This window comes from Maritimibacter sp. HL-12 (assembly GCF_900177545.1).
GTDB lineage: Bacteria > Pseudomonadota > Alphaproteobacteria > Rhodobacterales > Rhodobacteraceae > Sinisalibacter.
Map to the genome: position 1 here is coordinate 2,718,191 of NZ_FXBQ01000001.1, position 56,343 is coordinate 2,774,533.

Sequence of the window (56,343 nt, forward strand, 5' to 3'; positions counted from 1 at the left end):
CGATGTCAGGTCGTCACCGCTGCGCGGCACGCCGGCCGCCACGACAGGTGCCGCGAGTGTGCCGCCCAATCCGAACGGCAGGTCGACGATCGGGGAGGGGGCACTGTCATCGATGAGGTCGCCGTGGAGCCTTGCCTGCCCGTCCGCGCGCATCGCGCCGACCCCAAGGTCCGCCTCGCCGCGCATCTCGATATCGTAGCGCTCGCCGCGGATGACGAACCGCGAGATACGCGCGATGCCGGCCACGAAGTCGATCCGCCCCTCGGCGGTGTCGAACTGGGTGCGACCGGCGGAGGGGATCAACGGTCCGTCCCGTTCGGTCATGAATTCGCGTCCGTCCGCCAGCCCCTCCAGCGTCAGGATAAGGTCGGACCCCGTGATGCTGCCGTCGCGCGCTTCGGCGTCGATTGCGCCGTCAAGTGCCATGACCATTTCGCCCAAGGTTCCGCCTTGCGTCGAGAGGTCGATCTGCGCATCGAGCGTGCCTTCGGGCAGTTGCGGCGGACTGACGAGCGGGGGCGGCGCGAGCAGCAGAACGCTGCGCCCGGTCGCGCCCATGTCGATGCCTTCCAGCCGGCCATTGACCGCGACCTGCGGCGCGCCTTGCGTCGTCGGGGCACCGAGCGCAATCTCGCCCCGGAGCCGTCCGAGGTCGCCGGCCGCCGCGAACTCGAGCCGGGCGCGGCCGTCCGCGGCCCGAAGCAGGATCCGCCGGGCCTCGACATTCTGTCCGGCGAGCCTGCTGTCGCGGAGCCGTGCGGCCAGCGCGACGTCGAGCGGCGCGAGCCAGTCCAGCTTCACCGGAACGTCGCGCCACGCGCCCGCCGCGATCGCGGTTGCCCCGTCGTGCCAAGCCGCTGCCGCGCCGCGGGCGACGCTGTCGAGCGCATCGAACGGCGGTTCCTCCCCGGCGACCGCGACGGTCAGGTCACCCTCGGCGAGCAAAGCGCCGAACGACACGCTCGCATCGGCGATCCCGAACCTGCGAGGCGTCGCCGAGACCCGTCCCTCGATCGCGACCGGGCCGATGCCGGAAAACCCGACCGCCGCCGCGATCCGGCGCAGCTGCGACACCACCCGGTTCTCTTGCGCGGCCTTCGGCACGTCGGGCCGGGTCTTTGGCGGCGGCGTGCCGACATCATCCGCACTCGCGGCACCCTGCAGGACCAGCCGCGCCGGGCTGCCGCGATCCGTGAGCGCGGCCGCCGGGTCGTCGAGCCGGCCTTGCAGGTGCAGCCGTCCCGTACCGGCGGGAATTGCACCGGTCAGCAGCACACCTGTCGTGTCGGGCTCGGCGGCAAGGCGCAGATCCACCCCATCGAAGCCGACCCGTCGCCCGGTCGGCCCTTCGTAGAGGAAGCGCGCATTGGTGACGATCACCTCGCCCTCGGGTCCGGGACCGGCCGGGTTTTCCGCCGGCAGGTCGCGCAGGGCGGAGATCATGGATTCGTCGGGGTCCACGACGCGAAACTGCGGCGATTGCAGCGTCAGAGTCTCGATTTCCACCTTGCCGCGCAGCAGCGCAAGCGCCCTGACCCTGGCCTCGATCGAGGCCACGGACACCTGCCATTCCGCGCCGCGAAGGCTGCCGGTGAATTCCGCGTCCTCGATGGTGATCACCCGCCCCAGGCCAGAGATCACGGTGGCGTCCTCGGTCAGCCTAACCGCGCCGCCGCTCCATGCCGCGATCTGGGCCGTGACAGCCTTGTGCAACCTGTCGTCCGCCACGTGGCTGGGCAGAGCCAGGATGACCGCCGCCGCACCAACCGCGACGACGAGGACAGAAGCCGCCACGATCAGGACGTATCGCCATGGCGGACCTTTGTAGCTGATCCAAGTCACCGCTCCGTCACCTTCTTTTGCTTGGACCGAACGTGGCGTGCGGAAGGCGTCTCCCTTCGCGGCATCCGCCGCACGGCAAGGCCCCCTCGGCTTGCTGCGGCACGCGGCGTCTCACGCCCCGCCGGCTGACGATTTATCGGGTCTCGCGGCCACGCACAAGTGCAGGGCCGCCGCGGGCGGCTCCGTCGGCCATTTTGCGCGCTGCGGGTTTGGCGCGCGACGGCTTGGTTGGCGACCTCAACCGGCATCGCTGCCCGAGGGTCCGGCATCCCGGGACGGGCAGCTCGGCTGACCGGCGCGGAAATAAGTTTCGGGCAGATGACGAGCCTCGGTGACGATCCGGTTGCGCGTCGCGTCCCACGGCAGGTGTCGCTCCCAGACAAGGTGACCCTCGGGATCGACTTCCAGCACGCGCCCCCGCTCCGCCTCCGTCAGCAGCAGGTTGCCGCCTGGCAGAACCTGGTGCTTGCCGCGCCGCCAAGAGAAGAAGGGAAGGTCTTTGCCGCCGTCGAAGACCACCGAGAGGCTGTCATCGGCGGGGTCGATCCGCCGGATCATAGAACGCCCCGTCCCGGTTGCGTTGTCGAAGACGGTGATCGTTCCGTCGGGCTGAAAGTCCGGGTCGTGTTGCCTGATCCAGGGGCCATGGTGCCACCATTTCAGACGGGCATTCGCGGGATCGACCACCGCGACCAGGTTGATCTCGCGCAGGCTGAAAAGGATGTCGCCGGCTGCAAACATCGGGAAGGCGTCGGCCATACCTGCCCGCAGCGTTTCGGCGTCGTTCGGGTGGAACGGGTCGTCAAGGTAGCGAATGCTGTCGCCGGATACCTCCAGCCGTTCGGTGCGCAACTGGAGATACGCGCTTTGCGCGCCGCGGTCGGCCGGAACGAGATCGCGCGGCACGTCGAGCACCAGCAGTTCTTCGCCGGTGGCCGCGTCGAGACGCACGATCGCTTCGTCACGCCACGTGACGATCGCGCCGTCGTCGTCACGCGTGATCGAGTGATGATAATTGCCGTTGACCGTCCAGACCGGCGCGCCGCAGGCGTCGATCCGCGCGATCGCGTTGCCATGGTCGAAAGCGACCGCGATCGAGCCATCCTCGAACACCTCCAGCCCGTGCAGCAGGACGTTGCGCGGGTTCATCTCGCGATCGAGCAGGTCGTAGTGGATCGGCCATTCGTGCACCTGATGTCCATCGCGGTCGAACATCCGGACGACATGCAGGGTCTCGGAAAAGTTGCCCAGCGACCCGGAGATCAGCACGTGACCCGGCGTCGGCACAGCGTCCGGCGTGCGCCGGTATCCCCGGTCGGGGTCCGGATCGGGGCCAGCCGAGACGAGATGCCGTGTCGGGACGAGGCCTAGGTCGTTGCGCCAGTGTTCGGCGAGGTCCAGAACGGTCTCGTGCGCCAGGGCGATCTGTCGGGCCGGGAACCAGCCCCGCAGCGCCGCAAGCGCGCCGTAGGCAACGCAGAGCACCGCGATCGAAAGGACGAATGCCCCGGCGGCCAGGCGGTCGGCGCGCGGGGAACTCATGCCGACCTCGGGGCGGTTTCGCGCGACTGCGCGCGGCGGCAAAGCTCGGCGTGCAGCGCGCGCGCCCGCCGGATCAGCGCCGGTTGTGCCCCGGCGAGCATCGGCGCAGGCGAGGGCGGCCGCAGCCTGCCCGCTTGCTCGGTCAGGGCCTCGGGCGCGTCGAGCTCCAGCGCCGCCGCAAGCGCGTGAAGGCGCGGCACCGGATCGCGGCACAGCGCGTCATGGTCGAGGAGGACCACCCGCTCCCCGGCGCGCGCCAGCACGTGAGTGTAGGCGCGGATCCAGTACGCCAGCCAGAAATCGACGGTCTCGGCCTCGGCCGGGTCGGCAGGCGTCCCGTCGAAAGCGATCGGTCGCAGCGCCGCGCCGAACTCGAAATGACCGAGCCCCTCCATGTAGTGCCGGGTGAAGGGGTCGCGCTTGTGCAGGTCGGCAAAGCGTCTGTGCTGGCGCATCAGCGAAGCGACCTGCGCGGCCGGATCGCGCAAGGGGATCACGATGGTCGCGTCGGGGTGCATCGCTTCGAGCAGCGGCAGCCGTGCGATGTTGGCGTTGTTCTTCGACAGGTAGCGCCGGGCCCCGGGCCTGGTCGCGACGATCTTGGTCATGTGGCGGCGCAGGAACGCCTCGAACGCCGGGTCGCGGTCGTTGCCACTCCAGGGGAGGATATGATCGGGCCGGTAGTGGCCGGGCCAGAACGCCAGCCAGACCATCTCCTCGAACCCCTCGGGGCTGTCGATGCCGACCTCGATTCCGTCGCCATGGGCGCGCTCGGCGGGTGTCGACGGCTTCCGGAAGGCGGACGAGAACCCGCCCCAGAGCAGCGGCGCGAGCGTGAAGGGCATGTGCCGGTAGGTCGCCGAGGCGAACTCCGGGCAGCGCGCAAGCATCTGCAGAAGGATCGTCGTGCCGGCCCGGGGCAACGAGGTGATGAAAACCGGCCGTGCGGCATGCGCCGGATCCATGCGCCGCCGGTAAAGCCGGGTCTCAAGGCCGGCCAGCCGCCGCTGGCGGTCGGGCGAGGCGAAGGCAAGGTTGTGCAGCGCTTTGTCGAGCGGGCCGTAAGGCACCTCTGTTCCGCCGTCATCGCCGCCGCCTGTTGCCCCGCCGAGGCGATCGAGGGCGATCCACGCCGCCACCGCCCCGGCGCTGGTGATCAGGACGAACGGCCAGCCGGTTGCGATGCGCAGCGCCGCGTCCAGAGTGTAGAAGCCCGCCGCCGCACCCGACCACACCACCAGCGCGGCCGCGGCCAGCGCCGCGACCCCGATGCCGCCGATCAGCAGGAAACGCCCGACAAGGCGGATCGACGCGCGCCGGACGGCGGTTTCCTTGGTGTCCTCCGAGAGATCCGGATCGGTCATGACGCCGAAGGCGTCCTGTGCCGTGCCGATGACATCGCGCGCGATGGCCGCGGCATGCGTGAGCCTGAGAACGGCCACGAAAGCGACCAGCCCGGCGATGAGGAATGCGACCGTCATTCGCGGTTGCGGTCGGTCTTCTCGGCATCGGACCGGTCATTGCGATTGCGCCGCAGTCGCTTCAGCGGGTACCAGACGAAGCCGATGATCGCGAGGCCGAGCGCCAGAACCAGCGCAAGCACGGTGCCGAGCGCCGTCAACCCGGCCCCGGGACCGATATAGGCCTGCGCCGCCTGAGGAAACATCGTGGCAGCGGCAATCGCTGCCCCGACCGCGCGAGATTGCCGCCCCGAGACCGGCGCGCGGCGGACCATGCGAGGGCCCGACATGCGGTTTTCGTCCATCATGAAAATGAGTCAAAGCAGAAACGGCAGCGGATTGCCATCGCCGCGGAGCTGACCTCGAAAAGCCAGCGTGTCATTGCCGACGGCAATGCAGCCACTCTTCGCCCCGCCGCCCGCGCCGGCACCCGCCTCGCGCCACGGCAACGCCGGCTTGCGCGTCGGGGCATCTTCGGACGGTCGCGCGATCACGCGCCCGCGTCGTCGCGTCCGACACCCACGCGCGAGCGGTGCGGCCCGTAGAGGCTGGCCAGACCCAGTATGACACCGGAAACGGCGGCGATCATGCCCGCCGCGCTGACGGCATTCTGACTGCCGAACCAGAGCGGGCCGTAACCGGCGAGCGTGTAGCCCAGCACCGCCGACAGGATGGCGAAGCCCACCGACCACCAGACCTGCGCGCCGAGGCGGTTGGTCATCAGCCGCGCCGCGGCAGGCGGGCAGATGAACATCGCGATCACGATGATCGAGCCGACTGCATCGAAGGCCGCGACGGCGGCGATGGCCGCGGTGATCACGAGGCCGAAGCCGAGCGCCGAAGCCGGGATTCCCAGCGCCCGCGCGAAGCCCTCATCGAAGGTGGCGATCTTGAGCCAGCGCCAGAACACCAGGGTCAGCGCGACGATCAACAGGCAGACAACGGCCATGCGGCCAAGTTCCGGCGGCAAGCTGGCCAGCGCCACGGGGTCTAGGAGCGATCCCCATCCCGAGGCACGAAACCAGATCAGCGATTCAAGGTTGCCCATCAGCGCGTGCTCGACGTCGAGGTGGACGTTGGAGGTGTCGCTCTGTTCCAGCAGCAGCACGCCGCCGGCGAACAGGGTGGTGAACACGACTCCCATGGCCGCGCCGGGTTCGATCTTGCCGAGCCGCTTGACCGCCTCGATGAGGATCACCGCGACGATGGCGGCCGCCGCCGCGCCGATCAGCATCGGGATTGCGGCGACGGTGCCGGTCAGCAGGAAGGCGACGACGATGCCGGGCAGAACGACATGGCTGATCGCGTCGCCGATCAGGGCCTGGCGGCGGAGGATCAGGAAATTGCCGGGCAAGGCGCAGGCGATGGCGGCCAATACCCCGATCAGGATCGGCGTCAGGGAGAACTGGACGAACTCGGCTCCCATCAGGCCAACCCTTCCACCGGGAATGGCGTGCCTAGGCGGCGGTCGAAATCCTTGATCTCGTCGCGGGTGAAGACGTCCTCGATCGGGGTCAGGCCATCATACCGGCCGGTCAGCCCCGCATCCTGGTGCACTTCGCGGGCGACCGCCCAGCGACGCTCGTCGCGCGCCACCTTGGCGGCCTGGGCGCGGCCCGCTTCGGTTGGCACGCCATCGGGGCGGATCAGGCCTTCTCGCGCCAGCAGGCGCAAGGTGTATGGTTCGCGGATCGGCTCCTGACGTGCCAGCGAAAGAAGCCCTTGCCGGCGGTGCACGCGAGCCTGAAAACGGCGGTGGCGGATGATGGCTGCAGACACGCCGCGCACCGGGGCGAAGATCAGCGACAGCACGAACATGACCGCCGTGACCAGAACGATGATCGGCCCCGTCGGCACGGCCGGGGCGGAGGCCGAGATCGCCGCGCCGACATAGGCCGCAACGCCACCGATACAGCCGGCAATCCAGAGGATACGGTTCGAGCGTTCGGTCCAGAACCGGGCGGTGACAGCGGGGATGATCAGCATCGCAACGATCAGGATCAGGCCCACCAGCTTGAGCCCGATCACGGTGACCATCATCACCAGCCCCATCATCGTCAGGTCGATCCGCCGCACGTTGTAGCCAAGCGCGGCCGCATATTCGGGATCGAACGACACCAGTGTCATCGGGCGGCGCATGAACCAGGTTGCCAGAACCGCGATCGAGCCGCCGATGGCGATCACCACCGCGTCACTGTAGAGCATGCCTGCGGTCGATCCGAGAAGGAAGCTTTCGAGCCCGGCCTGCCGCCCCGCGCTCATCGTCTGGATGACCGTCAGGAGCACGATGCCGATGCCGAAGAACACGCCCAGCACCGCGCCGATTGCCGCATCCTCGGCAAGGCGGGTGCGCCGGGCGATCCATTCGATCAGCAGAAGCCCGATCCAGGCGGTGGCGGCCGACCCGATGAGCAGCCCGACGAGGTTGCGACCGTCACCGCCCAACAACACCATCACGATGAACGCGATACCGATACCGGGCAGGGTTGCATGGGCCACCGCGTCGGAGACGAGGGCGCGCTTGCGCAGGAACATGAACGTGCCCGAGGTGCCTGCGGCGAACCCGAGAAGACCGGACCCGATCATCACCAGAGCAGCGTTGTAGCCGGCCTGCAGCAGAAGCGCGTCCAGAAACCCGCTCATGCGGCCCCCCCGGACAAGGTCAATTCGCTGATATGCGTGGCCGACAGCCGCCCGCCGTAGGTTGCATTCAAATTCTCCGCGGTGAAGGCGGTCTGTGCAGGCCCTTCGGCAATCCGCCGCACGTTGATGAGGAAGACGTAATTGAAGTAATCCCGGACCGTCGACAGGTCGTGATGGACGGCCACGACCGCCTTGCCCTCCGACTTGAGCAGTTTGAGCACGTCAACGATCGCGCGCTCGGTGGCGGCATCTACCCCGGCGAAGGGTTCGTCGAGCAGGTAGAGATCTGCATCCTGCGCCAGCGCCCGGGCGAGGAAGACCCGCTGCTGCTGGCCCCCCGACAACTGGCCGATCTGGCGATGCGCGAAGTCGGCCATGCCGACGCGGTCGAGGCACGCCTGTGCCTGCGCCGTCATGAGGCCTTTCAAGCGTCCCAACAGCCCGACCTTGCGGTAGAGGCCCATCTGCACGACGTCGATCACGGTGGTCGGAAAATCCCAGTCGACGCTGGCGCGCTGCGGGACATAGGCGATGCGGTCGCGCGCCTGTGCCAGAGGTTTGCCGAATACCCAGACTTCGCCGGACAGGCGCGGGATCACCCCCAGAGATGCCTTCAGGAGTGTCGACTTGCCGGCGCCGTTCGGTCCGATGATGGCCGACATCGACCGCGCCGGGAAAGTGGCATCGACCGAAAACACCGCCGGCTTCTCGCCGTAGGAGACGGTCATCCCGCGCATGGCGAGCGGGCTGTCGGGCGGGGGCATGGCCGCCCGCAGGTCCTGACCGTCTTCTGCCGCGATTTTCACAGCGCTGCGCGTCATCCGGGGGCCCATCAGTTGAGGAGATCCGACATCCCGCGTTCAGGCGCTTCGCCCCCGAGCGCGCGCGCGATCACCGTTGCATTGTGGTCGATCATGCCGAGATAGGTGCCTTCGTAGGTGCCATCCTCGCCCATTGCGTCGGAGAACAACTCGCCGCCGATGACCACCTCATGGCCCCGCGCGGCGGCACCTTCGACCAGCGCGCGGATGTTGCGGTCAGAAACCGATGTCTCGACGAAGACCGCGCCGATCTCGCGCTCGACCAGCATGTTGACCAGTGCGCCGATGCGCTGGAGACCCGCCTCCGATTCCGTCGAGATCCCCTGGATTCCAACGACCTCGAACCCGTAGGTTGACCCGAAATAGTTGAAGGCGTCATGGGCGGTGAGCAGAACGCGGCTGTCGGCGGGGACCGATGACAGAACCTCGGTGGTGTATTGCGCGAGGGCGCGCAGCTCTTCGAGATAGGCATCGGCATTGGCGCGGAAGGTTGCTTCCTGCCCCGGCGCAGCCGCGATCAGCGCATCGCGCACATTCAGCACCACGCGCGACCACAGGTTGGGGTTCATCCAGACGTGCGGGTCGAATTTGTCGTCGTAATCGTCGTGTCCGATCAACAGGTTGCGCGGCAGGTTTTCGGCTACGGCGACGACGTTTCCGTCATCTTCGAGCCCGCGCATGAATTCTTCCATCTGGGCCTCCAGGTAAAGGCCGTGCCAGAGAACGAGATCCGCGTTGGCCAGTGCCACGATGTCGCTTCGGGTCTGCCGATAGGCATGCGGATCGACGCCGGGGCCCATCAGCGTGCGGACCTCGACGAGATCGCCACCGACTTCGCGCGCCGCATCGCCGATCATCCCGGTGGTGGCCACGACATCCAGCCGCTCCTGCGCCACGGCCCAGCCTGAAGGCAAGGCGATCACGATGGCCGCCAGGGCACCGAGGACGGCTCGCTTCGACAGATTCATGCGTGTCCCTTTCTGCAACGTCGCCGACGGATTCGGCTGACCCGGTTATTGCTATTGCGAAGCATTCGCAATGTCAACGCACTTGCGACGCATTCGCAAAAGTCTTGCCATGGCGGCGATCCCGGGGCATTGTCGGCCCATGAACAAGAACCTCGACTTCGGTGATTGCGACAAGCTGCTCAGGCTGGCGGGCTTGCGGATCACACCGCAGCGGCAGGCGATCACCCGTGTCATGATGGAATCTCTCGATCACCCCGACGCGGAGCAGGTGTTGGCGAGAGCACGCGAACGCGACGCCAGCATCAGCCAGGCCACCGCCTATCGGACCCTCGCGGTGCTCGCCGAGAAGGGGCTCATCCTCACGCATACCTTCGATGGCGGCGTCACCCGATTCGAACTGGCCAACCGTCCGCATCACGATCACATCGTCGATATCGACAGCGGCGAAATCACGGAGTTCGTGTCGGCCGAAATCGAACGTCTTCAGAGACGGATCGCCGAAGAACATGGCTACGACATCGTTGCGCACCGGCTTGAACTCTATTGTCGCAAGCGGGCATGACGAAGCCTTCTTCGCGGCGGTCATGCCCGGATATCCAGGCCGGAGGCGTGGACGAGACAATCGGGCGCTCTGGCGCGCCCTGCGGGGTCTGCGAACGCGGCACGCTCGCGCCCTTCGCCCGCATTCAGGCGCAGGATTATCTGCGCTGCCCGGTCTGTGCCGCCACGATCCTCGATCCGCGACACCGGCTGTCGCCTGACGCGGAACATGCCCATTACCTGCACCACGAGAACGATCCCGACGATCCGCGGTACCGGGCGTTCCTGTCGAAGCTGGCCGAGCCGCTGATGGCCAGGCTGGGCGGGCCGCGGCGCGGGCTCGACTACGGCTGCGGTCCCGGCCCGGCGCTTGCGGCCATGTTGCGCGAAGCCGGTCACGAGATGGCCCTCTACGACCCGTTCTTCGCGCCGGATGTTACACCGCTGGCCGAGACCTACGACTTTGTCACCTGCACCGAGACGGCCGAACATTTCCACGCGCCGGCCGAGGAATTCGCACGGCTTCGCGGCCTGGTCCGGCCCGGTGGCTGGCTGGCGCTGATGACCACGTTCCAGACCGAGGACTCGCGGTTCGCGGGGTGGCGCTACCGTCAGGACCCGACCCATGTCGTGTTCTACCGCGCGCAGACCTTCCGGGTTCTGGCCGACTTCTGGGGCTGGGACTGCGAAATTCCGGTCAAGGATGTTGTGCTGATGCGACGCCCCGGCGTCGACCGGCCGTGACAAGCTGGCTGCACGAAGAGCGGCTGCAAGCGGTGCAGGCCGAGGTGCGCCGGAGCGGTGCCGCCCGCGTGCTCGACCTCGGCTGCGGCGACGGCGATCTGTTTGTCCGGCTGGCGGCTGACGGGCAGTTCACCGAGCTGGTCGGGGTCGATATCTGCCCGCACGCGCTGGAACGGCTGCGCACCCGGCTGCAGGCGGCAAACACGCTTGTGCCAAGGATCAGGCTGATCGAGGGGTCGATGACCGACCCGGCCCCGGATCTTGCCGGGTTCGACTGCGCGGTTCTTGTCGAGACAATCGAGCATATCGACCCTGACCAGCTCTCGAAGCTGGAACGGGCGGTGTTCTACACCTTGCGCCCGCAGACGGTCGTGATCACCACGCCAAACGCGGAATTCAACGCCCTGCTCGGGGTGCCGTCGCACCGGATGCGCCACCCCGATCACCGCTTCGAGTGGGATCGCGCCCGGTTCCGCCGCTGGAGCACGCGGGTGGCCGCGCGGGCGGGATACTCGGTGGAGCTTGGCGATATCGCGGGGGGGCACCCCGACCTTGGCGGCGCGAGCCAGATGGCGCTGTTCACCCGCCTTCCCTGAGCGCTGCCGGGGGGGGCTGCCGCGACCGGACCCCGCCGTTCACGGCGCGGTATCGGCCAATTCGACAAGGCGCGGTGCCACCATCGTTGCAAAGGCCCCGGCAGTCCCCGTGTCCGCGTCGGCCCCGCCGCTCAGCGCCCGGCCTTTTCGCGCGCGAAAGCGAACAGATCGTCAAGCTCGCCGGGGCGCGGGGTCTGGCCGGTGAAGCCGAGGAGGTAGCCCTCGGTGCGCGCGAGGCGGTCGCCGAGCGGTTCGGCCTGGTCGAGCGCGTGGTAGCCAAGCTGCATGAAATAGAGAATACGGGCGCGGATGTCGGCCTCGTAGGGCGCGAAACCGTGGCTTTCGAACATCGCGCCGATCGCCGCGATCCGCGCGGCATCGGCGAGGTCGATCCGCTTGCGCACCTTGCCGTCGCGCCGCGACCATTCGCGCACCGCGAAGTCCAGCCCCTGGTCGAACAGCTCGGGATCGAAGAAGCAGCGAAAGAAGTTGCAGACCGCCGCGGTGATCGTGGCCGCGTCGAGCGCGCAATGGGCCTCGATCACGGCGGTGTTGCGGCCCTCCCAATCGTCGAGCAGCGCGCCCAGCAGATCCTTGCGGCTCTTGAAATACCAGTAGAAACTCGACCGCGAGACCCCGAGGCGCTCACCGATCGCCAGCACCTTCACCTCTGCCACGCCGTCCGACACGAGGATGTCGCGCGCGACATTCAGCCAGTCTTCGCGGGTGACCTTCACGTGGCCGACGAGCGGTGCCTTGTCGGGGTCGTTTCGGTGCAGGATCGTGCGCTCGGCCATCTCAGCTCTCGGGTGGCGCGCCGCCCTCGGCGCTGCGGCGGGCGATGAAGTCGTGCAGCGCCTCGACGCGGCCCGGGTCGGTCGCGGGGCGATTGTCGGCGGCGAGGATGCCTTGCCAGACCCCTGTCGCCCGCTCCGAGGCGGTGAACCCGCCCTGGTCCTGCCAGCGCCCGAAGTTCGACCAATCCGCCACCAGCGGGCTGTAGAATTGCGTCTGGTAGCGCGCCATGGTGTGATCGCAGCCGAAGAAATGCCCGCCCGCGCCGATCTCGGCGATCGCGTCGCGGGCAAGGTCGGGTGTTTCGGCGGGGGTCGGGGTGCACAACTCGGCAACCATCTGCAACACTTCCATGTCGGTGATGAGCTTCTCGTAAGACAGTGAAAGCCCGCCTTCAAGCCAGCCGGCGGCATGGATGATGACAGTCGTGCCCGACAACAGCGTGCCCCAGAGGGCGAACTGGTTTTCATTCGCGGCCTGGGCATCGGCGATATTGGCCGCCGAGCCGCTGGCATTGCGGAACGGCAGGCCGATCAGGCGGGCAAGCTGACCGGCGGCGAGCGAGGCCGTGAATTGCTCGGGTGTGCCGAAGGCCGGGCTGCCGGATTTCATGTCGACGTTCGAGGTGAAGGTGCCGTAGAGCACCGGCGCGCCGGGCCGGGCGAGTTGGGTGAGGGTGATCGCGGCGAGCGCCTCGGCGTGGCTCAGGACCATCGCCCCGGCCACGGTGATCGGGGCCATCGCGCCCATCAGGGTAAACGGGGTGACGATGCACATCTGGCCGTTGCGGGCGAAGTCGATCAGCCCCTGCGCCATCGGGATGTCGAGCGCGCGCGGCGAGTTGGTGTTGATGATCGTGTAGCTCCACGGCTCGGCGCGGAAGGCGTCGTCGCTGAGGCCGCGAAAATCGCGCAGCATCTCGAAACTGTCGAGCGCCTGTGGCGTGCCGCGGGCATAGACGAAGGGGGCCTTGTCCGACAGCGTCAGCTTGGCCTCGATGGTGAAGTAATGCCGCAGGTGCGGTTCGATATCCTGCGGTTCGACCAGCGAGGAGATCATCTGGAACGCGTCGAAATGCTGCGAGATCTGCACCAGTTCGCGGAAATCGCGGCCAAGGCCCGGACGGCGGCCACGGGCAAGGTCTGTCGCGTGCGGCGCGCCCCCGCCGGGCTGGAACACCAGCCGGCCAAGCTCCAGCAGCACGTCGCGCTCGGGCACCGCGCCGCGAAGGGTGATCGAGCGCGGCGCGGTGGCGAGTGCGCCCGCCACGATCTCGCGCCCGATCCGCACGATATGGGTGCCCTCGTCCACCTGTGCTCCGGCGGCGCGATAGATCGCGCGCGCCTCGGGAAGAAGAACCAGGATGCCGTCATCTTCGAGCACCGAAAGCGCGGCCTCGTGGATCGCCTCGATCCGGTCGTCGGAAAACGCCTTCATCACCGGAAAGGGATTGTTGAGTGTGCGGTAGTTCACCTCGCGCTTCGGGGCCTCGGCACCGCGCGCGCGTGCGCCGCGTCGCCGCGGGCGGGGATGCTCAGGGTCGCTCATGTTGTCCTCATCGCCACGCCGTCGGGGTCATGCGGCGAGGGCGCGATCACCCGTGCTGCGCGTTCCGCCCCGACCACGTGCACGCTGAGCGCGGTGCCCTCGGCGGCGCAGTCGCGGTCGATCATCGCCAGCGCGAGCGATTTTCCGGTCCAGTGGCCGAAACCGCCGGACGTGACGAAGCCCACCCGGCGGCCATCCTGCCACACCGGCTCGTAGCCGCTGGCGTCGGCGTCGGTTGCGTCGATCTCCAGCGTCGCGATCACCTGTGCCGGACCGTTGCCGTCGCGCTCGGCCGTCGCCGCCGCGCGGCCGATGAAATCGCCCTTGTCCCAGGCGATCCAGCGGTCCATCCCGGTTTGCCCCGGGGTGTAGATCTGGGTGAACTCGCGCGACCAGATGCCGAAGCTCTTCTCCAGCCTGAGGCTGCCAAGCGCCTCGAAACCGATCTCGCGGAGCCCGAGGTCGGCCCCGGCGTCGAGCAGGGCGCGGCGCAGCGCGATGTGTTCGACAGCGCTGCAGTTGATCTCGTAGCCAAGCTCGCCAGTGACCGAAAGCCGTCCGACCCGGGCGCGGATCAGCCCGATATCGAAGCTGCCGCAGCCCATGAAAGGCAGGTCGGCGATCGGCCCGTCGGTGAGCTTTTCCAGCACCTTGAGGCTGTTCGGGCCGGAGAGGCTGAAACCCACCATCGCGTCGGAGATATCGGTGAGATGCACGCCGGGTTCGATATGGTCACGAAACCAGCGCATGTGCCATTCGCGCAGGTAATACGATCCCATGATCCACCAGTTGCCGTCGCCCCAGTTGAACAGGGTGAGATCGCCCTTGAGCCGCCCGCTTTCGCTCAGCATCGGCGCGAGCTTTGCCCGGCCGGTCCGGGGCAGGGCACAGGCCATCATCCGGTCGAGCCAGGCCTCGGCGTTCGGGCCGCTCACCTTGTAGCGCGAAAACCCCGCGATATCGAGCAACCCCACCGTTGTGCGCGTGGCCCGCACCTCCTCCGCCACGAGGTCGAAGGCGTTGGAGCGTTTCAGCGTCGGGACCTCCACGAAGCCCTCCGGGGCGAAGTAGATCGGCACCTCCAGCCCCCAGCTTTCGCCCCAGCGCGCCCCGGCGGCGCTCATCGCGTCATGCGCCGGGGACATCTTGAGCGGGCGGCCCGCGGGCAATTGCTCGTTGGGGTAGGTCATCACGAAGCGGCGGGAATAGAACTGGCCGGTGGTCTGGCGGATGTAGTCCTTGTTGTGGGCGTAGTCGCCGTAACGGGCCACGTCCATGCCGAACACGTCCGCTTCGGTTTCGCCGTGGATCATCCATTCGGCGAGGCTCTTGCCGACGCCGCCGCCCTGCAGGAAGCCCGCCATCACCGCGCAGGCGCACCAGTAGCCGGGCACCCCGCGCACCGGGCCGACCAGCGGGTTGCCATCGGGCGAGAAGGTGAAGGCACCGTGGACCCAGGTTTTCACCCCCGCGGTCTGCAACGCCGGGAAACGGTGGAAGGCGGCCATCAGCTCATTCTCGATCCGGTCGGGCTCCTCCTGCAACAGCTCGATGCCGTATTCCCACGGTGCGCCGTCCATCATCCAGTGCTTCGGGTTCAACTCGTAGATCCCCACGAGCATGCCCTTCTGGTCCTGCCGCGAATAGGTGAAGCCCTCCAGATCGACCACCATCGGCAATTCGGTCTCGAGCGCGGCGATCTCGGGGATGGTCTCGGTCACGAGGTAATGATGTGCCAGCGGCGACAGCGGCAGTTCGATCCCGGCCATCCGGCCAACCTGCTTGGCCCAGAGCCCGGCGGCGTTGACGACATGTTCGCATCTGATCGTGCCCTTCTCGGTCACCACCTGCCAGCCGTCGGGCACCTGCTGCAACTCCAGCACCCGGTTGTGCTCGATCACACTGGCTCCGCGCTTCTTCGCGGCGATGGCATAGGCATGCACCGTGCCGGTGGTGTCGACGTAGCCTTCGCGGTTGGCCCACATGCCGCCGAGGATGCCCTCGGTGTTGAGCACCGGGCTGAGCCGGCCCGCCTCTTCGGGGGTGATCAGGTGCACATCGTCGATTCCAATCGACTGGAACCGGCGATAGGAGCTTTGCAGCCATTCCCAGCGGTCCGGCGTGCCGGCAAGGTGCATCCCGCCGGTCATGTGCAGCCCGATCGACTGGCCGCTTTCGGCTTCGATCTCCGACAGAAGATCAATCGTGTAGCCCTGCAAGGCGGCGATGTTGGGATCGGCGTTGAGCGCGTGGATGCCGCCCGCCGCGTGCCAGCTCGACCCGGCGGTGAGCACGTCGCGTTCGATCAGGCAGACATCGCTCCAGCCGAGCTTGGCGAGGTGGTAGAGCACCGAGGCACCGACGACGCCGCCGCCGATCACTACAACGCGGTACTGCGATTTCATCGCGCCCTCCCTGACAGGCCCTGTTGTTTCGGGCGACGGTAGATCGGGTGTGCGATTCCGTCTAGACATTTTTGTCCAATGCTATTTCCATGGGGCAAGGCGCGGCATCCGGTGACGCGGCGGGGAGGGAGCATGGGACGGTTTTCGGCATTGCGGCTGCTCTACGAGGGGCTGACCGGCAATCGCGGCTGGACGCCGCATTGGCGCGATGCCGCCCCGCAACCGGCCTATGACATCATCGTCATCGGCGGCGGCGGCCACGGGCTCGCCACCGCCTACCAGCTCGCCGCGACTTATGGGCAGACCCGCGTCGCCTTGCTTGAGAAGGGCTGGATCGGCGGCGGCAACGTCGGGCGCAACACCACCATCGTGCGCGCCAATTACCTGTTGCCCTCGAACCAGGGGTTCTACGCGCTGTCGCTGCGGCTTTGGGAGCGGATGGAGCAGGATCTCAACTACAACGTGATGATGTCGCAGCGCGGCGTGCTCAACCTGTGCCATTCCGACGCCCAGCGCGACGCCGCCATCCGGCGCGGCAACGCGGTGCGCCTGTCCGGTGCCGACGCGGTCTATCTCGATGCCGGGGCGCTGAAGAAAGACTGGCCGTTCCTCGATTACGACAACGCCCGTTTCCCGATCCGGGGCGGGCTGTTGCAGCCCCGGGCGGGCACCGCGCGCCACGACGCGGTGGCCTGGGGCTATGCCCGCGCCGCGTCCGATCGGGGTGTCGACATCATTCAGAATTGCGAGGTCACCGGGTTCGACATCCGCGGCGGCAAGGTCTTCGGCGTCGAGACCACGCGCGGGCACATCGCGGCGGGCAAGGTCGGCGTCGCGGTTGCCGGCAATACCTCGCGGCTGATGGGCATGGCCGGGCTGCGGATGCCGATCGAGTCCCACGTTTTGCAGGCCTTCGTGACCGAGGGGCTGAAGCCGGTGATCCCCGGCGTCGTCACCTTCGGGGTCGGGCATTTCTACATCAGCCAGTCCGACAAGGGCGGGCTGGTCTACGGCGGAGATCTCGACGGCTACAATTCCTACGCCCAGCGCGGCAACCTGCCGATGGTCGAACACGTCGCCGCGGCCGGGGTCTCGCTGATGCCGATGATCGCGCGCGCCCGGATGCTGCGAAGCTGGGGCGGGATCATGGACATGACGATGGACGGCTCGCCGATCATCGACCGCACCCCCGTCGAGGGGCTCTATCTCAACGGCGGCTGGTGCTACGGCGGCTTCAAGGCAACCCCCGGCTCGGGGCTGGTCTTCGCCCACCTGCTCGCCACCGACACCCCGCACGAGGTCGCCAAAGGCTTCCGGCTCGACCGCTTCGCGCGCGGGCATGTCATCGACGAAACCGGCCACGGCCCGACGCCGAACCTGCAATAGGAGGGGCCCTTGATCATCTACCACCCCCTGCTTGGCCCGCGCGACAGCGACGAGTTCACCTATCTCGGCGATGCCAGCCTGATCGACCGCCCCGATGGCCTTGCCGAAGACGCCGCCGCGCGCTTCGCCGAATACGTCTACATGCGCGACAACCCGGCGGGCACGCACCGCGAACTCTGGTTTCACGCCGCGGGCGATCAATCCTGGCTGGTGGTCACCCGCAACACGGCAACACACGAGATCACCCACGTCGAACTGGCCAGCGACGTGGCGCGGGCGCGGAGGGCGGGCCGATGAGCGGGGCGTTTCGCCTCTCCGGCGGGCTGGTCGACCGCGACCACCGGCTGAGGTTTGCCTTCAACGGCCGCCAATACGAGGGGCTGGCAGGCGACACGCTGGCCTCGGCGCTGCTCGCCAACGGCGTCCGGCTTGTCGGGCGCTCGTTCAAGTATCACCGCCCGCGCGGCATCTTCAGCGCCGGCAGCGAGGAGCCGAACGCGCTGGTGACGCTGGGCGAAGGGCGCGCGGCCCTGCCCAACACCCGCGCCACGATGGTCGAGTTGACTGACGGGATCGCGGCGTTTAGCCAGAACCACCTTGGCCCGCTCGGCTTCGACCCGCTGGCGGTGACCGACCTTCTCGCGCCCTTCCTCGGCGCAGGGTTTTACTACAAGACCTTCATGTGGCCCAAAGCCTTCTGGGAGCGGGTCTATGAGCCGCTCATCCGCAAGGCCGCCGGGCTTGGCCGTTTGCCGACCGATCCCGACCCCCGGCTCTACGACAAGGGCCATCTGCATTGCGACCTGCTGGTGGTCGGGGCCGGGCCTGCCGGGCTTGCCGCCGCCCGCGCCGCCGGGGCGGCGGGGGCGCGGGTGATCCTTGCCGACGAGGGCTTTCGCCCCGGCGGGCGGCTGCTCGCCGAGCGGCACGAGATCGACGGCATGTCGGGGGCGGACTGGGCGGCCGCCCAATGGCAGGCGCTGGCCGCGCTGCCGAACGTCCGGCTGATGCCGCGCGCCACGGCGCTCGGGCTCTACGATCACGGCATTGCCGGGGTGCTGGAGCGGATCGCCCCCGAGGCCCGCGCCGTCGATAAACCCGCCGAGATATTCTGGCGCGTCCGTGCCCGCCGGATCGTGCTGGCCGCCGGGGCCACCGAGCGCCCTCTGGTCTTTCCCGGCAACGACCGGCCCGGGATCATGCTCGCAGGTGCGGTGCAGGCTTTCGTCAACCGCTGGGCGGTGGCACCCGGACGACGGGTTGCGATCCTTGCCAACCACGACGGCGGCGAGGCGCTGGCGGCGGAACTGGCCGGTGCCGGGCTCGACATCGCCGCGGTGATCGATGCGCGCGGCGATCCCCAGGTGCTCGGCACCAAGGGTCGCGGCGGGCTGCGCTCGCTGACGCTGGCGGACGGCCGCCGGATTGCCTGCGACGCGCTCGCGGTCTCCGGTGGCTGGTCGCCGAACCTGCACCTCGCGGTGCACCGGGACGGCAAGCCCGCCTGGCGCGACGATATCCAGGCCTTCGTGCCGGGTGCCGCGTTGCCGGACGGGCTCGCGGTTGCCGGGGCGGCGGGCGGCAGCTTCGGGTTGCGCGACTGTCTCGACGAGGGCACCCGCGCCGGGCAGGCGGCGGCCACCGCCTGCGGCTTCCGGCCCCCAGGGGCCCCCGGCTTCACAACCGACAACACGCAACACCCGCCCGCCCCGTTCCGGGAGCTGTCGCCGGGGCAGGGCAGGGCCTGGGTCGATCTGCAGAACGACGTGACCGCGAAGGATATCCGCCTCGCCCACCGCGAGGGCTTCCGCTCGGTCGAACATCTCAAGCGCTATACCACGCTCGGCATGGCCACCGATCAGGGCAAGACCGGCAATCTCGCGGCGCTGGCGCTGATGGCGCAGCAGACCGGGCGCGGCATCCCCGAGACCGGCACCACCCGCTACCGCCCGCCTTACGTGCCGGTCAGCCTCGGAGCGCTCGCCGGGCGCGAGGGCGGGCGCGGCTTCAAGCCGGTGCGCCGCACACCCTTGCACGACTGGTCGGCGGCGCGCGGTGCTTCCTTTGTCGAAAGCGGGTTGTGGCTGCGCGCGGAATGGTTCGCCCAAGACGGAGAAAGCGGCTGGCGCGATTCCGTTGACCGCGAGGTGATGGCGGTGCGCACCGCCGTCGGCATCTGCGATGTCTCGACGCTGGGCAAGATCGACATCCAGGGCCGCGACGCCGCCGCCTTCGTCGATTTCGTCTATTGCAACGGCTTCGCCAAGCTCCCCGTTGGCCGGGTCCGCTACGGGCTGATGCTGCGCGAAGACGGAATCGTGATGGATGACGGCACCTGCGCGCGGCTGGGCGAGCACCATTACCTGATGACCACCACCACCGCCAATGCGGCGCCGGTGTTCCAGCACCTCGAATTCGTCCGCCAATGCCTGCGGCCCGACCTCGACGTGCACCTTGTTCCCGACACCGACAGCTGGGCGCAGATCGCCGTGGCGGGGCCAAAGGCGCGCGCGCTGCTCACCCGGCTGGTGGATGCGCCCTTCGACATCTCCAACGCGGGGTTTCCCTTCATGGCCTGCGCCGAGCTGACGGTGTGCGGCGGCACCAAGGCGCGGCTGTTCCGGATCTCGTTTTCCGGCGAACTGGGGTATGAACTTGCGGTGCCCGCGCCCTTCGGTTCGGCTCTGGCGGAGGCGATGACGGGGGCCGGTGCCGATCTCGGGGTGACACCCTACGGCGTCGAGGCGCTCAACGTGCTGCGGATCGAGAAGGGCCATGTATCGGGGCCGGAACTCAACGGCCAGACCGCGCCCGCGCACCTCGGGCTGCGGCGCATGGCGGCGCAGGGCAAGGATTACATCGGCCGCGTCCTCGCCGGGCGAACCCGCGTCGACGGGGCCGAAACCGCGCGGCTGGTGGGCCTGCTGCCTTGCGATCGGGCGCAGCCGCTCACCGCCGGGGCGCACCTGCTGGAGCCCGGCGCGCCCCGGACCCAGGCGCATGATCTCGGCTGGATCAGCTCGGTCGCCTTCTCGCCCAGCCTCGGCCACGACATCGGCCTTGCTCTGCTGAACGACGGCGCGGCGCGGATCGGGACGCGGCTGCGCGCGGTCGATGCGATGGCCGGAGCCGAGGTGGAGGTCGAGATCGTGTCCCCGCATTTCATCGACCCGGAAGGAGCGCGGCAACGTGGCTGATCACCGTCTCGCCCCATCCCCGGCGATCACCGCCGCGCCGCTCGAAATCGGCGAGACCCGTCTCGCGCCGCGCCCGTCCGGTGGCGTGCACATGCTGGTTCTGAGCGCCGGTGATCCGGCGGCGCTCGCCGCGGAGATCGAGGCCGCGTTCGGCCCGCTGCCCGCGATCGGGCGCAGTGCCCGCACCCGGTCGGGGGCCATGCTCCTGCGCCCGTCGCGCGAGCGCGGCCTGTGCATCGGCTCCGGCCTTGCGCCTTCACCTGCGACAGGCTTTCACAGCCTCGACCAGACCGGCTTCTGGGCGATGATCTCGCTTCAGGGCAGCGGCGCGCGCGCGGTGCTCGAACGGCACTGGCGGCCCGATCTCGGCGATGTCGCTTTTCCGCGGGGAGCGGTGGCTCAAAGCAGCCTGTCCGGCGTGTCTGCCACGCTGTTTCGCGAGGCCGCCGACAGCTACCTTATCCTCGTGCCGCGCTCTTACGCGGCTTGGCTCTTCGACGACCTCGCCACCACGCTGCACTGGGTCAGGTGAAGCCGACGGGGCGCGCGGCGAATTCCCTCGCGCGCGCCCCGCATATGTGCCCGGTTTCAGCTCTTGGGCTTGTCTTCCGGGATCAGCCCTTCGAGGCTTACCCCAACAGCATCCCCCAGCTTTTTCATCGTCGGCAACGCCACCGCCATGTCGAGGATCGCATCGACGGTGTGCTCGACCGGTGAAGATGCTCCCTCGCCGCGCTCGCCCCGGCCCAGCCCGGTGACGTGGTTGATCGAGATCCCCTTGATCTTCTCGGCGGGCTTGACCATTTCCGCGACGATCTGCGGCAGGGCCGCGAGGCGCGCCTTCTCGGTCTCGAACGCCAGAAGCTCCGGCGAACGCTGGTTCTCGGCGGTGATCCGCGCGGCTTCGCCATCGGCCTCGGCCTGCTGGAGAATGCGCAGGGTTTCGGCCTCCTCGCGCCGGATCGCGTCGCGCGCCTTGGCCTGAACCTGATCGGACTTGCTGGTGATCTCGATCCGGCGCGCCTGCGCCTCGGCTTCCTGCTCGGCCGCCATCAGCGCGAGCGTCTTGCGCCGCTCGGCCTCGGCCACTTCGCGCAAGGTGGTGATGCCTTCCTCGGCCCTGACCACGGCCGCACGCGCCTCGGTGGCGTCGGCCTTTGCCTGGCTTTCCTCCTGGCTCTTGGCCGCGATCAGGATCGTGCGCTCCTGCTCGGCGATCTCCAGCGCACGGGCCTGGGTGATCTCGGCCTCGCGGATCGCCTGCTCGCGGGTCAGCGAGGCCGACTGGATCGCGCCTTCCATCTCGATACGCGCCTCCGCCGCTGCCCGCTCGGCCGCGGCCTTGCGCCTTGCCACCTCGGTAAGCTGCTGGGCGAGCAGGGTCTCGATTTCCTGGGTTTGCTGGATCTCGGCGCGGCGCTGCTCAAGCTCGATCTCCAGCTTGCGGCGGTTGGCCTCGACCTCGGCGCGGCGCACGCTCACCTGGCTCTCGCCCTCGATCTCGGCGCGCTCTTTTTTCGACTGCGCGATCACCTCGGCAAGCTTGCGCATCCCGACCGCGTTGAAGGCGTTGTTCTCGTCGAGCGAGGAAAACGGCGTCTGGTCAAAGGTGGTGAGCGAGACGCTGTCGAGTTGGAGGCCATACTTCGCCAGGGTTCCGGTGAGCGACGCCTGCACCTCGCGGGCAAATCCGCCGCGGTTCTCGTGCAACTCGTCCATCGTCATCTGTGCCGCCACCGCGCGCAGGGCATCCACCATCATGCCGTCGATCAGAGTCTCGAGCTGGTCGGGCTGGAAGGTGCGCCGCCCCAGCGTCTGCGCCGCGCGCACGATCGCGGCCTCTTCCGGGATCACGCTGGCGTAGAATTCCGCGCCTACGTCGATCCGCATCCGGTCTTTGGTGATCAGGGCGCTGTCGGCGGTGCGGCTCACCTCCATGCGGATGGTCTGCATGTTGACGCGGCTGATCTCGTGAAACCACGGCACCGCGAGGGTGCCGCCGTCGATCACCACCTTGCGCCCGCCGATGCCGGTGCGCACAAGGCTCACCTCGTGGGTGGCGCGTTCATAGAACCATGCGGCCAGCGCGATCAGCACGGCAGCGACGACAACGATCAGGATGATCCAGCCGAGTATGCTCATGGTGTTGTCCTTTCTCCCGGCTCAGAATTGCGGCGGGAAGTGGCGCCCGCCACGGTCGAGGGTGATCCAGCGCAGTTCGGTGAAGGCGTCGAGCGACCAGCGCCCGCCGTAGCGGCCGACGCCGGAGGCCTTGACCCCGCCGAAGGGCACGTGGGGTTCGTCGTTGATGTTCTGGCAATTGACGTGGGCAATGCCGGTTTCCAGCCGCTCGGCGATGCGCAGCGCGCGCGCCTCGTCGCGCGACCAGACCGCGGCGGTCAGCCCGTACTCGGTATCGTTGTTGAGCGCGATCGCCTCGTCCTCGTCGCGGAACGGGCAGACGATCACCACCGGCCCGAAGGTTTCATCGTGCCAGATGTTCATCGAGGTGTTGACGTTGGTCAGCACCGTCGGCTCGACGAAATTGTCCCAGGCCCGCCCGCCGATTTCCACCTTCGCGCCCTTGGCGACGGCATCGTCGATCAGCGCCTTGACGCGCTCGGCCTGCCTTGTGTTGACCAGCGGGCCGAGGGTGTTGGCCGGGTCGTTGGTGTGCCCGGTCTTGAGCTTGCGCGCGCGGGCGAGGAAGCGGTCCATGAACGGTTGCCAGATGGTCTCCTGCACCAGCAGTTTCTCGGTCGACATGCAGACCTGGCCCTGGTGCATGAAAGAGCCGAAGTTCGCGGCGCGCGCGGCGCCGTCGAGATCGGCATCCTCGAGCACGATCATGCTGTCCTTGCCGCCCAGTTCGACGCAGGTTTTCTTCAGGTGCGCGCCGCATTTCGCCGCGATCTGTCGGCCCACGGCGGTCGAGCCGGTGAAGCTGATCGCCTTGACGCGCGGATTGCCGATCATCTCGTCGCCAACCTCGGCCACGCTCTCGCGCGAGCAGGTGACGACGTTGAACACCCCCTTCGGTATGCCGGCCTCCTCAAGGATTTCGGCAAAGTAGAGCCCGCCTGCATAGGGTGTGTCTTCGGAGGGTTTGAGCACCACGGTGTTGCCCACCGCCAGCGCGGCGGCAAAGCCGCGCGAGGTCAGGATACCGGGCATGTTCCACGGCGAGATCACCCCGACCACGCCCAGCGGGAAACGGGTGGCGATCATGAATTTCTGGTGTTCGGACGGCAGCACCTCGCCGATGTTCTGGTAGCACAGCGCCGAGGCCGAGCGGAACACCTCGGCCACGTAGCCGGCCTCGAACATCCCCTTGCCCTTCCAGCCACCGCCTTCGGCCATCGCCGCCGCACAGAAGTCGCCGGCGCGTCTTTCCCAGACATCGGCGATCTTGAGCAGCGCGTGGGCGCGCTCGTGGAATGGCCGGGCCGACCATTCGGGGAAGGCTGCCTGGGCCGCGTCAATGGCGCGGCGCATGTCGGCGGTCGAGGCGTCGGGGATGCGGGCGTAGAGTGAGTTGTCGGAGGGGTTGAGGTCCTCGAAACTGCGGGCCGCCGGCACCCATTCGCCGCCGATATACATGCCCTTGATCGTCGGGGCGTTGTTGGGGTTGGTGTCAAGCATGGGTCATCTCCCTGTTTTTCGCGCCGGATCGGGACGCCACGCCCGCGCCTGGGCGGCGGCGGTCTCGATCTCGGTCAGAACGGATTTGAGGCGGTCGTGACTGGCACCGGAGAAGGCCCCGGGGTCGAGCGACGGCATGGTCTGGTGTGGTGCGGGCCGGGCCGGGTTTTTCGGCGGCGGGGCTGGATCGGCAGTGCCCGACCGCGCACGGCTGACCGCGCTCGCCCTCGACACCAGGTCGGACAGCGAGAGCCCCCCGGGCAAGGCATCGCCAGCCCCGCGCGCTGGCGATGATGGCGGGAGCGGCGCGGCTTGGCGCGGCGCAGTCGTCGCGGCACCCGGTGCCACGGCGGGCGCTGGAACATGCGGTCGGGGTGATTGTGGCGGAGCCGCGGGTGGCGCAGGCGCAGGCGGCGGGGCGAGGGATGCCAGCGCGCTGGCGGCAATCTCGTCCGGTGACGGTCCCGACGCCGGACGGGGCGGTTCCGGGGGTCTTGCGGGGTTGGGCACGGTGGCACGTGCGGCCTTCGGGACCGGCCTTGGCGCGGGCGGCCCGCCCGCCTTCGCGCCGCCGAGATAGGCCGCCTGAACCGCCGGGTCGTTGCGCAGGTCTGCCGCCGGGCCCTCGTGCACGATCTCGCCGTTCTCCAGAAGATAGGCACGGTCGGCAATGGCGAGGCTCTGGCGTGCGTTCTGCTCCACCAGCAAGACGCCGATGCCGGCCTCCTTCACCGTCACCAGCGACTGGAACAATTCCTTGCACAGCAGCGGCGAGAGGCCGAGGGAGGGTTCGTCGAGGGTGAGATAGACCGGATTCGACATCATCGCTCGCCCGATCGCCACCATCTGCTGTTCGCCGCCCGACATTGTGCGCACGACCTGCCCGCGCCGTTCGTCGAGCTTGGGAAACAGCGTGAGCACCCGGTCGAGGCTGCCCGCCTCCTCCTCGCGGGCGCGCGGCGTATAGGCCCCGAGCGACAGGTTTTCGGCCACGCTGAGATCGGCAAACACGCCGCGCCCCTCGGGCACCAGCGCCAGTCCCTCCTCGACGATCCGGTTGGGCGACATGCCAAGGAGATCGCTGCCCGCAAGCCGCACGGTGCCGGTGACCTTCCCTTCGCAGATCCCCGATACCGCTTTCAGCAACGTTGATTTCCCCGCGCCGTTGGCCCCGAGGATTACAACGATTTCGCCCGGATCGACCTTAAGCGAAACCCCGTGCAGCGCCTGGTGCTGGCCATAGGCGGCCTTGAGATCCTTCACCTCAAGCATCGTCGTCCCCCAGGTAGGCCCGGATCACCTCCGGGTCGGCGAGCACGTCGGCGGGTGTGCCTTCGGCGATCTTGGCACCGGCGGCCATCACCACGCAGCGGTCGCAAAGCGAGCGGATCGCGTCCATCACGTGTTCGACGAGTATGATCGTGCGGCCTTCGTCGCGCAGCGCCCGGATCAGCGCCACGCCCACCTCCATCTCTGTCGGATTGAGCCCGGCGAGCCATTCGTCGAGCAGCACCACGCGCGGTTCGCCCGCCAGCACGCGGGCGAGTTCCACCCGCTTGGTGTCGATATAGGTGAGCTGGCCCACCGCCATATGGCCACGCCCGCTGAGCCCGACCTTCTCCAGCATCGTCTGCGCCACGGCCTCGGCCTCGTATCCCCAGCGCTGGCGATGGCCGAACACCGCCCCGGCCATCACGTTTTCCAGAACATTCATCGAGGGCAGCAGGCGCACAAGCTGGAAGGTGCGGGCGATGCCGCGCCGGGCGATGTCCTGCGCCGGCAACTGGGTGATCGGGCTGCCGCGCAGCGCGATTGCCCCGGAGGTGACCGGCAAGGCCCCCGAGATCAGGTTGAGCGTGGTCGACTTGCCGGACCCGTTCGGCCCGATCAACCCGAGCACCTCGTGCTCCATCACGTCAAAATCCATCGCGTTGACGGCCACCAGTCCGCCGAACCGCTTGGTCACGCCACGAAGGGACAGCGTGGCACTCATACCAGACCCTCCGATCCCATCCGCCGCCGGATCGTGCCGAACAGCCCGACAAACCCCTTGGGCAGCAGGTAGACGATGACAAGGAAAGACAGGCCGAGCAGAAGCGTCGTCTGGTTCGGCACGGTGATCGAGACCCCCTCCCACAGGAAGGTGAAGGGGATCACCCCGACCAGCGGCCCCCAGAGCCGGCCGGTGCCGCCGAGCAGCGCCATGATCACGACCTGGAACGACAGCATCGGGGCGAAGGCCAGCGAAGGCTCGATATAGACGTAACGCGGTGCGAGGATCGCCCCGGTGATCGCCGCCACCGAGCCGGGCACGAGAAACAGCAGGATCTTGGCCCGCGCGGTGTGGATGCCGGAATGGCGCGCCACCTGTTCGTCGTCGCCGATGATGCGCAGGGCGAAGCCGAGCCGTGAGCGCCCGATCGCCCAGCCCAGCAGGTAGACCAGCGCGGCAAGGCCGAGAAGCTGCCAGTAGATATGCGCCTCGGTGATCGAGGTGAGCACGTAGATCCCCTTGGTGCCCGAGACGTTCTGCGCCCAGGTGATCACCTGTCGGATGAACTCGGCGAGCCCGAGGGTGAAGATCACGAAGTAGACCCCCGAGAGCCGGAGCGTGGCGAGCCCGACCAGTGCCGCCAGCACCGCGCCGATCACCCCCGCGATGGGAAGGAGGGTCCAGTAGGGCAGGTGTTCGATGCCGATCCCGGTGACATAGGTGCCGACGCCGAAGAAGGCCGCGGTGGCGAGGCTGATGTAATGCGTCGGGCCGGAGAACAGCGCCCAGCTTGTCGCCAGCACGGTATACATCGCGATGGTGACGCCGATCGACAGCGCGTAACTGCCGAACAGCCAGGGCAGGCAGGCCGCGAAGGCAAGCGCCATGCCGGAAAGCGCAAGATTGCGCCAGTCGGTCGGGGTGAGCCTCATGCCGAGCGCCTCCCGAACAGCCCCTGCGGGCGCACCAGCAGGATGACGACGAACAGCAGGTAGGCCGCGGCCAGCGTCAGCCCCGGGTCGATCACCGTGGCGACAAAGGTTTCGAGGATGCCCAGCGCCAGTGCCGCGACGATCGTGCCGCGCACGTCCCCGACGCCGCCCATGATCACGATGATCAGCGCCTTGAGCGTGAACATCACCCCGGTGGAGGCATCGAGGGTGAGAAAGGTCGAGATCAGGGCGCCGCCGGTGGCGGTGACCGCGCCACCCAGCGCGAACGCGAGGGCCGCCATCTTGCGCACGTCGATCCCCACGAGGCGCGCGCTGTCGGGCGAAACCGCGATGGCGCGGATCGTCAGTCCGGGGCGGCTGCGGTCAAGCCAGAGCCAGAGCGCGCCGCAGATCACCACCGCCGAGGCGAAGGCCGCCACCCGGTTGGCACCGTAGCTGTCGCCGAGGATATGGACCGGGAAAGACAGGTAGGAATAGCTGAAGTAATCGCCGCCGAAGACCGCGAGCATCAGCCCGACGGAGACGAAGGAAAGCCCGAAGGTTGTCAGGATCGAATCGACCTCGAGTTGCCCGCGCGAGCGCGCACGTTTCACCAGCGGGCGCAGGAAGACCAGGTAGATCAGCCAGTTCGCGGCGAAGGCGACGGGGGCCACCACGAAGACCGTGAGCAAGGGGCTCACCTGCGCGGCGGTCCAGAACCAGAAGGCGGCAAAGCCGCCCGCCACCAGCATCTCGCCATTGGCGAGGTTCATGATCCGGGCCATGCCGTATTGCAGGTTCAGCCCCATCGCGATCAACGCATAGGTGCCGCCCAGCAGGAACCCTGTGATGATGATATCCATGCCTCTCCCCGGCCTGTCGTTCCGCTGTGCCCGGGGCCGGGCAAACGCCAGCCCCGGACGGGTTCAGATCACTGCCACGGGCCTTTGACGACCACGTCCACCGCGCCCTCGCGGCCGGTCGAGGCGACGCCCTTGAACACGCCGTCCTGCCACTGGCCCACGGTCCAGAACGAGGGGTTGTTGTTGTTCTCGTCGAAGTCGAGGGTGCCGATCACGGTGTCGAAGGCGTTTGCCTTGATGTGCTCGATGATCGCGGCGTTATCGAGCCCGACTTCCTCGATCGACTGTTCCAGCACCTCGAAGGTGGAGTAGACCATCGCAGAGGCCCAGTAATCGGGCTCGGCGTCGGTCACCTCCTCGTGGCGCGCGGCGTAGCTCTGGAAGGCCTCGTCGTCGGCATTCACACCGCCAACCCCGAGCACCCCCTCGACCGAGTCACCAAAGCGCCCGGCATAGCTTGGAAAGGCGGTGCCCACGGCAGTGTAGAATGCCCCGACCTGCAGATCCTCGATCTGCGCCTGCTCTGTCAGCGCGAAGGTATCGGCCGGGTAGGAGAAGGCCACGAAAGCATCGGGCTCGGCGGCCTTGGCGCCTTTCATCACCGGCGACAGATCCTGACTGCCGAGCGGATAGGAGGTTTCATAGACCAGTTCGAACCCGGCTTCCTCGAAGGCAGGCTTGGCCACGTTCACCAACTCGATCCCGAAGGCGTCGGCCACGTTGACGAGGGCCACCTTGTTGCCGATGTCGCCGCGGTCGCGCAGGCCGGTCAGCACGTCCACCGCACCCTGTGCGACCGCGACCGCGCCGCCGAGCGAGATGAACACGTTGGGGAACTGCTGCGACAGCTCTTCGGCCTTGTCGGTGGTCGCCGTCGAGGTGATCATCGGGATGCCGTAGCGGTGGTAGATCGGCGCCGAGGCGAGGTTGAGGCCGGTGGAATAGGGCGGCAGGATGATATCGGCCTCGTCCTGCTCGACCAGTCGCTGCACCGCCTTGATGGTCTCGCCGGGGTTGGTCTGGTCGTCATACTCGATGACTTCCAGCATCCGCTGGGTGCCGTCGACATTCAGGCCGCCACGGGCATTGACCGTCTCGACCCAGAGCTTGACGTTGGGCCAGTAAGACACCGCGGCACCACCGGCGAGCGGGCCGGTTTTCGGGGCCACGGCCCCGACCTTGAGCGTATCCTGCGCCGCAGCGGGCAGCGCCGTTAAGCCCGTTGCAAGCGCCAATGCGGCGATCTGGGCAAATGTCCTGCGTTTCATGGTTATGTCCTCCCTGACATGGTTCTCAGTTTTTTCCCGGGTCTTCCGGGCCGACGGCGGGTTCGTCCCGCACGGTCATCCATTGAATCTCGGTGAATTCGTCGATCACGGCCTGGCCACCGAAGCGGCCATAGCCACTGGCCTTCACCCCGCCATAGGGCATCGCCGGGTCGTCGCAGACGGTGGAGCCGTTGACATGCACCGCGCCGCACTCGATCCGCTGCGCGATTGCGCTTGCCTTGTCCACGTTGCGGCCGAAAACCGCGGCGGCAAGGCCGTATTCGGTATCGTTCGCCACAGTCACCGCCTCGTCGGCGTCGGCCACGCGGATGACCCCGACGACCGGCCCGAAAACCTCTTCGCCATAGATCCGCATGCCATAGGCGACATGGTCGAGGATCGTCGGCTGCACCGCCACGCCGTTGCCCTCGCCGCCGGTCACCAACACGGCCCCCTTGGCGAGCGCGTCGTCGATCAACCCGCGCACCCGGGCAACCGCCTCGTTGCCGATCAACTGCCCGAGCGGGCCTCTCCCGGTCGCCGGATCGAAGCGCAGCTCCTGCGCCTCCCGTGCCAGCGCGGCGATGAACGCCTCGGCCACCGGCGCTTCCACCACGATCCGGTCGGTCGCCATGCAAACCTGGCCCTGGTTGAAAAACGCACCATGGGCCACGGTGCGCGCTGTCGCCTCGATATCGGCGTCGGCCAGCACGATCGCGGAGGCCTTGCCGGACAATTCCAAAAGGCATTTCTTCAGATGTCGCGCCGCCATCACGGCGATCTCGCGGCCAACCCGCGTCGAGCCGGTGAAATTCACCCGCCGCACCGCCGGATGCGCGATCAGGGCCTCGACCACGCTGTGCGCGTCCTCTGGAGCATTGCTGACGAGGTTGAGCACGCCGTCGGGCAGGCCCGCAGCGATCAGCGCCTCGGCGACCCTCTCGTGCAACTTGGGGCAAAGTTCCGAGGCCTTCAGCACCACGGTATTGCCCAGGGCAAGGGGCGCGGCCACGGCGCGCACCGCCAGCGTCACCGCCGCGTTCCATGGCGCGATGCCGAGAACGACGCCGGTTGGCTTGCGGATCAGCCGGTAGCTGGCACCTACCGGGCCGCCCGCAGCCTGCGTGGTGCCGATCGCATCGGCGAGGCTCGCGGCGTGTTGCAGGGTTTCGCAGGCAATCTCGACATTGAAGCGCACCCAGTCTGCCGACGCGCCGACCTCGGCCGCGCCGATCTGGCAAAGCTCCTCGGTGGCGTCGCGCAGGCAGTCGGCGGCGCGGCGCACCAGCTTGGCGCGCTCGGCAGGCGCGCAAGCCGACCATTCGGGAAACGCCCGCGCGGCGGCATCGGCCGCGGTTTCCGCGCCCGCGGCATCCAGCGCCGCGGCCCGCGTGACCACCGCCCCGGTGATCAGGTCGCGCCGCTCGAAGGTGCGGGCGTGCGGGGCGGCGACGGACGCGCCACTGATGATGGCATTGGCTACGAACAAGTCGTCCTCCCAAACGGCTTATCGCTTACGCGCGGTCTGAATCGTTTCACGCAGACGCCTCGGCGCTCTCCCATTGCACCGGGTCAAACCAGCGTCGGTTGACAAGCGGCATCCGTAAATGGCCAAATGTGGGAAAGAATTATTGTTTTGAGGGAAAAGGTTGCCATTTCGCGGAATCTCGGGTGCGTCAGCCGGTCGCAGGGTGGAAACCCCGATCCGGGCGGAACGATTCCGCGCGGACCTGCAGCCGCGGTCCATCGGCCTCGCCGGGCTGGACGACACCGAGAATTTCCGCGCAATCCATCTTGAAAGGGGCGAGGCGTCGCTGCGGCTCACCGATGCCACGCCGCTGCCACTGCTGGGGCCGGTCATGGGCTGGTTTCCGTGGCACGAGGGGATGCGGCTCGAACTGGCGGCCGGGGCGCAGGGGTGTCACCTGGCCCTTGGGCGGGGCACGTTGAACCGCACCCTGGCCCGCGCGCCGGAAATCACCGATCTGCGTTTCATGGCGGATCGCAGGCTGCTTTTGCGGCTCTCCGGCGAGGGCGCGCGGATGGCGCCGACGGTCTCTGCGTGCTTCGCGGGGATCCTTGCCGAAACCCTGCTGCCGGGCCCGCTCAGCGCCTCGGTGGTCGAGTCGTTCCTGCGCGTGCTGCTTGTCCAGTTGCAGCGTGGCCAGATCCAGGGCGGCGCGTCGGGGTCGGCCGCAGGCGGCTCGCCCGCGCTTGCCAACCGGTTCACCGCCCTGGTCGAAGGCCATGTCCGCGAGCGCTGGACGGTGGCGCGCTACGCCGCCGAACTCGGCATTTCCCGCGACCGGCTGAACGACATCTGCCTTCGCACGCACGGCCGCCCGCCGGGCCGGATGATCCGCGAGCGATTGATGATCGAGGCCAAGGCCTATCTCGAACAATCCTCCCTTGCGATTGAACAGATTGCCGGTGTGCTCGGATTCTCCGGTGCCCCGCAATTCAACCGCTTTTTCAGCCAGATCGAGGGGTTGGCGCCGGGACGCTACCGATCCCGCCATCGCAGCCTTGCGCAGCTCGACCACGAAGCCGTCAGCGACGTCGATGATGCGCTCTATTCCTGGCCCTGATCGGGCTTCGATTCCAGTGCGCAAGATCGCGCCCCCGCCCGTCGCAAGGCAGCCGAGCGGCGGTGCCGGTGGCCCCTGAGCAGCAGAAGTCGCGCGCTTCGGCCCCGGTCGATCCGGCGGCACGCCCTGGCGGATCGTCACAAAAGTTTTTCGGAACCGTTAAGAAAGTTTGACGGTCAGCCGGTCTTGTCTCAGCGACAGAATCAAGGGGGCCTCATGCTCGTCGTTGAAGACCTGACCAAGACCTTTGGCGCGAATACCGCCGTTGATCGCGTTTCGTTCACCGTGGAAAAGCCGATGATGATCGGCATCATCGGCCGCTCCGGCGCGGGCAAATCCACCTTTCTGCGGATGATGAACCGGCTCACCGACGCCACCTCCGGGCAGCTTTCCTTCGAGGGCCGCGACGTGCTCGGTCTGACCGGGCGGGCGCGGCGCGAATGGCAATCGGACTGCGCGATGATCTTCCAGCAGTTCAACCTCGTGCCGCGGATGGACGTGGTCTCGAACGTGCTGCACGGCACGCTTGGCCGCAGCTCGACACTGGCGACGATGTTCAACCTGTTCCCGAAGGATGACATCCACCGCGCCATCGACATCCTCGAACGGCTCGGCATCGCCGACCACGCGCCCAAGCGCGCCGAGGCGCTCTCGGGCGGGCAGCAGCAGCGCGTGGCGATCGCCAGGGCCTTGATGCAGGACCCCAAGATCATCCTCGCCGACGAGCCGATTGCCTCGCTCGACCCGATGAACGCCCAGACCGTGATGGAAGCGCTGCGCCGCATCTTCGAGGAAGACGGCCGCATGGTGATCGCCAACCTGCACACGCTCGACACCGCAAGGCGCTACTGCGACCGGGTGATCGGGATGCGCGACGGGCGGATCGTGTTCGACGGCTCGCCCGACCAGCTCACCACCGGTGTGGCGCGCGACATCTACGGTGCCGGCGCAGATTTTTCCGAAGCCGCGACCAGCACCAGCATCGACGCCATCGAAACGCCCGCCCTCCGCGCGATCCACGAAGCGGAAGCGATCGTCTGAAGTTCCTTTCCCGAGTTCCCCCTCCCGTCGCGGTGCCCGCGTCGGAACCAACCACTGAAGAGAGAGAGAAACGATGAAAACCACCCTTGCGGCCATCCTGGCCACCACCGTCCTCGCTGCCCCCGCCGTCGCGCAGGACAGCATCAGCGAATTCCGCATCGGCATCCTCGGCGGCGAGAACGCCCAGGACCGGATGACCTCGAACGAGTGCTTCCGCGCCCACACCGAGGAACTGCTCGGCGTGCCCACCAAGCTGTTCACCCCGGCCGACTACGACGGCGTGATCCAGGGCCTGCTCGGCGGCACCCTCGACATGGCCTGGCTCGGCGCCTCGTCCTATGCCAAGACCTACCTGACCGACCCCGAGGCCGTCGAGCCGGTGCTCGTGAAGGTCAATGTCGATGGTTCCTACGGTTACCATTCGATCGGTTTCGCCCGCACCGACAGCGGCATCACCTCGCTCGAAGACATGCAGGGCAAGGTTTTCGGCTTCGGCGACCCGAACTCCACCTCGGGCTTCCTGATCCCCTCGATCGAGATCCCCGAAATCACCGGCGGTTCGATGGACTCGGGTGACTACTTCGGCGAAGTCAAGTTCACCGGCGGTCACGAGCAGACCATCGTCGCGGTGTTCAACGGCGACATCGACGGCGGCGTGACCTGGGCCGACGGCCTCGGTGAATGGGAAGAAGGCTACAACTCGGGCGCGCTGCGCAAGGCCTCCGACGCCGGCATCGTCGACATGAACGAACTCGTCGAGATCTGGAAGTCGAAGCCGATCCCGGAAGGCCCGATCGTGCTGCGCAAGGACCTGCCCGAGCGCATCAAGGTCGACATGACCGCGCTGATGGCCTCGCTGCCCTACATGGACGCCGACTGCGCCTACAACTTCATGGCCGGCGAAGCGCTCGGCATGATGCCGATCAACCACGACGCCTACGAGTCGATCATCGGCGCGCGCCTCGCGGTGCAAGGCGAATAACCCGACCCAAAATACCGGGCCCGGCTCCCGAAGGGGGCCGGGCCACGTTTTTAGAGCAGACCTGAAAGACAAGGGGACACGCCATGGCGGACACCACGCTGAACCAGGGTTCGCCCGAAGTCACGGCCGAGATCCGCGACGCCTACATGGCGATGACGCGCACCAAGCGCATGTATGGCGGGATCATGCTGGTGGTGTTCATTGCGCTGATGGTCTCGGGCTTCATGCTCGCCGACAGCCGCAACGCCGGCGGCTTCTGGAACGGCATCCTAAACATCTTCCAGTTTCCCGGTGAAGTGCTGGCCGAGGCCAGCGCCAAGGCCGCCAACCTGCCCGCGCTGATGGTGAAATTCTTCCCGTCGCTGCTGGAGACGATCAACATCGCCGCCGCCTCGACGCTGGTGGGCGGGCTCATCGCCATCGTGCTGTCGCTCCTCTCCACCCGCGGGCTCGCCCGTTTTCCGGCCTTGATCGGGCTGTTCCGGCGGATGATGGACATCATGCGCGCGGTGCCCGAGATCGTTATCGCGCTGGTGCTGATCTTCATCCTCGGCGGCGGCCCGGTGCCGGCGATGATCGCCATCGCCTTCCACACCGCCGGCGCGCTCGGCAAGCTGTTCTCCGAGGTCAACGAAAACGCCGATCTGAAGCCGGTCGAGGGGCTGGCCTCGGTGGGGGCGAACTGGTCGCAGCGGATGCTGCTCGGCGTGGTGCCGCAGGTGGCGCCGAACTGGCTGAGCTATGCGCTGCTGCGTTTCGAGATCAATATCCGCGCCTCCGCCATTCTCGGCTTCGTCGGCTCCGGCGGGATCGGCTACGATCTGAAGAACGCCTTCAGCTGGGGGCAGGGACGCTACGACGAGGTCGCCGCGATCTTCATCCTGCTGTTCCTCACCATCGTGTTCTTCGACCAGCTTTCCAGCCATTACCGAAACAAGCTCGTGGGAAAGGTCTGAACCATGACCGCCATCGCCGACATGCCGCAGACCGAAAACCTGCATGACACCGCCACCCGGCTGATCGGCCGCAAGCGCCTGCTGGCCTTTGCCGTGCCGGGGGTGATCCTCGCCTATTTCGTCTACCTGTTCTTCGCCTTTGACATCCCCGGCCTGATGGACCGGGCGCGGATGGACAACGCCGCGATCCTCGTCGCCGACAGCTACAGCTACAAGACCCACGTCACCCACGACAACCGGGTCGGCGGACTCGGGTTCGCCGTCGAGGGCGAGGCCAAGGGCACCTACCCCGAGGGCATGGTGCCGGAGTTCGTGACGATGAGCGGCGACGATGCCGCCCGGATCGAGCTGAAAGCCGGCGAGGCGGCCGAGATCGACGGCTCGACCTTGCGCTACACCGTGCCGGATTACGGCACCGTGGTGGTCACGCTGGAGGGCCGCGAGATCCTGCTCGAAACCCCCGATGGCGAAGTGCCCGACTGGATCAGCGCCAGTTCCTCGCGGGTCAACATCACCGGCGCGGGTGGCCGCGCCAGCGTGACCCGCGCGCGCACCGAGGTGTTTCGCTACGCCTTCGGCTGGGAGCTGTTCTGGTTCACGCTCGACAGCCAGTTCTACGGCAAGACGCCCGCCGAACTGGCCGGGCTGGTGCTCTCGGGGGACCGCGTGGTGGACGGCAAGAGCAACCTTGCCGCGATCGCCCACGATGTCTGGTACAACAAGATGTGGCGTCACGGCGACGTGCTCTGGGCGATCTTCGAGACCATCCTGATGGCCTTCCTCGGCACCATGGGCGCGGCCCTGGTGGCGCTGCCGATGGCCTTCCTCGCGGCGAAGAACTTCAGCCGCCTGATGAGCATCCGCTTCGCCATGCGCCGGCTGTTCGACTTCGTGCGCGGGGTCGACGGGCTGATCTGGACGATCATCCTCAGCCGCGCCTTCGGCCCCGGCCCGATGACCGGCGCGCTGGCGATCCTGATCACCGACACCGGCTCTTTCGGCAAGATGTTCTCGGAAGCGCTGGAGAATGTCGACGACAGGCAGATCGAGGGCGTCGCCTCGACCGGGGCCAAGACGCTGCACCGTTACCGCTTCGGGGTGATCCCGCAGATCACGCCGGTGCTGCTCAGCCAGGTGCTCTACTACCTCGAATCCAACACCCGCTCGGCAACAATCATCGGCGCGATCACCGGCGGCGGCATCGGCCTTTTGCTGACCCAGGCGATGATCACCCAGAAGGATTGGGAAGAGGTGAGCTACTACATCGTGCTGATCGTGCTGATGGTGATGGCGATGGACACGATCTCGGGCTGGCTGCGGCGCAGGCTGATCAAGGGCGCTTGATGCGGCTCCTGGTGACGGGGGCGAACCGCGGCATCGGCGCGGCGCTGGTGACGGCGGCGCGGGCGGACGGCCACGAGGTCATCGCGGCAACGCGGCCGGGGCAGGGCGGTGACGTGCTCTTCGATGTCACCGACCACGCCGCGCTCGCCGGTGCGGCGGCCGACCTCGGCCCGCTCGACGTGCTGATCAACAACGCCGGTATCATCGGCCCGGCGCGGCAATCGCCGCTCGACATGGATTTCGACGGGTTCCGCGAGGTGCTCGAGGTCAACACCCTTGCGCCGCTCGCGGTGGCGCAGGCCTTCCTGCCCAACCTGCGCCGCGGCACCCGCCCGCGCATCTTGTCGATCTCGTCGCAGATGGCATGGATGGGCTACGCCAAGTCCGACCGGATCGCCTACCGGGCCTCGAAAGTGGCGCTCAACAAGGTGATGCAGGGGCTTGCGACCGACCTTGCCCCCGAGGGCATCGCCGTCGGCGTCGTCGATCCGGGCTGGGTGCGCACCGAGATGGGCGGGCCGGAGGCCGAGGAAGACCCTGCCACGGTGGCCGCTGGCATTCTCGCGCTGATCGACGGGCTCTCGCCGGAGCGCAGCGGGCTGTTCTGGTCGTGGCGGGGGCAGGTGCGCGAATATTGACCTTGTCACGCGCCTGTGACCAGATCGTCATGATACGGCAACAGCTTGCGGAGAAAACCATGGCGAGACATCACGGAGCCGCCCGATGCCAACGCGCTTTCGCAGCCTGTTTCTTTCCGATCTTCACCTCGGCGCGCGGGCTTGCCAGCCGCGCGCGGTGCTCGATTTCCTTCAGGCGCACGAAGCCGACGCGATCTACCTGGTGGGCGATATTCTCGATCTGTGGCACGGAGGCCAGGTGCATTGGTCGCCGGTGCACGACGCCGTGATGAGCGAGCTGGAGCGGCGCGCGCTGAACGGCGCCCGGGTGGTCTATCTTGCCGGCAACCACGATGCCGCCCTGCGCCAGCCGGGGGCCGCGCGGCTGCCGGACGCCTGGGAACTGCGCGAGGCGCTGGTGCATCGGGCGGGCGACGGGCGGGCTTATCTCGTGCTGCACGGCGACCAGGCCGACAGCCGGATTCTGCGTCTGCACGCCATGACCCGGATCGGCAGCCGCGCCGATGCGCTGATGCGCGGGCTCGATGCCTGGCTCGGCCGCCGGCTCGACGCCTGGGCCCGCAAGGGCGACGACAGCCCGATCCGCGCCGCGATCCGCGCCTTCAACAGCCTGTTCGTGATGGGCGGGCGCTTCGAGCGCCGGCTGGTTGCCCTCGCCGGAGCGGCGGGGCTTCAGGGCGTGATCTGCGGCCATTCCCACAAGCCGGGGCTGCGCGAAATCGACGGTCTGCGCTATGCCAACTGCGGCGACTGGGTCGACAGCTTCACCGCGCTGGTGGAAGACGAGAGCGGTGCGCTCAAGCTGGTCGACTGGTCGGCAGAGGCTGCGGCCCGGCCCGGTCCGGTTCAAGGTATCCCGGCGGAGGCCCCGGCGATGGCCCGGAGCGCGGGCTGATGCTCGTTGCCGTGCTTGCCACCGTCTTCACGGTCACGCTCGCGGTGCACCTGCTCAGCACCGCGCTGGCCTGGCCCCGTGCCGCCCGTGAGCGCGGACCAGACGCGCCCGCGCGCCCGCCGGTCTCGCTGGTGCGGCCGGTCTGCGGGCTCGACGTCTTCGACGCCGAAACCCTCGCGTCGTCTTTCGGGCAGGATTATCCCGACCACGAGATCCTGTTCTGCGCCGCCTCGGCAAACGATCCGGCCGTGGCGCTGCTTGAGAAGCTGATCGCCGACCACCCGGAGGCGCAGGCCCGTATCCTGATCGGGGATGACCGGATCAGCGCCAACCCCAAGCTCAACAACCTGGTGAAGGGCTTTGCCGCCGCCCGCGGCGACTGGGTGGCGATGACCGATGCCAACCTCTTGCTCACGCCCGACTATCTCAGCCGCCTCGATGCCACCCGGCGAGCCGATACCGGCCTCGTCTCCTCGCCCCCGGCCGGGATCCGGCCCGGCAACTTCTGGGGTGCATTGGAATGCGCCTTCCTGAACTCCAACCAGGCGCGCTGGCAACTCGCGGCGGACGCGCTCGGGATCGGCTTCGCCCACGGCAAGACGCTGTTCTGGAACCGCGACCTGCTGAGCGCGGGGGGTGGCCTTGAGGCGCTGGCCCGCGACCTTGCCGAAGACGTGGCCTCGACCAAGCTGGTGCGGGGGCAGGGAAAGAAGGTTCGCCTTGCCCGGACGCTCTTCGGCCAGCCGATCGGCAAGCGCGATTTCGACGAGGTCTGGGGGCGGCAACTGCGTTGGTCGCGGATCCGCCGCGCCGGGTTCCCGGCGATCTTCGGCCTCGAGATCCTGCAAGGCCCGCTGCCGCCGTTGCTGGCGCTGGCGGCGCTTGTCGGCCACGGCACGGTGCCCGGCCCCGCGCTCGCCGCGTTCGCGGTCCTCTGGTATGGTGTCGAACTCGCGCTCGCGCGGGCCCACGGCTGGCCCGCCGCCCCGCGCGACATTGCCGCGATGCTGCTGCGCGACGCGCTTCTGCCCGCGCTCTGGATCGTCACCTGGCGCCGTCGCGGGTTCACCTGGCGCGGCTCGGTGGTGGGCGCGTGAGTGGGGCCGTGATCGGTCTCGACGCGCTCGCCCTGCTGCTCAGCAAGCACGGGCTCGCGGTGCTGGCCCCGGCGGCACTCGTCGAAGGCCCGATCGTGACGGTGATCGCGGCGTGGCTCGCAAGCCGGGGATTGTTCGATGTCTGGAGCGTCGCCGCCGTGGTGATCCTGGCCGACCTGGTGGGCGATTTCGCCTTCTACGGGCTCGGCCGCGGCGGGCTCGCGCGCCTGCCCGCGCGGTGGCGCACCCGGCTCGGGCTCGGCAGCGACCGCCTCGCGCGTCTGGCAGGGCATTTCGAGACGAAGGGCGGGCGCACCTTGCTCTTTGGCAAGTTGACCCACAGCTTCGGCTTCGCAGTGCTGGTGGCGGCCGGTGCAGCGCGGATGCCGTTGCTCACCTTCTTCTGGTTCAACCTGCTCGGCACCGTGCCGAAAAGCCTCGCCTTCGTCGGCATTGGCTACGGTTTCGGGGCGGCCTATGCCCGGATCGACGACTGGATCGCCCGCGCCTCGCTGGTGGTGCTTGCCGTGGCCCTGCTCGCCGGGATGATATGGCTGATCGGGCGGGGGGCGCGGCGATGAGCGGCGCGCCCCGGCTGTCCTGCATCATCCCCGCGTTCAACGAGGCCCCCCGGATCACGGCGGTTCTGGAAACCGTGCTGGCCACCCCGTGGATCGACGAGGTGATCGTGGTCGATGACGGCTCGACCGATGCCACCGCCGAGATCGCGCGCGGTTTCGCGGCGCGTGACAGGAACCTGACCCTACTCATCCAGCCGATGAACGGTGGCAAGACCCGGGCGGTCGCCGCTGGCGTGGCGGCGGCGCGGGGCGCGCTGATCCTGCTCGTCGATGCCGATCTTGAGGGCCTGACCCCCGACCATATCGCCAGCTTGGCCGCGCCGGTGCTCGAAGGCCGGGCCGATGCCGCGGTCAGCCTGCGGCGCAATGCGCCCTGGCCCTGGCGGGCGATCGGGCTCGATTACATCTCGGGCGAAAGGGTACTGCCCCGCGCCTTGCTCGTGGCACATCTCGACCGGCTCGACACCCTGCCACGCTTCGGGCTGGAGGTGTTCATGAACCGGCTCTGGATCGCCAACGGGTTGCGGATCGCGGTGGTGCGCTGGCCCGGGGTTTCGAGCCCGCTCAAGGGCGCCAAGCACGGCGCCCGTGCCGGGATCATCGCCGATCTGCGCATGTTGGGCGACATCTTCCAAACCGTGCGGCCATGGGAGGCGCTGGCACAGATCGCCACCCTGCGGTCGCGGCGTATCTGACCTCGAAAGGACCCCCATGCCCCGGCTCGGCGACGATCCCTTCCTGCACGAAGGCTGCGAAATCACGGCCACGACCTTTGGCCGCTTTGTCGAGATCGGGGCCGGGTCGCGGCTGCAGTTCTCGACCATCGACGACTATTCCTATTGCGACCGCTACGCCGACATCGCCAATGCCGAGGTTGGCAAGTTCGCCAATATTGCCAGTTTCGCGCGGATCGGCCCGACCGATCACCCGATGGCGCAGGCCTCCTTGCACCACTTCCTCTACCGCTCGCCGGATTACTGGGACGATGCCGATATCGACGCCGGTTTTTTTGCCGAGCGCAAGGCGCGGCGGGCGCGGATCGGGCACGACACCTGGATCGGCCACGGCGCGGTGATCCGTCCGGAGGTGACGGTGGGCGATGGCGCGGTGGTTGCCTCGATGGCCGTCGTCACCCGCGACGTGGCCCCCTACAGCATCGTTGCAGGCATCCCCGCGAAGCCGATCCGCGCGCGCTTTCCCGAGGTGATCGCCGACCGGCTCATCGCGCTGGCGTGGTGGGACTGGAGCCACGATACCCTGCGCGACCGGCTGGAGGATTTTCGCCGCCTGCCGATCGAGGCCTTCATCGAAAAATACGGCTGATCACTCCGCCGCCATCCCGAACGCCCGGCGCGCGTCGAGCAGACGCAGCGCCGCTTCGCCGGACAGGTGGGCAATCCGGCCTGCCGAGATCGTCGCCTCGATGCTGCGGTCGGCCTCGTTGACGAGCACGAAATCGGCCCGTTTGCCGGCAGCGATCTCGCCGCGGTCTTCGAGCCGCAGCAGCCGGGCGGGCACCGTCGAGATCATCGCCCAGGCGCGGGGCAGGCTGCGGACCCCGAGGTCGGCCAGGGTCCAGGCCGCTTCGGCAAGGCTGCGGTAGTGGTAATCGGAAACCAGCGCGTCGCACTGGCCCTTGGAAATCAGCGAAAGTGCCGGGATACGGCCCGCCTGTGAGCCGCCGCGCACAACGTTGGGCGCGCCCATGATCACCGCGTCGCCGGTTGCCTTGGCGACGGCGGCGGCGCTGTAGGCGGCGGGAAACTCGGCGATATGCGCGCCAAGGATGCGGAACCGCTCGCGGGTGTCGCCGTCGGGGTCGTCATGGCTGCCATAGGTGATCCCCTGCCGGTCGAAGGCTTCGACCAGCCGCAACAGGTTGCGCGGCACCAGCGCCTCGGCGGCGCGCGCACGTTCGAGGCCCTGGTGCAGCGCTTCGAGCGGGCGGCCCTCGCGCTCGGCCCAGGCGGCGAGCTTGTGCGGCGCGCGGGCGGCCATGGTGAGCGTTTCGGGCAGGTGGTTGTTGAACACGACGTAGTCGATCTGGTGGCGCAGCAGGGCCGCGATCAAACGGTCGCGGGTTTCCGGCATATGGGTTTCCAGCCGGATCTGGAGCCGCATGTCGATCAGCGCGCCGGGCCGGAACGTGTCGAGCTCGAACATCAGCGCTTCGGCGAAATCGGGGCTGCGCATGCCGCCTTCCCAGCTCCAGCCCTGCGCGAGCCAGGCGGTGGTCACGCCGTGGGCGGCGGCGTCGCGCTGGGTGGCGCGCAAGCCGCTTTCGATCGGGAAGGGTGCGCTCGGGCGCGGGGCGATGTGGCGCTCGAAAGCGTCGCCGTGCAGATCGACGATCCCGGGCAGGAGCAGGTAGCCGGAAAAATCGCACTCCGGTGCCGGCGCGTCGGAGAAGACACCATTGGCGACCGTCACCGCGTCGCGCTGGAGCGCACCGTCACGAAGCAGGGTTGCGCCGGTGAGGCGCAAAGGGGGAAGCGTGGCCATGATGAAACCTGCGGTTGTCTTTTTCCAACCTTATAGCCGAATAATGTGTCGGGTTCGTGACTCTGGATCAGTCGTTTGCGAGACTGAGCGTTACCCGGTCGCCGGCGAACCACGTCAACCCGCGCTCGATCCGCAGCCCCTCGGGGGTGACATTGAGCGCCTCGGTGCGCAGCAGCGGATCGCCCTCGCGGACGCCGAGGTGCAGCGCCTGGGTCGGGCTGGCGCGTTCGGCGCTGACCCGGGTTTCGGCGCGCAGGTAGTCATCGACACCGCACCGCCGCAGCGCCTCGGTGACGGATGTCACTTCTGCCAGCGCGGCGGCGAGGCCGGGCAGGTGTTCGGCCGGAAAGGTGCTCACGAAATGCCCGAGCGCGGTGCCGTTGGCCAGCGACAGGCCCTCGTAGACCACCACCGCGGCGCCGGGCGCGAGGCCGAGTGCGGCGGCCTCCAGCGGATCGGCGGGGCGGGTCTCGACCCGGAGCACGCGCTTTTCCGGCAAGCGCCCGGAGGCGCGGATATTCTGGTGGAAGCGCACCCGGCGGCCGATCGGATAGTCCGTAGGCGTGGCGGTGACGAAAACCCCGGCACCCCGGCGTGCCCGCACCAACCCGCGTTCGGCCATGTCGGAGAGCGCGCGGCGGACGGTATGGCGGTTCACCCCGAAACGCGCGGCGAGGGCGGCCTCGGTGGGCAGCTTGTCGCCGGGGCGATAATGCCCCGCGCCGATCTCGCCCTGGAGCGTCGTCGCGATCGAAGTCCAGACCGGGGTGCCCATGATCGGTTTCCTGGTGTCACCAAAATTTCACAAGACTCTGCGGCACGAATCTGCCAAAGATTTGTCTAGTTGTATAGGCTGACCGAAATATCCACAAGGTATCGAATGACCGGGACGACATTGGACATCGAGGCACGCAAGGGCTGGATGAGCCTGCTTGCGAAGGCCCCGCCCGCGCGGCTCGCCAGCCTTTTCGAGGAGGCCGGGGCAAGGCCTGGTTTCACCTGGCTTCGGCCTCCCGAGGTGGGGGGCGTCATGCTGCGCGGGCGTATGGGGGGCACCGGCGCGCCCTTCAACATGGGCGAGATGACCGTGACCCGCTGCGCGCTCAAGCTGGCGACCGGCGAGGTCGGGCATGGCTACGTGCAGGGTCGCGACAGGGCCCACGCCGAGCGCGCCGCGCTGGTGGATGCGCTGATGCAGACCGGCCGCGCCGACGAGCTGCGCGCCACGGTGCTCGCCCCGCTCGAAGCCGAGGCGCTGGTCGCCAGAACCTCGCGCGCGGCCAAGGCGGCGGCAACGCGGGTCGATTTCTTCACCATGGTTCGGGGAGAGGATTGATGCGGGACGATGTGCTCACCGGCGGATTTTCCGACGCCCCGGTTCAGTCCGCCCGGGCCTTTCGCGCAGCCCTCGATGCGCTGGCGCGGCCCGGCCGGATCGTGACGCTTTCGGGCGGTGCCGCGCCCGCGCCGCTGTCGACCGCCGCCGCAACCCTGCTGCTCACGCTCTGCGATGGCGAGACGCCGCTATACCTTGCCCCCGGCCACGACGCGCCACAGGTGCGCGACTGGGTGGCCTTCCATATCGGTGCGCCGATTGTCGGCCCCGGCGAGGCGATGTTCGCGCTGGGCCGCTGGGCGGCGCTTGGCCGGCTCGACCACTACCCGGTCGGCACGCCGGACTACCCCGACCGCTCGGCCACGCTGATCGTCGAGCTTGACCGCCTCGCGGCGGACGGTGCGCGTCTTACCGGCCCGGGGATCGCGACCGAGGCCCGGCTCTCGCTGCCCGAAACCGCGGCCTTCGAGGTCAACCGCACACGGTTCCCGCTGGGGCTCGATTTTTTCTTCACCGCGGGAACCGCGCTTGCCGCGCTGCCCCGCACCACGCGCGTGGAGGCTGGCTGATGTATGTCGCCGTCAAGGGTGGCGAGCGCGCCATCGACAATGCCCATGCCTGGCTTGCCGAGGAGCGCCGGGGCGATCCCGGCGTCGGCGAGCTTACGGTGCCGCAGATCCGCGAGCAGCTTTCTCTGGCGGTGAACCGGGTGATGGCGGAGGGCTCGCTCTACGACCCCGACCTGGCCGCGCTGGCGATCAAGCAGGCGCGCGGCGACATGATCGAGGCGATCTTTCTGATCCGGGCCTATCGCACCACGCTGCCGCGCATCGGCCACGCCAAGCCCGTCGACACCGGCGCGATGGCCTGCGACAGGCGGATCAGCGCCACCTTCAAGGATGTGCCGGGCGGGCAGGTTCTGGGCCCGACTTTCGACTACACCCACCGGCTGATCGACTTCGCCTTGGCCGCCGAGGGCGAGGCCCCGCGCTCCGAACAGGCAGACCCGTTGCCGGGCACGATGCCGCGTGTCACCGAGTATCTCAACCTCGACGGGCTGATCCAGCCCGAGGCACCCTCTGATGACACACCGCCTGACATGACCCGCCAGCCGATGGAGTTTCCCGCCGGGCGGTCCTTGCGGTTGCAGGCGCTGACCCGGGGCGACGAGGGCTTCGTGCTCGGGATGGCCTATTCGACCCAGCGCGGCTACGCAAAGAACCACCCCTTCGTTGGCGAATTGCGGATTGGCACGGTGGCGGTGGAGATCGACATCCCCGAGCTTGGCTTCGCGGTCGAGATCGGGGAAGTGGTGCTCACCGAGTGTGAAACCGTCAACCAGTTCACCGGCTCGAAGACCGAACCGGCGCAGTTCACCCGCGGCTATGGCCTCGTCTTCGGCCAATCGGAACGCAAGGCGATCTCGATGGCGCTGGTGGACCGCGCGTTGCGCTGGGCAGAGCTTGGCGAGGACAATCTCGGTGCCCCGGCGCAGGACGAGGAGTTCGTGTTGTCCCACGCCGACAACATCCAGGCGACGGGTTTTCTCGAACACATCAAGCTGCCGCACTACGTTGATTTCCAATCCGAGCTGGAACTGGTGCGCCGGCTCAGGGCCGAGGCGCAGCAGGCCGGAACGTCCGCCGAGAGCGGCGGCACCGCTCCCCAAAGCGTGGAGGCGGCAGAATGAAACCCTCGGCGGTGGTATTCGACATCGGCGGCGTGCTGGTAGACTGGGAGCCGGTGCGCGCCTTCGAGCCGGCTCTGGGCAGCCGCGCGGCGGCTGAGGCGTTCATGGCGCGGATCGGCTTTCGCGATCTCAACGTCAAGGCCGACGCGGGCGCGCGATTCATCGATCTGGCTGGCGGGATCGAGGATGAAGCCGACCGCAAGGCCCTCGAAGGCTACGTTGACCATTTCGCGCGCAGCGTGGAGGTGGCAATCGAGGGAACCTGGGCGCTGGTCGAGCGGCTGCGCGCAAGCGGCGTGCCGCTGCATGCGATCACCAACTGGTCGGCGGAGACATGGCCCGAGGGGCTGAAGGCGCATCCCCGGCTTGGCACCAGCTTCGGGGTGACGGTGGTTTCCGGTCAGGAAGGCGTGGCAAAACCCGACCCCCGCATCTTCGCGCTGCTCTGCGCGCGCGCGAACGTGGAACCCGACGCGTGCCTGTTCATCGACGATGGCCCGCACAACGTCGCCGCCGCACGCGCCTTTGGTATGGACGCGGTGCAGTTCTCCGATCCGGGCAGGCTGGCCACGGATCTTGCCGAAAGGGGCCTGCTGTGAGCGCCTACAACTTCGCCTATCTCGACGAACAAACCAAGCGGATGATCCGCCGCGCCCTGCTCAAGGCCATCGCCATTCCCGGCTACCAGGTGCCGTTTGCCAGCCGCGAAATGCCGATGCCCTACGGCTGGGGCACCGGCGGGGTGCAGGTCACCGCCGCCTGCCTCACCCCCGAGGACCGGCTCAAGGTGATCGACCAGGGCGCGGACGATACCACCAACGCGATCTCGATCCGCAAGTTCTTCGAAACCACCGCCGGGGTAGAGACCACCGAGCGCACCGGCGAGGCGACGGTGATCCAGACCCGCCACCGGATTCCCGAAGCGCCGCTGGGGGACGACCAGATCCTCGTCTACCAGGTGCCGATCCCGGAGCCCCTGCGCTTTCTGGAGCCGCGCGAGACCGAGACCCGGCGGATGCATGCGCTCGAGGAATACGGGCTGATGCACGTCAAGCTCTACGAAGACATCGCCCGCCACGGCGCGATCGCCACCTCCTATGCCTACCCGGTGAAGGTGGAAGGGCGCTACGTGATGGACCCGTCGCCGATCCCGAAATTCGACAACCCCAAGCTCGAAAGCGCTGCGATCCAGTTGTTCGGCGCGGGGCGTGAGCAACGGATCTACGCGATCCCGCCGCATACCAGGGTGGTCAGCCTCGATTTCGAGGATCACCCCTTCGTCGCCTCCAAGGCCGATCACGCCTGCGATCTCTGCGGGGCCGAGCAAAGCTACCTCGACGAGGTGATCGTCGACGACGCGGGCGGGCGGATGTTCGTCTGCTCCGACACCGATTTCTGCGCCACGCGGCAGGCCGAGGGCCATCGCGGACGCTTCAGCCCGGAGGCGGCGGAATGAACGGCGCAAATTTCTGCGAAGAAATTTGCCAGGAATTTTCGAAAATTCCTGGCCGCGAGGAGGCAAGGTCATGACCCCGCTGCTGTCGGTACGCGATATCGCGAAATTCTACGGGCCCCGGGTGGGCTGCGAGGGGGTGAGCTTCGATCTCTACCCCGGCGAGGTGATGGGGATCGTCGGGGAATCCGGCTCCGGCAAGTCGACGCTGCTGAACGTGCTCGCCGGGCACCTGCCCGCCGATCGCGGCGAGGTTCTGTTCGACACCCGCGCCGAGGGACTCAAGGACACGCTCACCATGAGCGAACCCGAGCGGCGGATGCTCTCGCGCACCGATTGGGCCTTCGTGCACCAGAACCCGCGCGACGGGCTTCGGATGGGGGTGAGCGCCGGTGGCAACGTCGGCGAGCGGCTGATGGCGGTGGGGGCGCGGCACTACGGCGAGATCCGCGACACTGCGCTCGACTGGCTCGGCCGGGTCGAGATCGAGGCGGGCCGGATCGATGACCGTCCGAATGCGTTTTCCGGCGGGATGCAGCAGCGCCTCCAGATCGCGCGCAACCTCGTGACCGGCCCGCGGCTGGTGTTCATGGACGAGCCAACCGGCGGGCTCGACGTGAGCGTGCAGGCGCGCCTGCTCGACCTGTTGCGCGGTCTGGTGCGCGAGATGGGGCTTTCGGTGCTCATCGTCACCCATGATCTCGCGGTCGTGCGGTTGCTTGCCGACCGGCTGATGGTGATGAAATCGGGCCGCGTGGTGGAGGCCGGGCTCACCGACCAGGTGCTCGACGATCCGCAGCATCCCTATACCCAGCTTCTCGTTTCCTCCGTGTTGCAGGTCTAGGCGAACGCCATGTTGCAGGCCTACAGGATATCCGCCGGTCGCCTCACCCGCCTTGCCGAGGACGAGGCTCTGGCCCGCGCCGTATGGATCGACCTCTGCGCGCCCGACCCGGGGCAGGTGGCCGAGGTCGAGGCGCTGGGGGTCGCGGTGCCGACGCGCGACGACATGGAGGCGATCGAGCTTTCGGCGCGGCTCTACCGCGAGGCCGGAGTCGATTACATGACCGTCGTGTTGCCGGGCATGACGCCGGAAGGCGTGCCGGTTCTGGCACCGGTCACCTTCATCCTCGACGGCACCCGGCTGGTGACGGTCCGCCATCACGCGCCGCGGCCCTTCGAGGCCTTCCCCGCGCGCACCGGGCGCGGACCGCTGGAAACCGCCGATGCCGCCGGGGTCTTTCTTGGCCTTGCCGAGCAGATCATCGCCCGCTTCGCCGATATTCTCGAAGAGATCGGCTCGGCGCTCGATGCGCTCTCCGCGCGGGTTTTCACGGATGGTCACGCCGCCGCCCGGGGCAGCCTGCGCGGCGCGCTGACCACGATCGGCCGGGTCGGCGATCGGGTCGGTCGGGTCCGGCTCGGGCTGCTGACGATGGAGCGGGCGCTTTCGTTCTACGGACAGACGCTGCACGAGGGCGCGGGGGACGCGCCGCGCGCCTCGGTCGTCGCGGCCTTGCAGCGCGACATCGCGGCGCTCGCCGAACACGCAGATTTCGTCTACGCCCGTATCGGCCTCGTCGACGATGCGACGCTGGGCATGATCGGGCTCGAACAGAACGCCGCGCTGCGGATCTTCTCGGTGGTGGCGGTGTTGTTCATGCCGCCCACGCTGGTGGCCTCGGTCTACGGCATGAATTTTGCCGCCATGCCCGAGCTCGGCCAGCCCTGGGGCTACCCCGTGGCGCTCGCGCTCATGCTCGCCTCGGCGGCGCTCACATACCTGATCTTCAAATGGAAAAAATGGCTCTAGGGGGCATCATGACGACTGCGATGATCGAGGTGCGGGAGGTTTCGAAGGCGTTCACCTTGCACAACCAGGGCGGGGCGACGATCGAGGTCATGCGCGGGGCGAGCTTTTGCGTGGCGCCGGGCGAATGCGTGGCGCTCACCGGCACCTCCGGCGCGGGCAAGTCCACGTTGATGCGGATGATCTATGGCAATTATCTCGCGGCCTCCGGGCAGATCATCGTGGGCGGCGTCGACGTGGCGCGCGCCGAGCCGCGCGAGATCCTCGCGCTCCGGCGCCGCACGCTGGGCTATGTCAGCCAGTTCCTGCGGGTGGTGCCACGGGTGCCGACGATCGAGGTTGTCGCCGAGCCACTGCTTGCGGTCGGAACCCCGCGCGAGGCGGCGCTGGCGCGCGCCGGTGACTTGCTCGCCCGGCTCAACATTCCCGAAACGCTCTGGACCCTCTCACCCACCACTTTCTCGGGCGGTGAACAGCAGCGGGTGAACATCGCGCGCGGCTTCGCCCATGCCTACCCGGCAATGCTGCTCGACGAGCCCACCGCCTCGCTCGACGCGGGCAACCGCGCCACCGTTCTGGCGCTGATCGAGGAAGCCAAGGCGCGCGGCGCGGCGATTGTCGGGATCTTCCATGACGAGGCGGCGCGCGCGCGGGTGGCCGACCGCGAGATCGACGTCTCCGCCTTCACCCCGCAGGCGGCGGCGTGAGCGGCATCTTCGCCATCGTCGGGCCTTCGGGCGTTGGCAAGGACAGCCTGATGCGCGCGGCGGCGCAGCGGCTGCCCGGGCTGCACCTCGTGCGCCGGGTGATCACCCGCGATCCCGACGCCGGTGGCGAAGACTTCGACGCCGTGAGCCGGGAAGAATTTCAACGCCTGCACGCCGCCGGGGCCTTCGCGCTCGACTGGGAGGCGCACGGGCTGCGCTATGGCATTCCCGCCGAGGTGACCCGGCGTCTCGCGCGCGGCGAAACCGTGCTGTTCAACGGCTCGCGGGCGATGCTGGGGCAGGCGGCGCAAGTGTTCCCGGCGCTGCGGGTGATCCACGTCACCGCCCGCCCGGAGGTGCTGGCGGCGCGGCTTGCGGCGCGCGGGCGGGAAACCCCCGCCGAGATATCGGCCCGGTTGGAGCGGGCCCGGCTGGCCTTGCCGGCGGGGCTCGACGTGGTCGAGATCGACAATTCCGGCGCGCTGGAAACGGCGACGGACGCGCTCGTTGCACTGCTTCACCCGGCCAGCGTGTAGCGGTTGAGAAGATGGAACATGCCGTCCTCGTCCTCGCCGAACAGGCACAGATCCTTGATCCGGAACGGGCGTGGCAGGAGCGGCGCGAGCACGGGGTCGAGCGCGCGCGCGCTCTGGTCGAGGGCGGCCTCGGAGAGCTTGCCGGTGAGCGTAAGATGGAAACGGAAATCGTCCATCACGTATGGATAGCCCCACGTGGCGAGATTGGCCTGCTGTCGCGGCGTGAGATCAGCGGCCCGGCGCCGGCGGTCAAGCTCGGCTTGGGTGGGCGGCTGGCGGTGCCGGTCCAGCCCCTGGACAACCTCCGCCGCGAGGGCCGCGAGCGGTGCGGTGTCGCCCTCGGGCGTCAGGGCGAGAAAGCCGCCAAGCCGGTGAAGCGCAAGACCGTCGAGGGTGACCGGGGCGAGATGGGCACAAAGAACGGCGAGATCGGCTTCGAGCGCGCCGGGGCTGGTGGCGAGGCCGAAGGGTGGCTTGATCGTGCCGTGAAAGCCGTATTTGCGCGGCGTTGCGGTGATCTCGTTGGCGGGCATCGGCAGGCCGGGCAGGGCGAGCGGCCCGGCCGAGCGCCCCCGCGCAGCGTCCCACCCGAGCCATTCGGCCGCGAAATCGGCGAACGCCCCGGCTTCGGGCGCGTAGTAGACGGCGAAACGAGAATATTTTTTCATGCACCCGGACCTAGCCGCATTTTGTCACAATTCGGTGACGGGGCGGTGGCAGTCAAGCGCGGTGAACAACGGAGAGCGATATGACCGACCAGATCCTGACCAACGCGCGGATCGTGCTGGAAGACGAGGTGATCACCGGCAGCCTGACGCTGCGCGATGGCCGTATCGCGGCGATCGACAGCGGCACCACCCGCGCTTCGGGTGCGGTCGATCTCGCGGGCGACATGCTGATCCCCGGCCTTGTCGAGCTGCATACCGACAACCTCGAACGCCACATCGAGCCGCGCCCGAAGGTCGACTGGCCGCATGCCGCCGCGATCCTGGCCCACGATGGCGAACTGGCCAGTGTCGGGATCACCACGGTGTTCGACGCGATGCGGGTGGGGTCGATCCCGCAGGGCAAGGCGCGCTTCGTGAAATACGCGCGCAACCTCGCCAGCGAGCTTTGGGGCCTGCGCGAGGCGGGCGCGCTCAGGATCAACCACTATCTGCACCTGCGCGCCGAGGTTTGCTCGGAAACGCTGGTCGAGGAACTCGATGAATTCGGCGCCGAGGACCGGGTGGGAATCGTGAGCCTGATGGATCACACCCCCGGCCAGCGCCAGTTTCGCGATGTGTCCAAGCTCAGGCATTACGTGCAGGGCAAGCTCGGCCTCACCGATCCCGAGTTCGACGCCCACGTGGCCGAACTCAAGGCGCTGCGCGACAGCCATGGCGACCGCCACGAGGCCGAGGCGGTGGCCGCCGCGCGACGCTACGGCGCGGTGCTGGCGAGCCACGACGATACCACCCGCGAACAGGTGGCGGTGAGCGCGGCGCATGGCATCCGCCTGGCCGAGTTTCCCACCACGGCGGAGGCCGCCGGGGCCTGCCACGAGCACGGAATCGCGGTGATGATGGGGGCACCGAACCTGATCCGGGGCGGATCGCACTCCGGTAACGTTGCCGCGAAGGATCTGGCCGAGGCGGGGCTCCTCGATATCCTGTCGTCGGATTATGTGCCCTCGGCGCTGATGACCGCTGCCTTCGGGCTTGCCGATCTCTGGGAAGACACCCCGCGCGCCATCGCCACCGTCACCGCCAACCCCGCCCGCGCCGCCGGGCTCGACGACCGCGGCCGCATCGCGCCGGGGCTGCACGGCGATCTCGTGCGGGTTGCGCGGGTGCAGGATACCCCGGTTGTGCGCGGTGTGTGGTGCCATGGGCGCCAGGTGGGATGAGGTTGTCGCCGGCAGGTGCCGCCGACCTGGCATGAATGCCCGCACAAGGCGCGCGGCGGGGTGTTTCGGCATGGTCCTTCGCGAAAGCGGGGTCGGGCCGGCGTCCTTGTCCCATGAGGCCAGGCGTCTCGCCTATTGTTCCCGAAATGCGCGCGACATCGAGTCGGTGATCGGCTTGGTCAGGTATTGAAAGAAGGTGCGTTCCGTCTGCTGGATCATCACCTCGGCGGGCATGCCGGGGGTTGGCGAAAAACCACTGATCCGCGAGAATTCCTCGGGCGGGAGCCGGACCCGGGCCAGATAGAACTCTTGCGGCATGACCTTGGACTCGTCCGGCAGCGCATCGGCCGAGACATAATAGAGCGTGCCGTAGAGCACCGGGGTGGTGCGTTGGTTCAACGCCACGAGCCGGACGGTGGCCGATTGTCCGATCTTCACGCTGTCGATGTCGGTGCGCGGCAGCTTGGTTTCGATGATCAGTGGCGCATCGGCGGGCAGGATCTCCGCGATCGTCTTGCCGCTCTCGATCACGCCGCCGGGCGTGTTGTAGTTCATCCGCACCACGGTGCCGGCGACAGGTGAAAGGATCGCCGAGCGCCCATGCACTTCAAGCGCGCGGTTGTAGTTCTCGCGCACGGTATCGAGCTCGTTCTCGGCGGCTTGCAGCTCATCCAGAGCCGCCTTTCTGTGCTCGACGTAGACCTGCTCGATCTGCCGCTGGTGCTTGTCCATGAGCGCCTCGATCTCCTGTTTTTCGGCCACAAGCTGGCCGATCTGGCCGAGGCCATCGGCCTGTGCCCGGAACAGGGAATTGATCTGGGATCTCTGTGTCAGGCCCTTTTCGAGCAGCGTGCTCTGCGCGGTGATATCTTCGTCGAGCAGGTCGATCTGGCGTTCCAGCGAGGTTTTCTTCGCCAGCATCCCGGTCTCGCGGCTTTTCAGCGCGAGAATGTTGCTTTCCAGCAGGCCGACATCCTTGGCGATCTTGGCTCGGGAGGACTCGAAAATGAGCCGCTGGTTGACGATGATCTGGTTCAAGGCAGGATCATCCGCGCTCCCATCGAGGAAGGCAGGCACGGCAAAGTCTTCGTCCCCGTTGTATTCGGCCAGAAGTCGGGCGGCGACGGTCTCAAGCCGGGCGCGACGCAGGTAGAGCTCGCGCAGTTTTGCCTGCGCAGCGGTCTTGTCGAGCTGGATGATGGGCTGCCCCTTTTTCACGCGGTCTCCCTCGGAAACCAGGATATCGCTGATGATTCCCCCTTCCAGGTGCTGGATCATCTGGTTGTTGCCGGTCGCCACGAAGGAGCCTTGCGTAATCACCGCTGCGGCCAGCGGTGCCATGAAAGCCCAGGCCCCGAAGCCGCCGAAGGAAATCAGCATCACGGTGATGCCGACAAAGGTCAGGCGCTTGATCGAGCGGGGCACCTCGGAAAACCAGCGAGCTTCGGCAGGGGGTTCGTGATAGGTGACTACGGTCACGGGTGGTTCCTCCGATCAGTGGGTCAGGTCCGGTTGTCGGTGATGCTGCCGCCGCCTTGCCCCCGCTTGTCGCCGGACAGCGACTTGAGCACATCTTCGCGGGCCCCGATCATCGCGACGGAGCCGTTGGCAAGCAGCAAGATCTTATCGACATGTCCCAGCAACGAGGGCTTCTGGGTCACGGCGACAACGGTAATGCCCTGGTCCTTGGCGTGTTGCAGCGCGCGGGCCAGCGCTTGGTCGCCGGCCACGTCGAGGTTCGAGTTGGGTTCATCCAGCACCAGCAGCCGCGGCGAGCCGAAAAAGGCGCGCGCCAGCGCGATGCGCTGTTTTTGCCCGCCCGACAAGGGCGCGCCATCGGCGGCAACGATGGTTTCGTAGCCGTGTGGCAGGTTCGCGATCATTTCATGGACATCCGCCAGCTTGGCGGCCTGATAGATCTCTTCATCGGTCGCATCGCTTCGCATCCGCGCGATGTTGTCCTTGATCGTGCCGGGGAAGAGTTGCACGTCCTGCGGCAGGTAGCCGATGTTCTCGCCGAACTGGCGCTGATCCCAGTTGCGCAGATCCATGAGGTCGAGCCGGACGCAGCCCGAGGTGGGCAGGATGGCCCCGACCAGCATCTTGCCCAGCGTGGTCTTGCCCGCACCGGAATTGCCGATCACCGCAAGCGATGTGCCGGGGGCAAGGCTGAAGCTGACGCCGTTCAACACCACGCTCTTGGTGCCCTGCGGGACATAGAGCAGGCGCTCCACATCGAGCCGGCCTTCGGGGCTTGGCAAGAGCAGCCGTTCGTGATTGAGCGGCGATGCCTTCAGCAGATCCGAGATCCGCCCATAGGAGGCGCGGGACAAAATGAACTGGTTCCAGCCTTCGATGGCCCCTTCGATCGGCGCCAGTGCGCGGCCGGCGATGATCGAGGCGGCGATGACCATGCCGCCGGTGATCTGCCCTTCGATTGCCAGGAACGCACCCCACCCCAACATGCTCACCTGCGTCAGCAAGCGCACGCCGCGAGAAAACGCGGCCGAAGTGATGTTGCGGTCCTGCGCCCGGACCTGTGCGGTCAGTGACGCCGCGGTATCGCGCCCCCAGATCGAGACCGCCTCGGGGATCATCGCCAGAGCATTGATGATCTGGCTGTTTCGCGACATCGAATCGAGGTGCATGTTGGCCATGCTCTGATGCCGGTTGGCGACGGTGAATGGCCCGGAGGTCATGCGCTGGTTGATCAACGCGATAACCAGCAGCAGCAGGGCCGTGGCCACCACGATGAGCCCGAGTTGAAAATGGATCAGGAAGATCGCCAGCACAAAGAGCGGGGCGAAGGGCGCATCGAGAAACGCCAGGAGCGTGCCCGACACCAGAAAGCTGCGCAATTGCTGCAAATCGCCCAAGGTCTGGTATTCGCGCCCGTTGCTGGCGAGCGCGGCGCGGGCAGCGGCGCTCAGGATCGAAGAGCCCAGCCGCGCCGCCAGTTCCACCGCGGTGCGCATCAGCACGAACCGGCGCATCGCGTCGAAGAACGCCTGCAAGACGACCGCGCCGACGATGACGGCGGTGAGCATGATCAGCGTGTCGACCGACCGGCTGGTCAGAACCCGGTCGGAAATCTGGAACAGGTAGATCGGGATCGCGAGGATCAGGATGTTGGTCGCGCAGCTGAACAGCATCACGATGGAAAGGTTTCTGCGTACCGCGGCAAGCCCGGCCTTGAGATCGCCCGAGAAATCGACCGGGCCGGTCCGGCGGTGAAAATGTGCGCCACCGCCGCCACCGCCGCCGCCCTTGCCGCCGCCGCCTCCGGCGGGGGGCTGGTTGCCCGAGTCCGGCCGTGCGATGGGGGCGGTTGGCACCTCCTTGGCGTCAATCACCTTCGCATCCGAGATCCGGGGCGTGTCGGGGGCCGGTTTGGTTCGCGCCGCCGGCTTCTCCGGCCTGGACCGGCCGTCACCGTCGAGGCGCTGATGGGGCTGCAGGGTCAGAATGCCCGGCCTGCGCCGCTTGGCGCTGTGGTTTGTGGCGGCGGGATCCCCCGGTTCGGCCAGTTTGGTCTGCTTGTTCATAGTACCGCTGCCAGTGAGTTTGTGGTTTCAATCAGGCGACCATGCCGCCCATCGGATCATTGCCCAGTTCGTCGTCGCTGACGTAGCCGGTGTAGCCCTCGCTGTTGTCACCGGGCTGCATTTCGCTGCCATCCATGAGAAAGGCCACGGCTTCACTCACGAGGCCGCCTTCGCCGCCGGCGAGGAGATCGCTGTCTTCGGTCACGATCAAACCGGCCTGGTGCATCAGCGCGTCGGAATAGGCCTCGCCGTTGACGTGGATCTCGGAGTCGACGCCGAATTCGGAAATGGCCGCGATATTGATGAGCGCGTTCGCCCCCGCAATCAGGCCCGCCCCGCCACCGCCGCCGGCCAGGAACACCTGATCGGAGTCGGAAACGATATTGACCTGATCTATGATCTGAAGGTTGATCAGATCGCCGTCGATGTAGAGCACGCTCAGGACGTCGTCGCCGGCGAATGCCTCATGCGCGCGGATGCTTTCGGGCACCGCGTCGGAGCCTTCGGCGAGGCTGGTGACGAAGGCATCGAAGTCCGATGACATCTGGTGGTAACTGTCGACGCCGATCGAGGTTATGCTGGCCTGGTTCCAGAGCACGTTGTCATTGCCGGAAACCGACCACGCGTCATCGTCGGGGTAGGTGATGAAATCGTCGTCCAGCAGCACGTTCATCTGGTTGATCATGCTGACGTTGATGATGCCGCCGCCGACCACGATCAGATCGTATTGAAAGCTCATCGCCAGAAGGCTGGCGGCATTGACCGCCAGGTTGCCGCCGCTCTCGATGAACGTCCCGTGTGACGAAAGCTCCAGGCTCACCATGTCGTTGTCGTTGACCAGGTTCTGTTGCAGCAGGTAGTTGAAGTTGACCACGTTGCCATCCAGGCGCACCACGGATGCGAAGGATGGAATGCCGGGAAGGTCGCCGCCAGCCGCTTCCGGATCATCTGACGAGGCGGCGAGGCTCAGGATCGAGGCGATACTGCTGATCGTGTTGCCCTCCGCCCCCGGGCCGTTCAGCGCACCGTTGATCATGTCGAGGTCGCTGATCACGTTGGTCTGGCTGATGCTCGACAACGACAGGCTGTCACCCATCACCGCGATCACCGGCGCGTCGGCCAGGGAATAGGAGACATGGGCCTGATTGACGATGGTGTTGCCGCCGGTGATCACGTCGTGGGCCGGGCCGACATCATCGTCTTCCTCGGGCAGTTCGGGCAGGGCGGCTTCAAGATCGGGGACGATATCCGTGGCTTCGCCATCGACATGGGTGCCGACGGCCTGGTCGCCGGTCAGAACGACCACCTTGGCCGAGGGCGGGCTTGCCGCGGCTTCATAGCTGGTGACCGCGTCGAAAATCTCGTGGGCTGTCGTGGCCATCGCGTCGCCGCTTTCCGGCACATCGGGAACCATTGGGCCGGCCAGGTTGCCGGACGCTCCCACCAACCATTCAAGTGCCAGTGACTGTGCAACCGGCGACACAAGCTCACCGGGTGTCATCCCGATGAGTATATCGGAATCCAGGAGCAGGTTCTGTTGCACGACAACCGCCGCGAAGGACGACGGCG

At 67.8% G+C, this 56,343-nt stretch carries 54 protein-coding genes (2 of these 54 only partly in view); 28 read left to right on the forward strand and 26 right to left on the reverse strand.

What is annotated here, in order from left to right; all coding sequences use genetic code 11:
* The 9 genes from B9Y97_RS13605 to B9Y97_RS13640 form a co-directional block, all read right to left on the reverse strand.
* Positions 1 to 1,842, reverse strand: the 5' portion of a protein-coding gene (locus tag B9Y97_RS13605) for an AsmA family protein (protein ID WP_085527248.1). 30 nt of this gene lie to the left of the window's left edge; 1,842 of the gene's 1,872 nt are visible here — the first part of the coding sequence; it begins with the start codon at positions 1,840 to 1,842; its stop codon lies off the left edge, out of view.
* Positions 1,843 to 2,079: 237 nt separating this feature from the next.
* A complete protein-coding gene (locus B9Y97_RS13610; RefSeq protein WP_139828312.1) occupies positions 2,080 to 3,384 on the reverse strand; it encodes an arylsulfotransferase family protein in 1,305 nt (434 codons plus the stop codon).
* Entirely contained in the window at positions 3,381 to 4,865 is a 1,485-nt protein-coding gene (locus tag B9Y97_RS13615; protein ID WP_085527250.1) for a sulfotransferase, read from the reverse strand. The genes B9Y97_RS13610 and B9Y97_RS13615 overlap by 4 nt, the downstream gene beginning before the upstream one ends.
* On the reverse strand, positions 4,862 to 5,152 hold the full coding sequence (locus B9Y97_RS13620) for a hypothetical protein (protein WP_254900922.1): 291 nt from the start codon (positions 5,150 to 5,152) through the stop codon (positions 4,862 to 4,864). Before B9Y97_RS13620 ends, B9Y97_RS13615 begins: the two co-directional genes overlap by 4 nt.
* A gap of 9 nt (positions 5,153 to 5,161) precedes the next feature.
* Positions 5,162 to 5,338: a hypothetical protein gene (locus B9Y97_RS18165; RefSeq protein WP_176224377.1), complete on the reverse strand. Its 177-nt coding sequence runs from the start codon at positions 5,336 to 5,338 to the stop codon at positions 5,162 to 5,164.
* Positions 5,335 to 6,270: a metal ABC transporter permease gene (locus tag B9Y97_RS13625; protein WP_085527251.1), complete on the reverse strand. Its 936-nt coding sequence runs from the start codon at positions 6,268 to 6,270 to the stop codon at positions 5,335 to 5,337. The genes B9Y97_RS18165 and B9Y97_RS13625 overlap by 4 nt, the downstream gene beginning before the upstream one ends.
* Entirely contained in the window at positions 6,270 to 7,487 is a 1,218-nt protein-coding gene (locus B9Y97_RS13630; protein WP_085527252.1) for a metal ABC transporter permease, read from the reverse strand. Before B9Y97_RS13630 ends, B9Y97_RS13625 begins: the two co-directional genes overlap by 1 nt.
* Positions 7,484 to 8,251 carry a metal ABC transporter ATP-binding protein gene (locus B9Y97_RS13635; protein ID WP_176224418.1) on the reverse strand — a complete coding sequence of 256 codons (768 nt, stop codon included), beginning with the start codon at positions 8,249 to 8,251 and terminating at the stop codon, positions 7,484 to 7,486. The genes B9Y97_RS13630 and B9Y97_RS13635 overlap by 4 nt, the downstream gene beginning before the upstream one ends.
* 68 nt (positions 8,252 to 8,319) lie before the next feature.
* Positions 8,320 to 9,276 carry a metal ABC transporter solute-binding protein, Zn/Mn family gene (locus tag B9Y97_RS13640; RefSeq protein ID WP_085527253.1) on the reverse strand — a complete coding sequence of 319 codons (957 nt, stop codon included), beginning with the start codon at positions 9,274 to 9,276 and terminating at the stop codon, positions 8,320 to 8,322.
* A 139-nt stretch (positions 9,277 to 9,415) separates the two neighbouring features.
* Here B9Y97_RS13640 and B9Y97_RS13645 point away from each other — a divergent pair, with 139 nt between their 5' ends.
* The 3 genes from B9Y97_RS13645 to B9Y97_RS13655 are packed head-to-tail and all read left to right on the forward strand — an operon-like array spanning position 9,416 to position 11,156.
* Positions 9,416 to 9,838, forward strand: coding sequence for a Fur family transcriptional regulator (locus tag B9Y97_RS13645; protein ID WP_085527254.1), 423 nt, complete (start codon positions 9,416 to 9,418; stop codon positions 9,836 to 9,838).
* 47 nt (positions 9,839 to 9,885) lie between these two features.
* Positions 9,886 to 10,560, forward strand: a complete 675-nt coding sequence (locus B9Y97_RS13650) for a class I SAM-dependent methyltransferase (RefSeq protein WP_217809461.1) — start codon at positions 9,886 to 9,888, stop codon at positions 10,558 to 10,560.
* On the forward strand, positions 10,557 to 11,156 hold the full coding sequence (locus tag B9Y97_RS13655; RefSeq protein ID WP_085527256.1) for a methyltransferase domain-containing protein: 600 nt from the start codon (positions 10,557 to 10,559) through the stop codon (positions 11,154 to 11,156). The genes B9Y97_RS13650 and B9Y97_RS13655 overlap by 4 nt, the downstream gene beginning before the upstream one ends.
* 131 nt (positions 11,157 to 11,287) lie before the next feature.
* On the opposite strand, the gene B9Y97_RS13660 is transcribed toward B9Y97_RS13655, so the two are convergent.
* From B9Y97_RS13660 to B9Y97_RS13670, 3 genes are read right to left on the reverse strand one after another with little or no spacing between them, the layout of a single operon-like run.
* On the reverse strand, positions 11,288 to 11,953 hold the full coding sequence (locus B9Y97_RS13660; protein ID WP_085527257.1) for a TetR/AcrR family transcriptional regulator: 666 nt from the start codon (positions 11,951 to 11,953) through the stop codon (positions 11,288 to 11,290).
* Between the two features lies 1 nt (position 11,954).
* Positions 11,955 to 13,499 (reverse strand): trimethylamine methyltransferase family protein, encoded by a 1,545-nt coding sequence (locus B9Y97_RS13665; protein WP_085527258.1) that lies wholly within the window; start codon positions 13,497 to 13,499, stop codon positions 11,955 to 11,957.
* Complete coding sequence (locus tag B9Y97_RS13670; protein WP_085527259.1) at positions 13,496 to 15,904, reverse strand: GcvT family protein; 2,409 nt, start codon at positions 15,902 to 15,904, stop codon at positions 13,496 to 13,498. The genes B9Y97_RS13665 and B9Y97_RS13670 overlap by 4 nt, the downstream gene beginning before the upstream one ends.
* A gap of 132 nt (positions 15,905 to 16,036) precedes the next feature.
* Here B9Y97_RS13670 and B9Y97_RS13675 point away from each other — a divergent pair, with 132 nt between their 5' ends.
* From B9Y97_RS13675 to B9Y97_RS13690, 4 genes are read left to right on the forward strand one after another with little or no spacing between them, the layout of a single operon-like run.
* Entirely contained in the window at positions 16,037 to 17,290 is a 1,254-nt protein-coding gene (locus tag B9Y97_RS13675) for a sarcosine oxidase subunit beta family protein (RefSeq protein ID WP_085527260.1), read from the forward strand.
* Positions 17,291 to 17,299: 9 nt separating this feature from the next.
* Entirely contained in the window at positions 17,300 to 17,587 is a 288-nt protein-coding gene (locus B9Y97_RS13680) for a sarcosine oxidase subunit delta (RefSeq protein ID WP_085527261.1), read from the forward strand.
* A complete protein-coding gene (locus B9Y97_RS13685) occupies positions 17,584 to 20,487 on the forward strand; it encodes a 2Fe-2S iron-sulfur cluster-binding protein (protein WP_085527262.1) in 2,904 nt (967 codons plus the stop codon). Before B9Y97_RS13680 ends, B9Y97_RS13685 begins: the two co-directional genes overlap by 4 nt.
* Entirely contained in the window at positions 20,480 to 21,019 is a 540-nt protein-coding gene (locus tag B9Y97_RS13690) for an aminomethyltransferase family protein (protein WP_176224378.1), read from the forward strand. Before B9Y97_RS13685 ends, B9Y97_RS13690 begins: the two co-directional genes overlap by 8 nt.
* 56 nt (positions 21,020 to 21,075) lie before the next feature.
* Here the strand turns inward: B9Y97_RS13690 and B9Y97_RS13695 are convergent, their stop codons facing one another.
* From B9Y97_RS13695 to B9Y97_RS13730, 8 genes are all read right to left on the reverse strand, one after another.
* On the reverse strand, positions 21,076 to 22,629 hold the full coding sequence (locus B9Y97_RS13695; protein WP_085527264.1) for a flotillin family protein: 1,554 nt from the start codon (positions 22,627 to 22,629) through the stop codon (positions 21,076 to 21,078).
* A 21-nt stretch (positions 22,630 to 22,650) separates the two neighbouring features.
* Positions 22,651 to 24,129, reverse strand: coding sequence for an aldehyde dehydrogenase family protein (locus tag B9Y97_RS13700; RefSeq protein WP_085527265.1), 1,479 nt, complete (start codon positions 24,127 to 24,129; stop codon positions 22,651 to 22,653).
* Positions 24,130 to 24,132: 3 nt separating this feature from the next.
* Positions 24,133 to 25,401 (reverse strand): ABC transporter ATP-binding protein, encoded by a 1,269-nt coding sequence (locus B9Y97_RS13705; protein ID WP_085527266.1) that lies wholly within the window; start codon positions 25,399 to 25,401, stop codon positions 24,133 to 24,135.
* Positions 25,394 to 26,122, reverse strand: coding sequence for an ABC transporter ATP-binding protein (locus B9Y97_RS13710; protein ID WP_085527267.1), 729 nt, complete (start codon positions 26,120 to 26,122; stop codon positions 25,394 to 25,396). The genes B9Y97_RS13705 and B9Y97_RS13710 overlap by 8 nt, the downstream gene beginning before the upstream one ends.
* Positions 26,119 to 27,054, reverse strand: coding sequence for a branched-chain amino acid ABC transporter permease (locus B9Y97_RS13715; protein WP_085527268.1), 936 nt, complete (start codon positions 27,052 to 27,054; stop codon positions 26,119 to 26,121). Before B9Y97_RS13715 ends, B9Y97_RS13710 begins: the two co-directional genes overlap by 4 nt.
* Positions 27,051 to 27,917 carry a branched-chain amino acid ABC transporter permease gene (locus B9Y97_RS13720; protein ID WP_085527269.1) on the reverse strand — a complete coding sequence of 289 codons (867 nt, stop codon included), beginning with the start codon at positions 27,915 to 27,917 and terminating at the stop codon, positions 27,051 to 27,053. Before B9Y97_RS13720 ends, B9Y97_RS13715 begins: the two co-directional genes overlap by 4 nt.
* A 68-nt stretch (positions 27,918 to 27,985) precedes the next feature.
* On the reverse strand, positions 27,986 to 29,185 hold the full coding sequence (locus tag B9Y97_RS13725) for an amino acid ABC transporter substrate-binding protein (protein ID WP_085527270.1): 1,200 nt from the start codon (positions 29,183 to 29,185) through the stop codon (positions 27,986 to 27,988).
* A 25-nt stretch (positions 29,186 to 29,210) separates the two neighbouring features.
* Complete coding sequence (locus B9Y97_RS13730) at positions 29,211 to 30,674, reverse strand: aldehyde dehydrogenase family protein (RefSeq protein ID WP_085527271.1); 1,464 nt, start codon at positions 30,672 to 30,674, stop codon at positions 29,211 to 29,213.
* 202 nt (positions 30,675 to 30,876) lie between these two features.
* Between B9Y97_RS13730 and B9Y97_RS13735 the strand changes: the two genes are divergently transcribed.
* From B9Y97_RS13735 to B9Y97_RS13785, 11 genes are all read left to right on the forward strand, one after another.
* Positions 30,877 to 31,773, forward strand: a complete 897-nt coding sequence (locus B9Y97_RS13735) for a helix-turn-helix domain-containing protein (protein WP_254900923.1) — start codon at positions 30,877 to 30,879, stop codon at positions 31,771 to 31,773.
* A gap of 216 nt (positions 31,774 to 31,989) precedes the next feature.
* Positions 31,990 to 32,814 carry a phosphonate ABC transporter ATP-binding protein gene (gene phnC / locus B9Y97_RS13740; RefSeq protein WP_085527273.1) on the forward strand — a complete coding sequence of 275 codons (825 nt, stop codon included), beginning with the start codon at positions 31,990 to 31,992 and terminating at the stop codon, positions 32,812 to 32,814.
* Positions 32,815 to 32,887: 73 nt separating this feature from the next.
* Positions 32,888 to 33,796 carry a phosphonate ABC transporter substrate-binding protein gene (gene phnD / locus B9Y97_RS13745; protein WP_085527274.1) on the forward strand — a complete coding sequence of 303 codons (909 nt, stop codon included), beginning with the start codon at positions 32,888 to 32,890 and terminating at the stop codon, positions 33,794 to 33,796.
* A gap of 83 nt (positions 33,797 to 33,879) precedes the next feature.
* Positions 33,880 to 34,752: a phosphonate ABC transporter, permease protein PhnE gene (gene phnE, locus B9Y97_RS13750; protein WP_085527275.1), complete on the forward strand. Its 873-nt coding sequence runs from the start codon at positions 33,880 to 33,882 to the stop codon at positions 34,750 to 34,752.
* Positions 34,753 to 34,773: 21 nt separating this feature from the next.
* On the forward strand, positions 34,774 to 36,096 hold the full coding sequence (phnE, locus tag B9Y97_RS13755; protein ID WP_254900977.1) for a phosphonate ABC transporter, permease protein PhnE: 1,323 nt from the start codon (positions 34,774 to 34,776) through the stop codon (positions 36,094 to 36,096).
* An 11-nt stretch (positions 36,097 to 36,107) separates the two neighbouring features.
* A complete protein-coding gene (locus B9Y97_RS13760; RefSeq protein WP_254900924.1) occupies positions 36,108 to 36,734 on the forward strand; it encodes an SDR family NAD(P)-dependent oxidoreductase in 627 nt (208 codons plus the stop codon).
* A gap of 85 nt (positions 36,735 to 36,819) precedes the next feature.
* Entirely contained in the window at positions 36,820 to 37,629 is an 810-nt protein-coding gene (locus tag B9Y97_RS13765; RefSeq protein ID WP_085527278.1) for a UDP-2,3-diacylglucosamine diphosphatase, read from the forward strand.
* Entirely contained in the window at positions 37,629 to 38,726 is a 1,098-nt protein-coding gene (locus B9Y97_RS13770; protein ID WP_085527279.1) for a ceramide glucosyltransferase, read from the forward strand. Before B9Y97_RS13765 ends, B9Y97_RS13770 begins: the two co-directional genes overlap by 1 nt.
* Entirely contained in the window at positions 38,723 to 39,307 is a 585-nt protein-coding gene (locus B9Y97_RS13775) for a DedA family protein (protein WP_254900925.1), read from the forward strand. Before B9Y97_RS13770 ends, B9Y97_RS13775 begins: the two co-directional genes overlap by 4 nt.
* Complete coding sequence (locus B9Y97_RS13780) at positions 39,277 to 40,002, forward strand: glycosyltransferase family 2 protein (protein ID WP_254900926.1); 726 nt, start codon at positions 39,277 to 39,279, stop codon at positions 40,000 to 40,002. Before B9Y97_RS13775 ends, B9Y97_RS13780 begins: the two co-directional genes overlap by 31 nt.
* Positions 40,003 to 40,018: 16 nt before the next feature.
* Entirely contained in the window at positions 40,019 to 40,630 is a 612-nt protein-coding gene (locus B9Y97_RS13785) for an LbetaH domain-containing protein (RefSeq protein WP_085527281.1), read from the forward strand.
* Here B9Y97_RS13785 and B9Y97_RS13790 read toward each other — a convergent pair whose 3' ends face one another.
* Both B9Y97_RS13790 and phnF read right to left on the reverse strand, forming a co-directional pair.
* On the reverse strand, positions 40,631 to 41,809 hold the full coding sequence (locus tag B9Y97_RS13790) for an alpha-D-ribose 1-methylphosphonate 5-triphosphate diphosphatase (protein WP_085527282.1): 1,179 nt from the start codon (positions 41,807 to 41,809) through the stop codon (positions 40,631 to 40,633).
* Between the two features lie 67 nt (positions 41,810 to 41,876).
* Entirely contained in the window at positions 41,877 to 42,587 is a 711-nt protein-coding gene (gene phnF, locus B9Y97_RS13795; protein WP_139828313.1) for a phosphonate metabolism transcriptional regulator PhnF, read from the reverse strand.
* Between the two features lie 102 nt (positions 42,588 to 42,689).
* Between phnF and phnG the strand changes: the two genes are divergently transcribed.
* The 9 genes from phnG (at position 42,690) to phnN (ending at position 49,341) form a co-directional block, all read left to right on the forward strand.
* Positions 42,690 to 43,145: a phosphonate C-P lyase system protein PhnG gene (phnG, locus tag B9Y97_RS13800; protein ID WP_085527284.1), complete on the forward strand. Its 456-nt coding sequence runs from the start codon at positions 42,690 to 42,692 to the stop codon at positions 43,143 to 43,145.
* Positions 43,145 to 43,714: a phosphonate C-P lyase system protein PhnH gene (gene phnH / locus B9Y97_RS13805; protein ID WP_085527285.1), complete on the forward strand. Its 570-nt coding sequence runs from the start codon at positions 43,145 to 43,147 to the stop codon at positions 43,712 to 43,714. The genes phnG and phnH overlap by 1 nt, the downstream gene beginning before the upstream one ends.
* Positions 43,714 to 44,835: a carbon-phosphorus lyase complex subunit gene (locus B9Y97_RS13810; RefSeq protein ID WP_085527286.1), complete on the forward strand. Its 1,122-nt coding sequence runs from the start codon at positions 43,714 to 43,716 to the stop codon at positions 44,833 to 44,835. The genes phnH and B9Y97_RS13810 overlap by 1 nt, the downstream gene beginning before the upstream one ends.
* Positions 44,832 to 45,434, forward strand: coding sequence for an HAD family hydrolase (locus B9Y97_RS13815; protein WP_085527287.1), 603 nt, complete (start codon positions 44,832 to 44,834; stop codon positions 45,432 to 45,434). Before B9Y97_RS13810 ends, B9Y97_RS13815 begins: the two co-directional genes overlap by 4 nt.
* A complete protein-coding gene (locus B9Y97_RS13820; protein WP_085527288.1) occupies positions 45,431 to 46,291 on the forward strand; it encodes an alpha-D-ribose 1-methylphosphonate 5-phosphate C-P-lyase PhnJ in 861 nt (286 codons plus the stop codon). Before B9Y97_RS13815 ends, B9Y97_RS13820 begins: the two co-directional genes overlap by 4 nt.
* Positions 46,292 to 46,361: 70 nt before the next feature.
* A complete protein-coding gene (gene phnK / locus B9Y97_RS13825) occupies positions 46,362 to 47,132 on the forward strand; it encodes a phosphonate C-P lyase system protein PhnK (protein WP_085527289.1) in 771 nt (256 codons plus the stop codon).
* A 9-nt stretch (positions 47,133 to 47,141) separates the two neighbouring features.
* Positions 47,142 to 48,101: a magnesium transporter CorA family protein gene (locus B9Y97_RS13830; protein ID WP_085527290.1), complete on the forward strand. Its 960-nt coding sequence runs from the start codon at positions 47,142 to 47,144 to the stop codon at positions 48,099 to 48,101.
* A gap of 20 nt (positions 48,102 to 48,121) precedes the next feature.
* A complete protein-coding gene (gene phnL / locus B9Y97_RS13835) occupies positions 48,122 to 48,805 on the forward strand; it encodes a phosphonate C-P lyase system protein PhnL (RefSeq protein WP_085527291.1) in 684 nt (227 codons plus the stop codon).
* Entirely contained in the window at positions 48,802 to 49,341 is a 540-nt protein-coding gene (gene phnN / locus B9Y97_RS13840) for a phosphonate metabolism protein/1,5-bisphosphokinase (PRPP-forming) PhnN (RefSeq protein WP_085527292.1), read from the forward strand. The genes phnL and phnN overlap by 4 nt, the downstream gene beginning before the upstream one ends.
* Here phnN and B9Y97_RS13845 read toward each other — a convergent pair.
* Positions 49,323 to 50,009, reverse strand: coding sequence for a DUF1045 domain-containing protein (locus B9Y97_RS13845; protein WP_085527293.1), 687 nt, complete (start codon positions 50,007 to 50,009; stop codon positions 49,323 to 49,325). The genes phnN and B9Y97_RS13845 overlap by 19 nt on opposite strands.
* 80 nt (positions 50,010 to 50,089) lie before the next feature.
* Here B9Y97_RS13845 and B9Y97_RS13850 point away from each other — a divergent pair, with 80 nt between their 5' ends.
* A complete protein-coding gene (locus tag B9Y97_RS13850) occupies positions 50,090 to 51,229 on the forward strand; it encodes an alpha-D-ribose 1-methylphosphonate 5-triphosphate diphosphatase (RefSeq protein ID WP_085527294.1) in 1,140 nt (379 codons plus the stop codon).
* 132 nt (positions 51,230 to 51,361) lie between these two features.
* On the opposite strand, the gene B9Y97_RS13855 is transcribed toward B9Y97_RS13850, so the two are convergent.
* The 3 genes in view from B9Y97_RS13855 to B9Y97_RS13865 are tightly spaced (at most 31 nt apart) and all read right to left on the reverse strand, a layout consistent with a single transcriptional unit that may run on beyond the window.
* On the reverse strand, positions 51,362 to 52,708 hold the full coding sequence (locus B9Y97_RS13855) for an HlyD family type I secretion periplasmic adaptor subunit (protein WP_085527295.1): 1,347 nt from the start codon (positions 52,706 to 52,708) through the stop codon (positions 51,362 to 51,364).
* Positions 52,709 to 52,731: 23 nt separating this feature from the next.
* Complete coding sequence (locus B9Y97_RS13860; protein WP_085527296.1) at positions 52,732 to 54,774, reverse strand: type I secretion system permease/ATPase; 2,043 nt, start codon at positions 54,772 to 54,774, stop codon at positions 52,732 to 52,734.
* A 31-nt stretch (positions 54,775 to 54,805) separates the two neighbouring features.
* A protein-coding gene (locus tag B9Y97_RS13865; protein WP_139828314.1) for a hypothetical protein crosses the window boundary here: on the reverse strand, positions 54,806 to 56,343 show its 3' portion. 382 nt of this gene lie beyond the right edge of the window; the window shows 1,538 of its 1,920 coding nt (coding positions 383-1,920); its start codon lies beyond the right edge, outside the window — the gene reads right to left on this strand; the stop codon is at positions 54,806 to 54,808.

What these genes read in the sequence shown, in the direction of transcription:
- phnK (WP_085527289.1), top strand. Translation starts at nt 46,362, where the DNA reads ATGACCCCGCTGCTGTCGGTACGCGATATCGCGAAATTCTACGGGCCC.
- B9Y97_RS13830 (WP_085527290.1), top strand. Translation starts at nt 47,142, where the DNA reads ATGTTGCAGGCCTACAGGATATCCGCCGGTCGCCTCACCCGCCTTGCC.
- B9Y97_RS13725 (WP_085527270.1), bottom strand. Translation starts at nt 29,185, where the DNA reads ATGAAACGCAGGACATTTGCCCAGATCGCCGCATTGGCGCTTGCAACG.
- B9Y97_RS13610 (WP_139828312.1), bottom strand. Translation starts at nt 3,384, where the DNA reads ATGAGTTCCCCGCGCGCCGACCGCCTGGCCGCCGGGGCATTCGTCCTT.
- B9Y97_RS13670 (WP_085527259.1), bottom strand. Translation starts at nt 15,904, where the DNA reads ATGAAATCGCAGTACCGCGTTGTAGTGATCGGCGGCGGCGTCGTCGGT.
- B9Y97_RS13780 (WP_254900926.1), top strand. Translation starts at nt 39,277, where the DNA reads ATGGCTGATCGGGCGGGGGGCGCGGCGATGAGCGGCGCGCCCCGGCTG.
- phnE (WP_254900977.1), top strand. Translation starts at nt 34,774, where the DNA reads ATGCCGCAGACCGAAAACCTGCATGACACCGCCACCCGGCTGATCGGC.
- phnC (WP_085527273.1), top strand. Translation starts at nt 31,990, where the DNA reads ATGCTCGTCGTTGAAGACCTGACCAAGACCTTTGGCGCGAATACCGCC.
- B9Y97_RS13635 (WP_176224418.1), bottom strand. Translation starts at nt 8,251, where the DNA reads ATGCCCCCGCCCGACAGCCCGCTCGCCATGCGCGGGATGACCGTCTCC.
- B9Y97_RS13845 (WP_085527293.1), bottom strand. Translation starts at nt 50,009, where the DNA reads ATGAAAAAATATTCTCGTTTCGCCGTCTACTACGCGCCCGAAGCCGGG.
- B9Y97_RS13615 (WP_085527250.1), bottom strand. Translation starts at nt 4,865, where the DNA reads ATGACGGTCGCATTCCTCATCGCCGGGCTGGTCGCTTTCGTGGCCGTT.
- B9Y97_RS13710 (WP_085527267.1), bottom strand. Translation starts at nt 26,122, where the DNA reads ATGAGTGCCACGCTGTCCCTTCGTGGCGTGACCAAGCGGTTCGGCGGA.
- phnD (WP_085527274.1), top strand. Translation starts at nt 32,888, where the DNA reads ATGAAAACCACCCTTGCGGCCATCCTGGCCACCACCGTCCTCGCTGCC.
- B9Y97_RS13810 (WP_085527286.1), top strand. Translation starts at nt 43,714, where the DNA reads ATGTATGTCGCCGTCAAGGGTGGCGAGCGCGCCATCGACAATGCCCAT.
- B9Y97_RS13685 (WP_085527262.1), top strand. Translation starts at nt 17,584, where the DNA reads ATGAGCGGGGCGTTTCGCCTCTCCGGCGGGCTGGTCGACCGCGACCAC.
- B9Y97_RS13765 (WP_085527278.1), top strand. Translation starts at nt 36,820, where the DNA reads ATGCCAACGCGCTTTCGCAGCCTGTTTCTTTCCGATCTTCACCTCGGC.
- phnL (WP_085527291.1), top strand. Translation starts at nt 48,122, where the DNA reads ATGATCGAGGTGCGGGAGGTTTCGAAGGCGTTCACCTTGCACAACCAG.
- B9Y97_RS13700 (WP_085527265.1), bottom strand. Translation starts at nt 24,129, where the DNA reads ATGCTTGACACCAACCCCAACAACGCCCCGACGATCAAGGGCATGTAT.
- B9Y97_RS13640 (WP_085527253.1), bottom strand. Translation starts at nt 9,276, where the DNA reads ATGAATCTGTCGAAGCGAGCCGTCCTCGGTGCCCTGGCGGCCATCGTG.
- B9Y97_RS13860 (WP_085527296.1), bottom strand. Translation starts at nt 54,774, where the DNA reads ATGAACAAGCAGACCAAACTGGCCGAACCGGGGGATCCCGCCGCCACA.
- B9Y97_RS13695 (WP_085527264.1), bottom strand. Translation starts at nt 22,629, where the DNA reads ATGAGCATACTCGGCTGGATCATCCTGATCGTTGTCGTCGCTGCCGTG.
- B9Y97_RS13850 (WP_085527294.1), top strand. Translation starts at nt 50,090, where the DNA reads ATGACCGACCAGATCCTGACCAACGCGCGGATCGTGCTGGAAGACGAG.
- B9Y97_RS13630 (WP_085527252.1), bottom strand. Translation starts at nt 7,487, where the DNA reads ATGAGCGGGTTTCTGGACGCGCTTCTGCTGCAGGCCGGCTACAACGCT.
- phnH (WP_085527285.1), top strand. Translation starts at nt 43,145, where the DNA reads ATGCGGGACGATGTGCTCACCGGCGGATTTTCCGACGCCCCGGTTCAG.
- phnG (WP_085527284.1), top strand. Translation starts at nt 42,690, where the DNA reads ATGACCGGGACGACATTGGACATCGAGGCACGCAAGGGCTGGATGAGC.
- B9Y97_RS13815 (WP_085527287.1), top strand. Translation starts at nt 44,832, where the DNA reads ATGAAACCCTCGGCGGTGGTATTCGACATCGGCGGCGTGCTGGTAGAC.
- B9Y97_RS13715 (WP_085527268.1), bottom strand. Translation starts at nt 27,054, where the DNA reads ATGAGGCTCACCCCGACCGACTGGCGCAATCTTGCGCTTTCCGGCATG.
- B9Y97_RS13785 (WP_085527281.1), top strand. Translation starts at nt 40,019, where the DNA reads ATGCCCCGGCTCGGCGACGATCCCTTCCTGCACGAAGGCTGCGAAATC.
- B9Y97_RS13625 (WP_085527251.1), bottom strand. Translation starts at nt 6,270, where the DNA reads ATGGGAGCCGAGTTCGTCCAGTTCTCCCTGACGCCGATCCTGATCGGG.
- B9Y97_RS13675 (WP_085527260.1), top strand. Translation starts at nt 16,037, where the DNA reads ATGGGACGGTTTTCGGCATTGCGGCTGCTCTACGAGGGGCTGACCGGC.
- B9Y97_RS13665 (WP_085527258.1), bottom strand. Translation starts at nt 13,499, where the DNA reads ATGAGCGACCCTGAGCATCCCCGCCCGCGGCGACGCGGCGCACGCGCG.
- phnE (WP_085527275.1), top strand. Translation starts at nt 33,880, where the DNA reads ATGGCGGACACCACGCTGAACCAGGGTTCGCCCGAAGTCACGGCCGAG.
- B9Y97_RS13645 (WP_085527254.1), top strand. Translation starts at nt 9,416, where the DNA reads ATGAACAAGAACCTCGACTTCGGTGATTGCGACAAGCTGCTCAGGCTG.
- B9Y97_RS13705 (WP_085527266.1), bottom strand. Translation starts at nt 25,401, where the DNA reads ATGCTTGAGGTGAAGGATCTCAAGGCCGCCTATGGCCAGCACCAGGCG.
- B9Y97_RS13620 (WP_254900922.1), bottom strand. Translation starts at nt 5,152, where the DNA reads ATGATGGACGAAAACCGCATGTCGGGCCCTCGCATGGTCCGCCGCGCG.
- B9Y97_RS13720 (WP_085527269.1), bottom strand. Translation starts at nt 27,917, where the DNA reads ATGGATATCATCATCACAGGGTTCCTGCTGGGCGGCACCTATGCGTTG.
- B9Y97_RS13790 (WP_085527282.1), bottom strand. Translation starts at nt 41,809, where the DNA reads ATGGCCACGCTTCCCCCTTTGCGCCTCACCGGCGCAACCCTGCTTCGT.
- B9Y97_RS13660 (WP_085527257.1), bottom strand. Translation starts at nt 11,953, where the DNA reads ATGGCCGAGCGCACGATCCTGCACCGAAACGACCCCGACAAGGCACCG.
- B9Y97_RS13770 (WP_085527279.1), top strand. Translation starts at nt 37,629, where the DNA reads ATGCTCGTTGCCGTGCTTGCCACCGTCTTCACGGTCACGCTCGCGGTG.